General features: G+C 66.4%; 47 protein-coding genes, 1 tRNA gene and 2 riboswitches (2 of these 50 running past the window's edge). Of the genes, 24 read left to right on the top strand and 24 right to left on the bottom strand.

The window, feature by feature from the left end; all coding sequences use genetic code 11:
* The 4 genes from dusB to ACUSIJ_RS08700 form a co-directional block, all read left to right on the top strand.
* Positions 1–728 carry the 3' portion of a tRNA dihydrouridine synthase DusB gene (gene dusB, locus ACUSIJ_RS08715; protein WP_449307984.1) on the top strand. It extends 295 nt beyond the left edge of the window, so 728 of the gene's 1,023 nt are visible here — the last part of the coding sequence; its start codon lies beyond the left edge, outside the window; it ends in the stop codon at positions 726–728.
* Complete coding sequence (locus ACUSIJ_RS08710) at positions 703–1,863, top strand: two-component system sensor histidine kinase NtrB (protein ID WP_449307983.1); 1,161 nt, start codon at positions 703–705, stop codon at positions 1,861–1,863. The genes dusB and ACUSIJ_RS08710 overlap by 26 nt, the downstream gene beginning before the upstream one ends.
* A 3-nt stretch (positions 1,864–1,866) precedes the next feature.
* The gene (ntrC, locus tag ACUSIJ_RS08705; protein WP_449307982.1) at positions 1,867–3,333 is read left to right on the top strand and encodes a nitrogen regulation protein NR(I); all 1,467 of its coding nucleotides are present in this window, start codon (positions 1,867–1,869) and stop codon (positions 3,331–3,333) included.
* Between the two features lie 140 nt (positions 3,334–3,473).
* Positions 3,474–3,550, top strand: a tRNA-Asp gene (locus tag ACUSIJ_RS08700).
* Positions 3,551–3,802: 252 nt separating this feature from the next.
* Here the strand turns inward: ACUSIJ_RS08700 and ACUSIJ_RS08695 are convergent.
* The 3 genes from ACUSIJ_RS08695 to ACUSIJ_RS08685 form a co-directional block, all read right to left on the bottom strand.
* Positions 3,803–4,603, bottom strand: coding sequence for a class I SAM-dependent methyltransferase (locus ACUSIJ_RS08695; protein ID WP_449307981.1), 801 nt, complete (start codon positions 4,601–4,603; stop codon positions 3,803–3,805).
* A 93-nt stretch (positions 4,604–4,696) separates the two neighbouring features.
* Entirely contained in the window at positions 4,697–7,447 is a 2,751-nt protein-coding gene (locus ACUSIJ_RS08690; protein WP_449307980.1) for a glycosyltransferase family 2 protein, read from the bottom strand.
* A 519-nt stretch (positions 7,448–7,966) separates the two neighbouring features.
* Positions 7,967–8,455, bottom strand: coding sequence for a hypothetical protein (locus tag ACUSIJ_RS08685; RefSeq protein WP_449307979.1), 489 nt, complete (start codon positions 8,453–8,455; stop codon positions 7,967–7,969).
* A 404-nt stretch (positions 8,456–8,859) separates the two neighbouring features.
* On the opposite strand from ACUSIJ_RS08685, the gene ACUSIJ_RS08680 reads away from it, so the two are divergent.
* Positions 8,860–10,512 carry a glycoside hydrolase family 17 protein gene (locus tag ACUSIJ_RS08680; protein ID WP_449307978.1) on the top strand — a complete coding sequence of 551 codons (1,653 nt, stop codon included), beginning with the start codon at positions 8,860–8,862 and terminating at the stop codon, positions 10,510–10,512.
* On the opposite strand, the gene ACUSIJ_RS08675 is transcribed toward ACUSIJ_RS08680, so the two are convergent.
* The gene (locus ACUSIJ_RS08675) at positions 10,460–10,855 is read right to left on the bottom strand and encodes a hypothetical protein (protein ID WP_449307977.1); all 396 of its coding nucleotides are present in this window, start codon (positions 10,853–10,855) and stop codon (positions 10,460–10,462) included. The two genes, ACUSIJ_RS08680 and ACUSIJ_RS08675, sit on opposite strands and share 53 nt — an antisense overlap.
* Positions 10,856–11,121: 266 nt before the next feature.
* Between ACUSIJ_RS08675 and ACUSIJ_RS08670 the strand changes: the two genes are divergently transcribed.
* The 4 genes from ACUSIJ_RS08670 (at position 11,122) to ACUSIJ_RS08655 (ending at position 14,194) form a co-directional block, all read left to right on the top strand.
* Complete coding sequence (locus ACUSIJ_RS08670; RefSeq protein ID WP_449307976.1) at positions 11,122–11,844, top strand: TIGR00725 family protein; 723 nt, start codon at positions 11,122–11,124, stop codon at positions 11,842–11,844.
* 136 nt (positions 11,845–11,980) lie between these two features.
* Positions 11,981–12,427, top strand: a complete 447-nt coding sequence (locus ACUSIJ_RS08665) for a universal stress protein (protein ID WP_449307975.1) — start codon at positions 11,981–11,983, stop codon at positions 12,425–12,427.
* A gap of 351 nt (positions 12,428–12,778) precedes the next feature.
* On the top strand, positions 12,779–12,967 hold the full coding sequence (locus tag ACUSIJ_RS08660) for a hypothetical protein (protein ID WP_449307974.1): 189 nt from the start codon (positions 12,779–12,781) through the stop codon (positions 12,965–12,967).
* 426 nt (positions 12,968–13,393) lie between these two features.
* The gene (locus ACUSIJ_RS08655) at positions 13,394–14,194 is read left to right on the top strand and encodes a DeoR/GlpR family DNA-binding transcription regulator (protein ID WP_449307973.1); all 801 of its coding nucleotides are present in this window, start codon (positions 13,394–13,396) and stop codon (positions 14,192–14,194) included.
* A 120-nt stretch (positions 14,195–14,314) separates the two neighbouring features.
* On the opposite strand, the gene rpoD is transcribed toward ACUSIJ_RS08655, so the two are convergent.
* The 3 genes from rpoD to ACUSIJ_RS08640 all read right to left on the bottom strand — a co-directional run bounded on the left by rpoD (position 14,315) and on the right by ACUSIJ_RS08640 (position 19,164).
* Complete coding sequence (rpoD, locus tag ACUSIJ_RS08650) at positions 14,315–16,342, bottom strand: RNA polymerase sigma factor RpoD (protein WP_449307972.1); 2,028 nt, start codon at positions 16,340–16,342, stop codon at positions 14,315–14,317.
* Between the two features lie 243 nt (positions 16,343–16,585).
* Positions 16,586–18,547, bottom strand: coding sequence for a DNA primase (dnaG, locus tag ACUSIJ_RS08645; RefSeq protein ID WP_449307971.1), 1,962 nt, complete (start codon positions 18,545–18,547; stop codon positions 16,586–16,588).
* 161 nt (positions 18,548–18,708) lie between these two features.
* Complete coding sequence (locus tag ACUSIJ_RS08640) at positions 18,709–19,164, bottom strand: GatB/YqeY domain-containing protein (RefSeq protein ID WP_449307970.1); 456 nt, start codon at positions 19,162–19,164, stop codon at positions 18,709–18,711.
* Between the two features lie 199 nt (positions 19,165–19,363).
* Here ACUSIJ_RS08640 and carA point away from each other — a divergent pair, with 199 nt between their 5' ends.
* The 4 genes from carA to ACUSIJ_RS08620 all read left to right on the top strand — a co-directional run bounded on the left by carA (position 19,364) and on the right by ACUSIJ_RS08620 (position 25,553).
* Entirely contained in the window at positions 19,364–20,653 is a 1,290-nt protein-coding gene (carA, locus tag ACUSIJ_RS08635) for a glutamine-hydrolyzing carbamoyl-phosphate synthase small subunit (protein WP_449307969.1), read from the top strand.
* Between the two features lie 384 nt (positions 20,654–21,037).
* Positions 21,038–24,370: a carbamoyl-phosphate synthase large subunit gene (gene carB, locus ACUSIJ_RS08630; protein WP_449307968.1), complete on the top strand. Its 3,333-nt coding sequence runs from the start codon at positions 21,038–21,040 to the stop codon at positions 24,368–24,370.
* A 116-nt stretch (positions 24,371–24,486) separates the two neighbouring features.
* A complete protein-coding gene (greA, locus tag ACUSIJ_RS08625) occupies positions 24,487–24,960 on the top strand; it encodes a transcription elongation factor GreA (RefSeq protein WP_449307967.1) in 474 nt (157 codons plus the stop codon).
* Positions 24,961–24,983: 23 nt separating this feature from the next.
* Positions 24,984–25,553, top strand: a complete 570-nt coding sequence (locus ACUSIJ_RS08620; RefSeq protein WP_449307966.1) for a twin-arginine translocation signal domain-containing protein — start codon at positions 24,984–24,986, stop codon at positions 25,551–25,553.
* Between the two features lie 18 nt (positions 25,554–25,571).
* Here the strand turns inward: ACUSIJ_RS08620 and ACUSIJ_RS08615 are convergent, their stop codons facing one another.
* The 4 genes from ACUSIJ_RS08615 to ACUSIJ_RS08600 form a co-directional block, all read right to left on the bottom strand.
* Positions 25,572–25,880, bottom strand: coding sequence for a type II toxin-antitoxin system RelE/ParE family toxin (locus ACUSIJ_RS08615; protein ID WP_449307965.1), 309 nt, complete (start codon positions 25,878–25,880; stop codon positions 25,572–25,574).
* Entirely contained in the window at positions 25,877–26,143 is a 267-nt protein-coding gene (locus ACUSIJ_RS08610) for a CopG family ribbon-helix-helix protein (RefSeq protein WP_449307964.1), read from the bottom strand. Before ACUSIJ_RS08610 ends, ACUSIJ_RS08615 begins: the two co-directional genes overlap by 4 nt.
* Positions 26,144–26,453: 310 nt before the next feature.
* On the bottom strand, positions 26,454–26,627 hold the full coding sequence (locus ACUSIJ_RS08605) for a hypothetical protein (protein ID WP_449307963.1): 174 nt from the start codon (positions 26,625–26,627) through the stop codon (positions 26,454–26,456).
* Between the two features lie 35 nt (positions 26,628–26,662).
* Positions 26,663–27,136, bottom strand: a complete 474-nt coding sequence (locus ACUSIJ_RS08600; protein WP_449308039.1) for an Lrp/AsnC family transcriptional regulator — start codon at positions 27,134–27,136, stop codon at positions 26,663–26,665.
* A 309-nt stretch (positions 27,137–27,445) separates the two neighbouring features.
* Between ACUSIJ_RS08600 and ACUSIJ_RS08595 the strand changes: the two genes are divergently transcribed.
* The 3 genes from ACUSIJ_RS08595 (at position 27,446) to ACUSIJ_RS08585 (ending at position 30,576) form a co-directional block, all read left to right on the top strand.
* Entirely contained in the window at positions 27,446–28,498 is a 1,053-nt protein-coding gene (locus ACUSIJ_RS08595) for a mitochondrial fission ELM1 family protein (RefSeq protein ID WP_449307962.1), read from the top strand.
* 11 nt (positions 28,499–28,509) lie between these two features.
* Positions 28,510–29,529, top strand: a complete 1,020-nt coding sequence (trxB, locus tag ACUSIJ_RS08590; RefSeq protein ID WP_449307961.1) for a thioredoxin-disulfide reductase — start codon at positions 28,510–28,512, stop codon at positions 29,527–29,529.
* A 156-nt stretch (positions 29,530–29,685) separates the two neighbouring features.
* Complete coding sequence (locus tag ACUSIJ_RS08585; RefSeq protein ID WP_449307960.1) at positions 29,686–30,576, top strand: LysR family transcriptional regulator; 891 nt, start codon at positions 29,686–29,688, stop codon at positions 30,574–30,576.
* Positions 30,577–31,544: 968 nt separating this feature from the next.
* Here ACUSIJ_RS08585 and ACUSIJ_RS08580 read toward each other — a convergent pair.
* Positions 31,545–32,492: a ribose-phosphate pyrophosphokinase gene (locus ACUSIJ_RS08580; protein ID WP_449307959.1), complete on the bottom strand. Its 948-nt coding sequence runs from the start codon at positions 32,490–32,492 to the stop codon at positions 31,545–31,547.
* A gap of 521 nt (positions 32,493–33,013) precedes the next feature.
* On the opposite strand from ACUSIJ_RS08580, the gene ACUSIJ_RS08575 reads away from it, so the two are divergent.
* Positions 33,014–34,165 carry an efflux RND transporter periplasmic adaptor subunit gene (locus tag ACUSIJ_RS08575; RefSeq protein ID WP_449307958.1) on the top strand — a complete coding sequence of 384 codons (1,152 nt, stop codon included), beginning with the start codon at positions 33,014–33,016 and terminating at the stop codon, positions 34,163–34,165.
* Positions 34,166–34,177: 12 nt separating this feature from the next.
* Positions 34,178–37,285 carry an efflux RND transporter permease subunit gene (locus ACUSIJ_RS08570; RefSeq protein WP_449307957.1) on the top strand — a complete coding sequence of 1,036 codons (3,108 nt, stop codon included), beginning with the start codon at positions 34,178–34,180 and terminating at the stop codon, positions 37,283–37,285.
* A gap of 22 nt (positions 37,286–37,307) precedes the next feature.
* Here ACUSIJ_RS08570 and ACUSIJ_RS08565 read toward each other — a convergent pair whose 3' ends face one another.
* Entirely contained in the window at positions 37,308–37,688 is a 381-nt protein-coding gene (locus ACUSIJ_RS08565) for a response regulator (RefSeq protein WP_449307956.1), read from the bottom strand.
* A 192-nt stretch (positions 37,689–37,880) separates the two neighbouring features.
* On the opposite strand from ACUSIJ_RS08565, the gene ACUSIJ_RS08560 reads away from it, so the two are divergent.
* Both ACUSIJ_RS08560 and ACUSIJ_RS08555 read left to right on the top strand, forming a co-directional pair.
* Positions 37,881–38,603 (top strand): protein phosphatase CheZ, encoded by a 723-nt coding sequence (locus tag ACUSIJ_RS08560; RefSeq protein WP_449307955.1) that lies wholly within the window; start codon positions 37,881–37,883, stop codon positions 38,601–38,603.
* A 223-nt stretch (positions 38,604–38,826) separates the two neighbouring features.
* The gene (locus ACUSIJ_RS08555; protein WP_449307954.1) at positions 38,827–41,292 is read left to right on the top strand and encodes a DUF3141 domain-containing protein; all 2,466 of its coding nucleotides are present in this window, start codon (positions 38,827–38,829) and stop codon (positions 41,290–41,292) included.
* Here the strand turns inward: ACUSIJ_RS08555 and ACUSIJ_RS08550 are convergent.
* The 9 genes from ACUSIJ_RS08550 to ACUSIJ_RS08510 all read right to left on the bottom strand — a co-directional run bounded on the left by ACUSIJ_RS08550 (position 41,266) and on the right by ACUSIJ_RS08510 (position 49,680).
* On the bottom strand, positions 41,266–42,582 hold the full coding sequence (locus ACUSIJ_RS08550; protein WP_449307953.1) for a D-amino acid dehydrogenase: 1,317 nt from the start codon (positions 42,580–42,582) through the stop codon (positions 41,266–41,268). The genes ACUSIJ_RS08555 and ACUSIJ_RS08550 overlap by 27 nt on opposite strands.
* A 58-nt stretch (positions 42,583–42,640) precedes the next feature.
* Positions 42,641–42,777, bottom strand: a riboswitch (glycine riboswitch).
* 1 nt (position 42,778) lies between these two features.
* Positions 42,779–42,868, bottom strand: a riboswitch (glycine riboswitch).
* Positions 42,869–42,938: 70 nt separating this feature from the next.
* Positions 42,939–43,928 carry a hypothetical protein gene (locus ACUSIJ_RS08545; RefSeq protein ID WP_449307952.1) on the bottom strand — a complete coding sequence of 330 codons (990 nt, stop codon included), beginning with the start codon at positions 43,926–43,928 and terminating at the stop codon, positions 42,939–42,941.
* 210 nt (positions 43,929–44,138) lie between these two features.
* Complete coding sequence (locus ACUSIJ_RS08540) at positions 44,139–47,255, bottom strand: complex I subunit 5 family protein (RefSeq protein WP_449307951.1); 3,117 nt, start codon at positions 47,253–47,255, stop codon at positions 44,139–44,141.
* Positions 47,252–47,620 carry a sodium:proton antiporter gene (locus tag ACUSIJ_RS08535; RefSeq protein WP_449307950.1) on the bottom strand — a complete coding sequence of 123 codons (369 nt, stop codon included), beginning with the start codon at positions 47,618–47,620 and terminating at the stop codon, positions 47,252–47,254. Before ACUSIJ_RS08535 ends, ACUSIJ_RS08540 begins: the two co-directional genes overlap by 4 nt.
* A 15-nt stretch (positions 47,621–47,635) precedes the next feature.
* Positions 47,636–48,316, bottom strand: coding sequence for a hydrogen gas-evolving membrane-bound hydrogenase subunit E (mbhE, locus tag ACUSIJ_RS08530; RefSeq protein ID WP_449307949.1), 681 nt, complete (start codon positions 48,314–48,316; stop codon positions 47,636–47,638).
* Positions 48,313–48,738, bottom strand: coding sequence for a monovalent cation/H(+) antiporter subunit G (gene mnhG, locus ACUSIJ_RS08525; RefSeq protein WP_449307948.1), 426 nt, complete (start codon positions 48,736–48,738; stop codon positions 48,313–48,315). The genes mbhE and mnhG overlap by 4 nt, the downstream gene beginning before the upstream one ends.
* A 3-nt stretch (positions 48,739–48,741) precedes the next feature.
* Complete coding sequence (locus ACUSIJ_RS08520) at positions 48,742–48,984, bottom strand: hydrogenase subunit MbhD domain-containing protein (protein ID WP_449307947.1); 243 nt, start codon at positions 48,982–48,984, stop codon at positions 48,742–48,744.
* 2 nt (positions 48,985–48,986) lie between these two features.
* Entirely contained in the window at positions 48,987–49,247 is a 261-nt protein-coding gene (locus ACUSIJ_RS08515) for a monovalent cation/H+ antiporter complex subunit F (RefSeq protein WP_449307946.1), read from the bottom strand.
* Entirely contained in the window at positions 49,240–49,680 is a 441-nt protein-coding gene (locus ACUSIJ_RS08510; protein WP_449308038.1) for a Na+/H+ antiporter subunit E, read from the bottom strand. Before ACUSIJ_RS08510 ends, ACUSIJ_RS08515 begins: the two co-directional genes overlap by 8 nt.
* Here ACUSIJ_RS08510 and ACUSIJ_RS08505 point away from each other — a divergent pair.
* The 4 genes from ACUSIJ_RS08505 (at position 49,631) to ACUSIJ_RS08490 (ending at position 54,899) form a co-directional block, all read left to right on the top strand.
* Complete coding sequence (locus ACUSIJ_RS08505; RefSeq protein ID WP_449308042.1) at positions 49,631–49,816, top strand: hypothetical protein; 186 nt, start codon at positions 49,631–49,633, stop codon at positions 49,814–49,816. The genes ACUSIJ_RS08510 and ACUSIJ_RS08505 overlap by 50 nt on opposite strands.
* Positions 49,817–49,973: 157 nt before the next feature.
* Entirely contained in the window at positions 49,974–50,678 is a 705-nt protein-coding gene (locus ACUSIJ_RS08500) for a TetR/AcrR family transcriptional regulator (RefSeq protein WP_449307945.1), read from the top strand.
* Entirely contained in the window at positions 50,675–51,757 is a 1,083-nt protein-coding gene (locus ACUSIJ_RS08495) for an efflux RND transporter periplasmic adaptor subunit (protein WP_449307944.1), read from the top strand. Before ACUSIJ_RS08500 ends, ACUSIJ_RS08495 begins: the two co-directional genes overlap by 4 nt.
* Before the next feature lie 16 nt (positions 51,758–51,773).
* Positions 51,774–54,899, top strand: coding sequence for an efflux RND transporter permease subunit (locus tag ACUSIJ_RS08490; protein ID WP_449307943.1), 3,126 nt, complete (start codon positions 51,774–51,776; stop codon positions 54,897–54,899).
* Here the strand turns inward: ACUSIJ_RS08490 and ACUSIJ_RS08485 are convergent.
* Complete coding sequence (locus ACUSIJ_RS08485; RefSeq protein WP_449307942.1) at positions 54,886–56,643, bottom strand: methyl-accepting chemotaxis protein; 1,758 nt, start codon at positions 56,641–56,643, stop codon at positions 54,886–54,888. The genes ACUSIJ_RS08490 and ACUSIJ_RS08485 overlap by 14 nt on opposite strands.
* 336 nt (positions 56,644–56,979) lie before the next feature.
* Positions 56,980–57,671, bottom strand: the 3' end of a protein-coding gene (locus tag ACUSIJ_RS08480) for a methyl-accepting chemotaxis protein (RefSeq protein ID WP_449307941.1). The gene runs 1,030 nt beyond the window's last position; 692 of the gene's 1,722 nt are visible here — the last part of the coding sequence; its start codon lies off the right edge, out of view; it ends in the stop codon at positions 56,980–56,982.

Below are 57,671 nucleotides of genomic sequence, written 5' to 3'. Positions count from 1 at the left end.
AGATCGTGGACATCAACATGGGCTGCCCGGCGAAACGCGTGACGGGCGGCTGGTCCGGCTCGGCGCTGATGCGCGATCTCGACCACGCCGTGGCCCTCGTCGAGGCGACGGTGGCGGCGGTCGACGTGCCGGTGACGCTCAAGATGCGGCTCGGCTGGGACGATGCGTCGCTCAACGCGCCCGAACTCGCCCGCCGCGCCGTGGCCTCCGGCGTGCGCATGGTCACCGTGCACGGGCGCACGCGCCAGCAGTTCTACAAGGGCCGGGCCGACTGGCGGGCGGTCGCGGCCGTGCGCGCGGCGATCCCGGGCGTGCCGCTCGTCGTCAACGGCGACATCACCTCGCCCGGGGACGCGCGGGCGGCGCTCACGATGTCGGGAGCGGATGCGGTGATGGTCGGGCGCGCCGCGCTTGGCCGGCCGTGGTGCGTGGGGGCGATCGCCCGCGCGCTCGACGGCGAGGCTGTGGCCGTGCCGTCGCGCCGGCGGCGGCTGGAGGGCGCGGTCGTCCATTACGAGACGCTGCTCGCCACCTACGGCTTGCGCATGGGCATCCGCCATGCGCGGAAACATCTCGCCGCCTATGCCGACGATGCACTGGCCGACGGCGATGCGCCGGGCGAGGGCGCGCGCTTGCGCGCGCGCATCGTGGTGAGCGAGGATCCGGGTGAAGTCATCCTCATTCTGCGAAAGCTCTACAGTGATGTCGACGCGTCCCTTGCCGCTTGAGGAGGCGGGCATTCTCGCCATCCTGCCGCTGCCGGTGCTGGCGGTGGCAGCGAATGGTGGCGTTGTCTATGCCAATGCGGCGGCGGAAGCCTTCTTCGACCTCAGCCTGCGGGTGCTGCGCCGCCAGCGGCTGACCGATCTGATGCCCCTCGGCTCCCCCGTGCTCGCCATGGTGGAGGAAGTGCGCGAGAGCGGCGCGGGCATGAGCGGCTACCGGGTGAACCTGGCCCTGACCCGCCTGCAGGAGGAGCGCATCGTGGATGCCTTCGCCGCACCGCTTGCAGACGGATCCGTCGTGCTGTTGCTGCAGGAACGGACAAATGCCGAAAAAATGGGCAGACAGTTGACGCATCGCACGGCAGCGCGCTCGTTAACGGCGCTCGGCGCGATGCTGGCGCACGAAATCAAGAACCCGCTGTCGGGCATTCGCGGGGCGGCGCAATTGCTGGAGGCGTCCGTACCCGAGGACGACCGGGTGCTCACCCGCCTCATCTGCGACGAGACCGACCGCATCGTCAAGCTGGTGGAGCGCATGGAGACGCTGGGCGAGGGGCGGCCGATGGCGCGCGGGCCGGTCAACATCCACGACGTGCTCGATCATGTGCGCCGCCTTGCCCAGTCCGGCTTTGCGCGCCATATCCGCTTCGTCGAGAACTACGATCCCTCGCTGCCGCCGGTCCACGGCAACCGCGACCAGTTGATCCAGGTGTTCCTGAACCTGGTCAAGAACGCGGCGGAAGCCATCGGCGGCGACCCCGGCCAGGGGGGCGGGGAAGAGAGGGCCTCGGAAGGCGAGATCGTGCTCACCACCGCCTATCGCCCCGGCGTGCAGATGCAGGTTCCGGGCCGCGAGCGCGTGCGTCTTCCGCTCGAAATCAGCGTGCGCGACAATGGCCCCGGCGTGCCCGCGGACGTGCTGCCGCACCTGTTCGATCCATTCGTGACGACGAAGGCCGGCGGAACTGGCCTCGGTCTTGCATTGGTTGCCAAGATCGTGGGCGAGCACGGCGGGATCATCGAATGCGACAGCGTCGCGCGCCGCACCACGTTTCGGGTGTTGATGCCCATCGTGGCCTCGCGCGGGGCGCCGGAGCCCGACGCCACGGGGGAGAGGAAGCAAGGGACGGAGTCATAATAGATGGGTCGCGCAACGATTCTCGTAGCAGACGACGATGCCTCGATACGTACAGTTCTTGCCCAGGCCCTGACGCGGGCGGGCTATGACATCCGCACCACGGGCCATGCCGGCACGCTGTGGAACTGGGTATCGCAGGGCGACGGCGATCTCATCGTCACGGACGTCGTCATGCCGGATGAGAACGCCTTCGATCTCCTGCCCCGCATCCGCAAGTTGAGACCAGACCTGCCGGTGATCGTCATGAGCGCCCAGAACACGTTCATGACCGCCATCCGCGCCTCCGAGCGCGGCGCCTACGAATACCTGCCCAAGCCCTTTGACCTGAAGGAGCTCGTCACCATCGTCGGCCGGGCGCTGTCGCGTCCGCGCGGCGTGGGCGTGGGCGCCGGCGACGAGGTCGAGGAAATCCCGCTCATCGGCCGCTCGCCCGCCATGCAGGACATCTACCGGGCCATGGCGCGGCTCATGTCGACGGACCTGACCGTGATGATCTCGGGCGAGTCCGGCACCGGCAAGGAGCTCGTCGCCCGGGCCCTGCACGATTACGGCAAGCGGCGCGGCGGGCCGTTCGTCGCGGTCAACATGGCGGCGATCCCGCGCGACCTGATCGAATCCGAGCTGTTCGGCCACGAGAAGGGGGCGTTCACCGGCGCGCATTCGCGCTCGCCCGGCCGCTTCGAGCAGGCGGAAGGCGGCACGCTGTTCCTCGACGAGATCGGCGACATGCCGATGGAGGCCCAGACGCGCCTGCTGCGCGTGCTGCAGCAGGGCGAATACGCCTCGGTCGGCGGCAAGACGTCGATCCGTACCAACGTGCGCATCATCGCCGCCACCAACAAGGACCTGCGCCAGTCCATCGAGCAGGGGCAGTTCCGCGAGGATCTGTTCTTCAGGCTCAACGTCGTGCCGCTGCGCCTGCCGCCGCTGCGCGAGCGCTCGGAGGACGTGCCCGACCTCGTGCGCCACTTCCTGGCCCGGGCGACGCGCGAGGGGCTGGCGCCCAAGCAGATCGACGCCGCCGCCATGGACAGGCTCATCCGCTACCGCTGGCCGGGCAACGTGCGCGAGCTCGAAAACCTCGTGCGCCGTCTCACGGCGCTCTACGCGCAGGAGACCATCACCGCGCCGATCATCGACGCGGAGCTGGACCTCTCGGCCGCCCCCACCACGGCGCAGCCGGCGCGCGAGGCGCTGCCCGCCGATTCGGTGCCGTTGCCCCAGGCGGTGGAGCGGTATCTCAAGCAATACTTCACCTCGCTCGGCGGAGCGCTGCCGCCGCCGGGGCTCTATCACCGGATATTGCGCGAGGTGGAGGCGCCGCTGCTCACCGCGGTGCTCAATGTCACCAATGGCAACCAGATCCGCGCGGCGGAACTGCTCGGCGTCAACCGCAACACCCTGCGCAAGAAAATCCGCGACCTCGACCTGCCCATCATCCGCCAGTCGAGCGGCGGCGTGGGGCGGTGAGAAGGGCAGGCGCCGCCTGTCCAGCGAGTTACACACAGGCCGAAAAAACCGGCGTCATTTATTTATGAAGGATGCTTGACACTCCCCGGCGCGCCGGGTAATTCACAACCACCGCAGCGGACGGGATTCGAAGCCGCTTCGGGGGTGTAGCTCAGTTGGTTAGAGCGCCGGCCTGTCACGCCGGAGGTCGCGGGTTCGAGCCCCGTCACTCCCGCCATTCACGGCGTCGACCGGGTGAATTGATCTGCCGTTTGGCAAGTTTCGATCCAGGTTATTCGATCCAGTTTATCAGCCCGAGTTATCGGCCTTCGTGTGGTCAGCGTGGGACGGATGGGCCCATTGAAAAGCCCTATATTGCGCCTTCGTCAGAGACGACAGATCCATCCTCGGGCCGGTCTGCATTGCACGCGGCAAGCACACTGCACAGAAGCAGAAGCCAATATGGTTTCATAATATTATTGTCTTCTGTCTAGAGTTCGTTGCCGAACGTCGGTTCGCCCTGCCAGCCCACCAACGTATAGGCATCAAAGCCGTCATTGCGGTCTGTTTTGACGATTGTCAGCTTTTCGCCGAGGAGTTTCGAGCAGGCCCCTTGCGCATTTTCTTTGACCATCTGCATGAAGTTTTTTTTCGCAACGTTGCGGCACAGGTAAGCTTTATTGAAGCCGATCAGGAAGATGCTGAGATCGCTCGGGCCTGAGAACAGGTGCCGATAGACGGCGGCCGGTATTTGCGGATAAAGGTCGGTGTGGAAGTCGTCGACGGATATGATGCCGAAGTCGGAGAGCATGTCTTCGCAAAGGCGCAGATCGCTCATCACCGCGGAGAAGCGGTGCATGCCGTCGATATGGGCAAAGGCCAGGTTGCGCAGGTTGTCCTTGTAAAACGCCGTCTTGGGAAGAAACTCGGACCGAATTTGCAGAAAGTGCGTCTTGGGCTGCAAGGCGCTGATCGTCTGCCGCGCCGTCGGCATGATTTCGGGGTCCACGATCGTCAGCGGATTTCCATAAGCATGACTATACGTAGCGAGCACGCTTGCCGCTTTGCCTTTGAACGTGCCGATTTCGAGATAACCACCTGGTCCCAGACCTTCCCACGACCATGTGGCGTGCTGCTGCTCAAGAAGGAAGCACCAGATGGCGGCCGATTGTTCCAGCATCATGCCATCAACCGGCCGCTGATTTTGCATGGCGGTCTGAGCTGTATTCTGGAGCATTCCGGTGTTTTCCTTGATCCTTTGAATGGCGGTCTGAGCTATATTCCGAAGCATTCCGGTTTCTCCCCCATCTAGGCGCCGCTGAAGGCTCCGTCCTGCATTCGCCCGTCGTCCTCGCGGGTTCAACCGGTCCTTACAGTGTGGTCCTTATTGCACCGGGGTCGGGTGCCGGCCCGGATTGATGGGCGCGGGCGCCACCGCCGGGCGCGCCCGGCGGGGCAGGGCGCCCGCGAGGCGCACGCGCAGGCTTGCCCAGTAGGAGAACTCGTTGAAGCGCGATCCCTCCAGCAGCGCGATGCCCGTCGCCGCGAGGAACGGCAGGCTCTGCACCACGAGCACGAGCGCGTAGATGTTGATCTCGCGCACGTCGTTGACGTTGGTGAAGAACACCAGCCCCGCCGACGCGACGAGCAACCCGCCGAGCACCGCTTCCCAGAACGCGGTGAAGTAGGTGCCCTTCTTCTTCTTGCCGCCCTTGGCGGTGACGGTGAAGGGCAGGTTGTCCTTGACCACGCCGTCCGCGACCGCCTTCGCCACCACGAACTGCACGCTCATGGCCGCGATCGCGGCGCCCACCATCTCGCTGATGGGGATGCGCACGCGCAGGCCGTAGGTGCAGGCGAAATGCAGCAGCGAGACCGTGAAGGCCGCGATGATCGGCAGCGTCAGGATGCGGTCCGGGATGGCGATGCCGGCGAAGACCACGATGGGCACCCACAGCAGGTTCAGGATCGCGACGAGCACCCCGAGGCTCTCGGCGCCGAGCCAGTTGATCCAGCCTACGGTGAACTCGCGCTTCTGCTCCGCCGTGAGGCGGACCGGGCTGCCGGGCAGCATGCGCCGCCAGTGCTTCTTGACGATCTGGACGCCACCGTAGGCCCAGCGGTGGCGCTGCTTGCGGAAGGCCTCGAACGTGTCCGGCAGCAGGCCCCAGCCGTAGCGGCGGTTGGTGTAGCGCGCCTTGTAGCCGAGCTCCATGATGCCGAGGCCGAGGTCGGTATCCTCGCAGATCGTCTCCGACGGCCAGTTGCCGGCGGCCTCGAGCGCCGAGCGGCGCAGGAGGCACATGGTGCCGTGCACCACGATGGCGTCGGCCTCGTTCCGCTGCACCATGCCGATGTCGAAGAACCCGGCGTATTCCGCGTTCATGATGTTGTGCATGATCGACTGCGAGCCGTCGCGGTGGTCCTGCGGGGCCTGCACGATGCCGACCTCGGGGTCGGCGAAGGCGGGCACGAGGTCACGCAGCCACGCGGGGTCGACCACGTAGTCGGCATCGATCACGCCGATGATCTCGGCGTCGGGCGCGGTGTGCTTCAGCGCCTCGCGCAGCGCGCCGGCCTTGAAGCCCTTCACGTCGAGCAGGTTGAGGAACTTGAACCGCTCGCCGAGTGCGCGGCAGTGCTCTTCGATCGGCTGCCAGAAAGCCGGGTCGGGCGTGTTGTTGATGGCGACCACGCATTCGAAGTTCGGATACTGGAGGCGTGCCACGCTGGAGAGCGTTTCCTTCAGCATCTCCGGATTTTCGCGATAGGCCGGGATGTGGATCGACACTTTCGGCGCGTAATCCGGCGCGGGCGTCGCGCCGCCAAGCACCCGGCCAAGCATGCCGTCACCAAGCACGCCGTCACCAAGCACGCCGCCATCAAGCCCGCTGCCACCAAGCATGCCACCGGACGCGCCACCGGTCAGCAGCCGCGCGGGACCCTGCCCGAAGGCGATCTGCGCGATTTCCTGAATGCGGCTCAGTGCGATCATCACCAGCGGGATCAGCAGCAGCAGCCCGAGGCCGAGCGCCATCGCCCCGCCCCAGGTGAAGTAGTGCATGTACCAGTACTCGATGACGATGGCGAACCACGCGCCGGTCATGTTCGCGGCGCCGGCGAGCAGGATGGTCTGCGGCAGCGTCACCCCGGCGATGGAGAAGATCGGCAGCGACAGGGCCAAGCCGATGAGCACCGCGCCGGCCGCGAGCTTCCACCAGTCGGTGTGGGTGATGACGCCGGTCAGCTCGAACTTCGGCTGGCGGTCGGCATCGAACAGCCCCCAGTAGGGGCCGACGGAGCCTTCAAAGAACTTCCACGGCTGGTCGATGGCCTCGATGATGTTGTAGTCGGCGCCGAACTGCTCGGCGCGCGCCAGGAACTCCCGGATGACCTGCGCCTGGATGGAGCGGCCGGGGTTGGCGATCTTCATGTTGTAGCCGGCGCTCGGCCAGCCGAACTCGGCGATGACCACATGTTTGCCGGGATAGGTTTCCCGCAGCTTGTTGAAGACGTTGATGGCCTGCTCGACGGCCTTGTCCTCCGGCACGCCCTCCCAGTAGGGCAGGATGTGGACGGCGATGAAGTCGACGGCCGCCACCAGCTCGGGATGCTCGAACCACACCGAGGGAATATCACCGGTGGTCACCGGCAGCCCCGTCTCGCGGCGCACGCGCTGGATGTACTGGATCAGGTCCGGCACCTCGACGTCATCGCGGAACACCGTTTCGTTGCCGACGACGATGGAGCTGATGTTGCCGGTGCGCTTCGTCACCGCGATGGCGTTGGCGATCTCCTCCTCGTTGCGCTCGGTGTTCTTGTCGAGCCAGATGCCGAGGGAGGTCTTCAGGCCGAACTCGGCCGCGATCGGCGCGACCAGCTCCTGTCCGCCGGTGGAGGCGTAGGTGCGCACCGCGCGGGTGAACGGCGCCAACACCTTCATGTCGGCGCGGATCTGTTCTTCCGTCGCAAGATCGCCGTTCTCGGGATTGGCGTCCTTGCCGAAGGGCGCATAGGAAACGGATGACAGCTGGATGGGAACATCGGGGGCCGATGTCCTCTCCCGCGAGACTGCCCACAAACCCGCATGGGCAACAGCGACTAATGCGACGACAAGAGTGACGACGACACGCATATCACGTCCATTGTTGCTGGGAAGCAAACGCTATGATCGTCCTCGACGGCCCGCCGTGCCGCGTCTGGCATGGCAACCGCCCAAAACAATCACTTATAACCCGAAATTGTTCCCGGAATATATATCTCTCCGGTCCGATTTCGTATGGGATTTACGGTTTCTTTACCTTTAGCGGATGTCCACCGTTTCGTATACAGCCACAGGAGGCCGCAGGGGTGCTGACGGCGCTCCTTCTGCCGGTATGGTAAACGGCCGCTGCATGGCGGGATTCATCCCGTAGGATGACTTCCCCGCAGATGACATGGGGACCGCAGCAGTGGTCGCTCATGTCTTATCTTCCCTGCAAAAAGTGACCAATGTTTGGTCAGGCAACGAAATGCCGTCCAGCGGGTCTTGTACTGGTGTTCCAGGTCGTTAGCCGGGCCGTGCGGACCGTGCGAGGCGCATCGAGCCCCGCGCCGCACGGACTTGGGCGACATTCGGGCGACACTTCATGAGCCATGCCCGTTGAAAATGGCGTCACTGGCCTTCCGGCTTGGCTTCGTCTTCGGCGTCAGGGGCCGGGGGCGGCGGCGGTTCCAGATCGGGATCGCGCCAGCAGGCGCTCACCTTGGCGTTGAGCGTTTCCGGCTGCTTCGGATCGATCGGTCCCTGCCGCACGATGCAGCGAAAGGCCTGCTGCACGTGGGAGCCCGGGCATTCGAAGCGGTCATAGAGCGACAGGTGCCGCTTGGCGGTGTCGATATCGTCGCGCCACAGCAGGTTGACGGCGCGCCGTCCGAACCAGACGCATTCCGCCCGTCCCGCGCCTTCCGCGAGATCCGGGATCTCGATGTAGTCCTCGGGCTTCCGGGCTTCCTCGCCGTCCGGCTGTTCCTGGGCCTCGCCTGCGTTCTGCGCGGGGGCGGGCTGCCCCTGCTGCGCCGGCTCCTGGGCCGCTACCGTCAGCGGGGCGCATACGACAAAGGCCCCGAAAAACAGGGCATGAAGGATACGGTGGCCGGGCATATTCATGGAACCCCAAGACAGCAAGACAGGTGGGACAGCAAGACGGATCGAGCATCCGGAAAACACATCGGTGCCGAGAACGCTTCGGCGAAGTGCTCCCGGGCGAGGAGTTCCCGGCCGAAGTGTGCTCACCCCAAAGTGTCCGCATCGCGACACTGTTGCGATCGGGGTACGTAATCCGAAGTCGATGCAATTGTCCAGCGGCAGAATGGATGGCCGCGGACGCGCGATTGGCAGGATCGGGAAGAGCGGTTATTGCTATGCCCGCCACAGCGTTTTCACGGAAGGCCGATGCCGCCCTTCTTCCTGCGAAAACGCACCGATCCAACAGGTGGGGGCAGCCTCGCAATTCATTGAATTGCCAGAATGAGTTGTGAGGATGCCCTGCCACCAAGGGACGTTTCATGCGCATACCTGTCATACTGTTCATCGCCGTGTCGGCCCTGGTGGTCGCCTTCTGGGTCTGGCTGGGGCGGCCGGTGCCCATGCCGCCGTCGCCGCTGGTGGCGGGAGAGAAATTGCAATGCGTGTCGTATGCGCCGTTCCGGGGGAAGCAGTCGCCGCTCGACTTCGATACCGTGATCACGCCGCAGCAGATCGAGGAGGATCTCGCCCGCCTCGCCGCGATCACCGACTGCGTGCGGACCTACTCCATCGAGCGCGGCCTCGACCGCGTGCCGGAGATCGCCCGCCGGCATGGCCTCAAGGTGCTGCAGGGGATATGGCTCGGCGGCGACGCAGCGCACACCGCGACGGAAATCGGTGTGGGCGTGACGCTGGCGCAGCAGCACAGCGACGTCATCATCGGCCTCGTGGTCGGCAACGAGGTGCTGCTGCGCGGCGAGATGTCGTCGCAGGACATTGCCGCCACCATCCGCCGCATCAAGGCACGCGTCAATGTGCCCGTCACCTATGCGGACGTGTGGGAATTCTGGCTGCGTCATCAGGAGCTCCAGAACGTCGTGGATTTCGTCACCGTGCATATCCTGCCCTACTGGGAGGATTTTCCGGTGGCGGCGGAGGACGCGGGCCGTCACATCGACTCCATTCGCGAGCAGGTGGCGCGGATGTTTCCGAGCAAGGAAATCCTCATCGGCGAAACCGGCTGGCCGAGCGCCGGGCGCATGCGGGAGGGGGCGCTGCCCTCGCCCTCGGCCCAGGCGCGGGCGCTGCACGACATCCTGACCATCGCGCATCAGAAGAACTACCGCGTCAACGCCATCGAGGCCTTCGACCAGCCGTGGAAGCGCCAGCTCGAGGGCACGGTCGGCGGGCACTGGGGCCTCCTCGACGGGAACAGCCGCGCGCCCAAGTTCGCCTGGGGGCGGCCGGTCGTCGATCATCCGTACTGGCCCGCGGCCGCGCTCGGCGGGGTGGCGCTGACCGGCGCGATCGCCGCCGCCGCCGCGGCGGGGCTTCGCCGCCGCCCGGCGGCGTTGCCGCGCGTGGGCTGGCCGGTCTGGGCCTTCATCGCCCTCTCGGCGCTCGCAGCCGGCTGCACCGTGGGGCGCGCCGTGGCCGACCTGCCGCTCGAAAGCCTGCACTGGTGGGACTGGCTGCGCTCGGGCGCGCTGGTGGCCGTGGCGGTGGCCTCGCCCCTCGCCGCCGCGCTGGCGCTGACGGCCGGGCTGCGCCTGCCCGCCTTCGCCGAGATCCTGTCGCCGCGAAAGCCCCTGCCGGGGCGGGCGGCGCCGGTTCCGCAAGGCGTGGAGCGCCTGCTGGGATGGTTGCTGATCGTGCTCACGGTGCTCGCGACGGTGCCGGCGCTGGGGCTCGTCTTCAACCCGCGCTACCTGAGCTTTCCCTTCGCCGCGATGACCGGCGCGGTCTTCGCCTTCGTCGGGCCGGCCTTCGCCGGCCGCTGGCAGGGGCTTGAGCGCGCGGCGGGCGGGCGCGGCCTTTCCGAGACGTGCTTCGCCGCGGCGCTTGCGGGATCCGCCGTCTACATCATCCTGAACGAGACGGTGCGCAACTGGCAGGCGCTCTGGCTCGGGAGCCTGTTCCTCATTCTGGCGGCGTGTCTGATACGCGCGCGGGACGGGCGAAGGCCAGCATGAGGAGCGCCACCGCGAACGCCGACAGCGTGGTGTTGTAGAGGACGATGCCCGGCCCCGCGGCCAGCAGCACCACGCCGAGCAGCACGACGTGCGGCCGGATGAGATGCAGCACCGCCGCGCCGAGCGCGATCACGCCGAAGACGTTGTTGTCGAACAGCGCCACCGCGATGGCGCGGACCTGACAGCCCGCCGTGGGCAGGCCGGCCTGGCACGTCAGCGCCACGGTCGAGATCTCGACGAGCAGGAAACGCACATAAAGGCCCCAGCCCAGCGCGCAGAGGCCAAGGGCGATCAGCACGTTGGTGGCCCGGGGCGTGGGCACGAAAAGCGGGCGCTCTGTCATGCGTGTCTCTCCTGTGCCCTGCATGTCCTGCATTCCTGATCCGTGTCGATGTCCGGCCTGTCCCGATCCCGTGCCGGCGGGCACCACTGCAGCATCGAACCCGAAATGGGCTCTTTTGGGGTGAATGCGGTGCTTTGATAGGAAAATGGAGCGGCGATGCGATTCGGATTCCGTGCCCGCGCTCTATATCATCGAAACGCGCCTGTCGCACCGGTTGCAACAATATCTGCATAAACGGCATATAAAGGCTCATGCAGGGGCGCGTGATGGCAGGCACAACGCAGAACCGGACGATGTCGATCACTGATGGGGATGTTCCCTCCTTGCCGCTGGCGTGGTCCGGCGGCGTCTCGCGGCTGTTCCGGTCCGGCGACGTCGCCCGGCGGGGGGTCGAGCGCTTCGATCCGTGGCATCTGCGGTGGACGGCGCAGGCCGAGCCTCCCGGCGACCTGACGCCGGTCGCGGGGCTAGGCCAAGCCCTGCGGCTCATCTTCACGGCGGCGGGCGCGCGGCGCGTGCCGGTGGGGGTGATCGGTCCGCGGGAAGCCTCCGGCGACGAATGCGCGCTGGCCGAGGCCGTGGGGCGGACGCTCGCCGAACACGGCCTGCAGCTGATCTGCGGCGGCATGGGCGGCGTGATGGAGGCCGCGTGCAAGGGGCATCTCGAAGCTGGCGGCGCCCCCATCGGCCTGTTGCCCGATACGGAATGGCGCAGCGGCAATCCCTATGTCGCCATCCCCATCGCCACGGGCATCGGCCCGGTGCGCAACGCCATTCTGGCGCGTGCCAGCGTCGCGCTGGTGGCGATCGGCGGCGGCTACGGCACGCTGACGGAAATGGCCTATGGCCTGCACTTCGACCGTCCCGTGCTCACCCTCGGCAAGACGCCGTTCGTCGAGGGGGCCGAGGTGTGCGCCACCCCCGCCGAAGTGATCGCGCGCGTGGCGCGTCACCTGCTGGACGGCACGCCGGCCCCGGCCGCCCCCTGATCGCGCCGGAATTGACAATTGTCATCGCAATAGTTTCGCGGGTAACTATATAGGACGGACCGGCATGGAGCCAGATGGCATGCGGCCGGGCGTCCGCTCCCGGCCGGGCAAGCGGGCGAGAGGGAAGGAAAGCGCCATGTACAAAAATATACTTGTTCCCATTGACGGATCGCCCTTGTCCGCCAGCGCCGCCGATCAGGCGCTTCAATTGGCGAAGGCGGTCGGCGCCAGCGTCACTTTCATTCACGTCATTGAACCGTACCACACGTTTTCGATCGATCCCGATCAGATCGCCGAGCCCTCACACGATTACGAACGCCGGGTCCGGGACCGGGCGCAGCGCTATCTGGCAGAGGCGAAGGCGAAGGCCGAGGCGGCGGGGGTCGCGAGCGACGGGCTCGCGGTCGAGCACGCCTATCCTTACGAGGCGATCATCGGCGCTGCCGGGACGACGGGCGCGGATCTCATCGCCATGGCCTCGCACGGCCGGCGCGGCGTCGCCGCCGTCGTGCTGGGCAGCGAGACGGTGAAGGTGCTCACCCATTCGACCGTGCCGGTGCTCGTCTACCGGCAGAACGCATAGCCGGCAGCGGCAGAGACGGCCGCGCCCGCTCCCCGGCCATCCATGCCCGCCCGTCGGGCGATGGCAGCATGGGGAGCGGGCGCGTCCATGTCGCTCGCCGCGCAAGAGGCGAAATAGAAATGTACAATTGTTGCGTCCGCAGCATATATGAAAGAACAGATTTGTATAGATAATAAAATAATTTTCTTTCATAAATTTACTATCTTTATTATGATAATTAAAATCAATAATTTATTTTTACGTAAAATATATTTGAATTGTGTCAATTTATTAATGTATTTTTGGTTTTTATTGTGTCATTCTACTGCTGTGCGGGCTGATCCCGCTCGATCAGCGCTACGGCGGGCGGGCATGGCGCCCGACGAGGCGGCGCCCCTGACGGCGGGGAACAGGCAGGCCATTGAGGCGCGCAAGGCGCGGGAGGTCGCCGATGTCCGCTCCCGCGCGTTCGAGGAGGCGAGAGACGGGCTGCGGACCTTCCTCGAAACGAAGCGGCTCCAGGGCGGCGCACCGGTTCAGCCCCGCGACGTGGAACCATAGCGCAGCGTGCAGAAATGCGGATAGCACTTTTTGCCGGCAAAAGCTGCGCAAAATCAAAAATCTAAAGCGTACGTTCCGATTCCATCGGAACGTCTGGCGCTCTATTGCACCGAACCAGAAATGGATCCCTTTTTTGGATAAATTTGATGTAAAAACAAATAGATAGAGCAAAATTGCGATTCAGATTTAGTGCATTTTGCTCTGGCGGGTCCGGCGCGGCGACGCCTGAGGCATTTTCTTCGCTCAGAACGTTAACATTGTGGAAAGAATGGCAGTTTCGTCCACCGCCGCTGGACCTCGTGGGCCGCTTTCGCCATCACTATTTATGGGGCATAAATGTGCGGGCGAGCCGCGATCAGGCATGATCTTTTCCAGCAAATGGTGTTCACTCCCCGGATCATGCGCCAGAATGGAGTGTAGAGGATAATGGGCGCGCGACTACACGCGGAAACCAGGCAGGAGCTGTCAGCGCGTCAGGAAGAGATACTGTCGATCGTTCATCACCAGGGGTTCGCCACGATTGACGCGCTGGCACGCCATTTCGACGTCTCGACCCAGACCATCCGCCGCGACATCATCTATCTGGACGAACTGCAGCTTCTGCAACGTTTCCATGGCGGCGCGGGGGCGCGTGAGGCGACGGTGCGGCTTGGCTATGCGGAGAAACGCATCACCGCCGCCGAGGCCAAGGAACGGGTCGCCCGTCTCACGGCGGCGCGTATCGGGCCGGACGAGACGGTATTTCTGGATGTCGGCACCACGGTGGAGGCCGTGGCGCGGGAATTGCGCGGACGCCACGATCTGCGCGTGTTCACGTCGAGCCTTGCGGCGGCGACGATCCTGTCCGGCGAGCAGGGCATGCAGGTTTTCGTCACCGGCGGCGTTCTGCGCGGCCCCGACGGCGCGCTGACCGACGAATGGACGAGCGAAGCCATCTCCCGCTTCCGCTTCGACGTCGCGGTGATCGGCTTTTCGGGCATCGACGACGACGGGGCGCTGATGGATTTCGATCTCGCCAAGGTCGCGGTGAAGCGCATCGCCGCAGCGCGCGCGGCGCGGGTCATCGCGGTGGGCGAGAGCGCGAAGCTGCTGCGCCCGGCCATCGTGCGCGTGCTGGACGCCGACCGGCTCGACGTGCTTGTCACCAGCGACAAGCCGCCGCCGCTGGTGAGCGAAACGCTCGAACTCGCCGGGGTCGAGATCGTGTTCGACGGCGATGCCGGTTGAAAGCCGCGCGACGCCTTAGCGCGCGTTCCGATCAAATGGAATCATCTGATCGATAAGGATTCGCTCAAAAGACAGAAGCGAGAGGTTTCACTGCTTCCGTGAAGCGGTGAAACCCTCCGGTCAGTTGTCGAGGAAGCTGCGCAGCTTGCGCGAGCGCGAGGGGTGCTTGAGCTTGCGCAGCGCCTTGGCCTCGATCTGGCGGATGCGTTCGCGCGTCACCGAGAACTGCTGGCCGACTTCCTCCAGCGTGTGGTCGGTGTTCATGCCGATGCCGAAGCGCATGCGCAGCACCCGCTCCTCGCGCGGGGTCAGCGAGGCGAGCACCCGCGTCGTGGTCTCGCGCAGGTTGGACTGGATCGCCGCATCGATGGGCAGGATGGCGTTCTTGTCCTCGATGAAATCGCCGAGGTGGCTGTCCTCCTCGTCGCCGATGGGCGTCTCCAGCGAGATCGGCTCCTTGGCGATCTTGAGCACCTTGCGCACTTTCTCCAGCGGCATGGCGAGCTTTTCCGCGAGCTCCTCGGGGGTAGGCTCGCGGCCGATCTCGTGCAGCATCTGGCGCGAGGTGCGCACGATCTTGTTGATCGTCTCGATCATGTGAACCGGGATGCGGATGGTTCTTGCCTGATCGGCGATGGAGCGGGTGATCGCCTGCCGGATCCACCACGTGGCATAGGTCGAGAACTTGTAGCCGCGCCGGTACTCGAACTTGTCGACCGCCTTCATCAGGCCGATATTGCCCTCCTGGATGAGATCGAGGAACTGCAAGCCGCGGTTGGTGTATTTCTTGGCGATGGAGATCACGAGACGCAGGTTCGCCTCGATCATTTCCTTCTTGGCCTGGCGCGCCTCCTTCTCGCCCTTCTGGACGAGGGAGACGATCTTGCGGAATTCGAGGATCTCGAGGCCGGTTTCGGTCGCGAGCACCTGGATCTCGTGCCTCAGCTCGCGGATGCGGTCCTTGTCGCTCGCCACGAACTCCTTCCAGCCGCGCGTGCCGAGCTTGGAGACGCGCAGGATCCACTTCGGATCGAGTTCCGAGCCCTGATACTGGCGCAGGAAGTCGTCGCGGGTGACGCCGTAGCTTTCCGACAGGCGCATCAGGCGGCCTTCGAGGCCGATCAGGCGCTTGTTGATGTCGTAGAGCTGCTCCACCAGCGCGTCGATGCGGTTCTGGTTGAGCGACAGCGACTTCACGTCGACGATGATGTCGTCCTTGAGCTTGCGGTACTTGCGCTCCTGCGCCGGCGACAGCTTGAGGTTCTGCAGGCGGTTCTCGATGTCCTGGTCCTGCAGGCGGCGCAGCTTCTTGTAGTTGTCGGCGATGCGGTCGAACGTTTCCAGCACGCGCGGCTTGAGCTCGGCTTCCATCGCCGCGAGCGACACGTTGTTTTCGATGTCGTCCTCGTCGAGTTCGCCCTCACCGCCGGAATCCTGCTCCTCGGACTCCTCCTCGCCGCCGCGCGCGGACGCGCCGATGGGCGCAGCGTCTTCCTCGCCGTCGCTCTCACCGTCGCCGCCTTCGCCCGTGCCCCGGCTTTCGGGGTCGGCGTAGGTGGCCTCGAGGTCGATGATGTCGCGCAGCAGCACCTTCGCTTCGTTCAGCTCGTCGCGCCAGATGATGATGGCCTGGAAGGTGAGGGGGCTTTCGCACAGGCCGGCGATCATCGCCTCGCGCCCGGCCTCGATGCGCTTGGCGATGGCGATCTCGCCCTCGCGCGAGAGCAGCTCCACGGAACCCATCTCGCGCAGGTACATGCGCACCGGATCGTCGGTGCGCTCGGTCGGCTCGCTGGACTTCTCGGCCTTGACGGGCAGGGTGGAGCGGGACGCCTCGACAAGATCGCCGCCGTCCGCCTCGTCGTCCGACCCTTCGCCGCTTTCGCTGTTCTCGGCGTCGGCTTCCTCGGATTCGATGACGTTGATGCCCATCTCGCTCAACTGCGAGAGGATGTCCTCGATCTGCTCGGAGGTGAATTCCTCCGGCGGCAGGACCTCGTTCAACTCGTCATATGTGACATAGCCGCGCTTCTTGGCGAGCTTGACCATGCGCCGCACGGCGGCATCGCTGAGGTCGAGCAGCGGACTGTCGGCGGACGCTTCGGCTACTTCCTGATTGTCGTCGCGTTCAGTCGTTTTCGTCGCCATGCCTTGCTCCACTCATACCCGCAGGGACCGCACTTCCCGGACCCGCACCCCGGCCGACGGAGATCGTCCACGGAGAATCGCAGCCGAATCCCATTATCCCATTGCAACGCCATAACCGCAGATGCCGCAAGAGTCCATCTCTCGAGTCCATCTCCGTCGCCGGCCGTTCCCGGTCATCGCGCGCCCTGGTGTACGATTCGATACCCCTTGCGTCGGCCCCGTCCGCCTTGCCCCGTCATCGTGTCAGGCAAGGGGCTCGCCCGCCCCGGCGCCCTGGCGCAGCGGATCCGCTTCCGCTTCCGCCCCGTCGAGGGAAGTAACCTGTGCCTGAACGTCGATCAGCCACGCCAGATTCGCCTCGCTGTCATCCTCGGCGAGCGCGTTCTGGGCGGCCCTGAGTTCCGTATGTAGCGTACGGGTGCGCCTTTGCAAGGTGACGGCCTGCCGGATGGCGGCGAGAATGTCGTCGTGCGCGCCGTCAGCCACCAGAATCCAGCGTTCGCTCGGCACCATGACGTGCGCGAGCCGCGCCACCTTCTCGGCAAGGCCCGCCCTTTCGAGATGCGCGCGGACGGCCGCCCGGTCGGATACGCCGCCGGCCACGAGTTCGAGCAGCCGCGTGCGCAGGTCGAGCGCCAGCGGGCCGGAAAAGTCGAGCGCCGCGATGTCCTCTGCGAATTCATGCAGCAGCGACGGATGAGCGACGAGGGCAAGCACGATCAGCGCCTCACGCGGCGATTCCCCACGTGCCGGGCCGAACAGGGGATGGCTCGCGAGCGCCGGCGACGCGCGCGGCGGAACGGCCGGCGCCGGGGAGAAGCCGCCCGCACCCCGGCCGGGCCGCTGGCCTGTCTGGAATGCGCCAGCGCGGAAACCGCGGCTGTCCGGTCCCATCGGGCCGTTCCACGCCGGCCGCCCGCCCTCACGCATCCGATCGCCGGGCAGCAGGGCGCGCAGACGGCTGAGCACATCGGCCCGGTAGTGGCGGCGCAGCGTCTCGTCGGCGATCTGCGCCACGCTGTCGTTGAGGCGCCGTTCCAGCGCGGCGCGTCGTTCCGGCGTGTCGAGCGGGCCTGCCTCGACTTCGCGCACCCACAGCATGTCCGAGAGCGGGCGGGCCTTGTCGAGCACCGCCGCGATCGCTTGCGCGCCGCCGGTCCGGAACAGGTCGTCGGGATCCTGCCCCTCGGGCAGCAGGGCGAACCGCACCGATTTGCCGGGCGCGAGCAGCGGCAGCACCACGTCGATGGCGCGGAAGGCAGCGCGCCGGCCGGCCGCGTCGCCGTCGAAGCACAGGATCGGCTCGTCGGCCATGCGCCACAGCAGCGTCGCCTGATCGCCGGTAAGGGCGGTGCCGAGCGGCGCGACGGTGTGCGCGAACCCCGCCATGGTCATGGCGATGACGTCGACGTAGCCCTCCACCGCGATGACGGTGCCCCGGTCGGCGGCGGGCTTCCTGGCGTTGTGCAGGTTGTAGAGCACCCGGCCCTTGTGGAAGAGCGGCGTCTCGGAGGAGTTGAGGTATTTCGCCGGAACGTCGGCGCTCATGGCGCGCCCGCCGAAGGCGATCACCCGCCCGCGCCGGTCGTGGATGGGGAACATCACCCGGTCGCGGAACCGGTCGTAGGGCACGGCGGTGTCCTCGTGCGCGACGAGCAGTCCCGCCTCGATCATGGCCTCGCGCGCAATGCCCTTCTGGGCGAGATGGTCGCGCAGCGCGAAGCGGTCGTCCGGCGCATAGCCGAGCCGGAAAAGCTGGCGCGTGCGCGCGCCGATGCCGCGCCGGTCGAGATAGGCGCGCGCCTCGCGCCCGGCGTTGCTGGCGAGAACGGCCTCGAAGAAGGCGGCGGCGAGCTCCACCACGTCATAGAGGTCGTTGCGCCGCGCCTCCTCGCGCGTAGCCTCCGGCGTGGCGACCGGCAGCGGCACGCCCGCCTCCGCCGCGAGCCGCTCCACCGCCTCGGGGAAGGCGACGCCCTCGGTCTCGATCAGAAAGGAAAAAATGTCGCCGTGCTTGCCGGAGGAGAAGCAATGATAAAAACCCTTCTGGTCGTTGACGTAGAAGGAGGGCGTCTTCTCGGCGTTGAAGGGCGACAGCCCCTTCCACTCGCGCCCCGCCTTCACGAGCCGCACGCGCCGCCCCACCACGGCGGACACCGGCAGGCGCGCCTTGATCTCTTCCAGCAGCGACGGCGGATAGCGCATGGATAGTCGTTCCACCCTGCGGACGGACATGAACCGGCGGTAGTTTCGCAGAGTCGCCCGATCCACTCCTGTTTTAATATCTATGATCGACGATGGTCCCCGCAATCCCCATCATTCTTGCACGGTATTCACAGGCAGCGGGCTTCGGGTCCGCGCGACGATCACCCCTGCGACAGCTTCGCCTTGACGACGGCGCTCGCCTTGGCGAAGTCGAGGCGGCCGGCGAAGCGTTCCTTCAGCAGGGCGATGACGCGGCCCATGTCCTTGACGCCGGCGGCGCCCGTCTCAGTGATCGCGGCCGCGATGGCGGCTTCCGTCTCGGCCTCGTCGAGCTGGGCGGGCAGGAAGGAGGCAATCACGGCGGCCTCGGCGTTCTCCTGCTCCGCGAGCTCGGCGCGGCCGGCCTCGGCGTAGATCTTCGCCGATTCCTGGCGCTGCTTGATCAGCTTCTGCAGCAGGGCGAGGATGTCGTCGTCGCTGGTCTCCCCCTTGCCCGCGCCGCGCGCCTCGATGTCCTTGTCCTTGAGGGCGGCCTGGATAAGGCGGATGGTGGACAGGCGCGGCTTGTCACCGGCTCGCATCGCCTCCTTGAGGGCGGCGCTCAGACGTTCACGCATGGCGGATCCTTACTTCCGTATGTTCTGGCCGCATGACTATGGTGTCTAAATGCGGCGTTGACGAGGGGGAGGGTCGTTCTCTAAAGAACGGCCGGAATTGTACGGTCTGGTGAGGCGCGGCATCGACCGCGATGGCGCTTGCCCTGCCGACGCCCGAAAGCAACCAGATAATACCTTGGCGAGAGGCTTTAAACCGATCATGGCGACGCTGCAAGGGACCACGCGGCAGGGAACCGCGCTGCAAGAGACCGCGCGGGCAGACAACGCTCCGCAACCCGGCCACCCGGCCGCAACAGAGGCCGGCGGCTGGCGCGACGAGGTGGCGACGGCGTTGCTCGTCCTGGCCGACGGCACGGTGCTGGAAGGCTTCGGCTTCGGCGCGGTCGGCGAGGCCACCGGCGAGGTCTGCTTCAATACCGCGATGACCGGCTATCAGGAGATCCTGACCGATCCGTCGTATCTCGGGCAGATCGTCACCTTCACCTTTCCGCACATCGGCAATGTCGGCGTCAACGACGAGGACATCGAGTCGCTGTCGCTCGCGGCCGGCAACGGCGCGGGCGGCGTCATCGTGCACGCCGACGTGACCGAGCCCGCCAACTGGCGCGCCACGCGCAGCCTCGATGCGTGGCTTGCGGCGCGCGGCATTGTCGGTCTCTCCGGCATCGACACCCGCGCGCTCGCCATCCGCGTGCGCGAGAAGGGCATGGTCAACGCCGTCATCGCCCACGACCGCCAGGGCCGCTTCGACGTGGAGGCGCTGAAGGCGAAGGCGGCCGCGCTGCCGGACATGAGCGGGCTCGATCTCGTGCCCGCCGTCACCACGGCCCAGCGTCTCGACTGGGATGAGACGTCCTGGGTGTTCGGCCAAGGCTATGGCAAGCGCGAAGACACCGGCGAGGCGGCGAGGCGGCGTGTCGTCGCCATCGATTACGGCATCAAGCGCAACATCCTGCGGCTCTTGGCCGATCGCGACTGCGAGGTCGTCGTGCTGCCCGCCACCGCTTCCGCGCAGGACGTGCTGGCGCTCGCGCCCGACGGCATCTTCCTGTCGAACGGCCCCGGCGATCCGGCCGCGACCGCCGACTACGCCGTGCCGGTGATCCGCGACCTCCTGGAGAGCCGCGTGCCGCTGTTCGGCATCTGCTTCGGCCATCAGCTGCTCGGGCTCGCGGCGGGCGGGCGCACCGTCAAGATGACCCAGGGCCACCACGGCGCCAACCACCCGGTGAAGGACGTCACCACGGGCAAGGTCGAGATCGTGTCGATGAACCACGGCTTCGCGGTCGACCGCGAATCGCTGCCGCCGAACGTGCGCGAGACGCATGTCTCGCTGTTCGACGGCTCGAACTGCGGCATCAGCCTCACCGACCGGCCGGCGTTCTCGGTTCAGCACCATCCCGAGGCCTCGCCCGGTCCGCAGGACAGCCACTACCTGTTCGACCGCTTCGTCGAACTGATCGACCGCGAGAAGGCCGTGCGACGCTGACAGGCTGGAGCGCCGGACGTTCTGAAGGAAGCAGGACATGCGCTCCAGGTTTTCGAATCTGCGCCGCTTTATCGACGGAAAGTGGTACCCGCTTTTCTGCACGCTGGATCGAAAACCGATCTGATTGCACCGGTTTTCGATCTGCGATTCCTTGTTTGGAACGAATTCTGATCGATCAAATGATTCCATTTGATCGGAAAGCGCTCTAGCCGATTCAGGGGGTTCCCTTCCTGCTCGCCTCGGTGTACACGACGCCTTTAAGTCACATTCCCGCCTCAGGCGGTCCAAATTGGCGGCCCGACAGTCACGCAGTCCGGTTTCCCTGCCGGGCGGGCTGACGCTCGGGGCGCCGTGTCATGCGCCATTTCCAGACCAGGTTCCTTCATGCCCAGACGCACCGATCTGTCCACGATACTCATCATAGGCGCGGGGCCGATCGTCATCGGTCAGGCGTGCGAGTTCGACTATTCCGGCACGCAGGCCTGCAAGGCGCTGCGCGAGGAGGGCTACCGCGTCGTTCTGGTCAATTCCAACCCCGCCACCATCATGACCGATCCGGAACTCGCCGATGCCACATACGTCGAGCCGATCACGCCGGAAGTGGTGGCCAAGATCATCGAGAAGGAGCGCTACAAGGTCCCCGGCGGCTTCGCGCTGCTGCCGACCATGGGTGGCCAGACGGCGCTCAACTGCGCGCTGTCGCTGCGCAAGCTCGGCGTGCTGGAAAAGTTCGGCGTCGAGATGATCGGCGCCACGGCCGAGGCCATCGACAAGGCCGAGGACCGCGAACTGTTCCGCGAGGCGATGACGAAGATCGGCCTCGCCACGCCGCTGTCGCATCAGGTGCGCACACTGGGCGATGCGCTTGGCGTCCTCGACGAGATCGGCCTGCCGGCCATCATCCGCCCCTCGTTCACCATGGGCGGCACGGGCGGCGGCATCGCCTACAACAAGGAAGAGTTCATCGACATCGTCGATCGCGGCATCGATGCCTCGCCCACCAACGAGGTGCTGATCGAGCAGAGCGTGCTCGGCTGGAAAGAGTACGAGATGGAGGTGGTGCGCGATCGGAACGACAATTGCATCATCGTCTGCTCCATCGAGAACATCGACCCGATGGGCGTGCACACCGGCGATTCCATCACCGTCGCGCCGGCGCTGACGCTGACCGACAAGGAATACCAGATCATGCGCGACGCCTCGCTCGCGGTGCTGCGCGAGATCGGGGTCGAGACCGGCGGCTCGAACGTGCAGTTCGCGGTCAACCCCGAGGACGGCCGCATGATCGTCATCGAGATGAACCCGCGCGTGTCGCGCTCCTCCGCGCTCGCCTCCAAGGCGACGGGCTTTCCGATCGCCAAGGTCGCGGCCAAGCTCGCGGTCGGCTATACGCTCGACGAGATCGCCAACGACATCACCGGCGGCGCGACGCCGGCCTCCTTCGAGCCGACCATCGATTATGTGGTCACCAAGATCCCGCGCTTCGCGTTCGAGAAATTCCCCGGCGCGGAGCCGACGCTGACCACGGCGATGAAGTCCGTGGGCGAGGCCATGGCCATCGGCCGCACCTTCCAGGAATCGCTGCAAAAGGCGTTGCGCTCGCTGGAGACGGGCCTCACGGGCCTGGACGAGATCGAGATTCCGGGCCTCGGCCTGGGCGACGACCGCAACGCCATCAAGGCGGCGCTCGGCACCCCCACGCCCGACCGCCTGCTGTTCGTGGCGCAGGCGCTGAGACTGGGCCTGAGCCATGAGGAGATCTACGCCTCGTGCAAGATCGACCACTGGTTCCTGTCGCAGTTGCAGGACATCGTCGATCTGGAGGTGAAGGTGAAGGCCGACGGCCTGCCGGCGACGGCGAAGGGGTTGCGCCGCCTGAAGGCCGCCGGCTTCTCGGACGCGCGGCTTGCGGTGCTCGCCGGTTCGAGCGAGGCCGAGGTGCGCAAGCGGCGCCGCGATCTTGGCGTGCGTCCCGTGTTCAAGCGCATCGACACCTGCGCCGGCGAGTTCGCCGCGCCCACCGCCTATATGTATTCGACCTACGCGCCGTCCTTCGGCGGCGTCCCTGCCGACGAGGCGTTCCCCTCCGGCCGGCGCAAGGTGGTGATTCTCGGCGGCGGCCCCAACCGCATCGGGCAAGGCATCGAGTTCGACTACTGCTGCTGCCACGCCTCCTTCGCGCTCAGGGCGGCGGATTACGAGACCATCATGGTCAACTGCAACCCCGAGACCGTCTCGACCGATTACGACACCTCCGACCGCCTCTATTTCGAGCCGCTCACGGCCGAGGACGTGCTGGAGATCATCGACGTCGAGCGCTCGAAGGGCGAGCTGCGCGGCGTGATCGTGCAGTTCGGCGGCCAGACGCCGCTGAAGCTCGCCCGCGCCTTGGAGGAGGACCGCGTGCCGATTCTGGGCACCTCGCCCGACGCCATCGATCTCGCCGAGGATCGCGACCGCTTCAAGCGCCTCCTCGACAAGCTCGGCCTGCGCCAGCCGAAGAACGGCATCGCGTTTTCGGTGGAGCAGAGCCGGCTCATCGCGGCGGAGGTCGGGCTGCCGCTCGTGGTGCGTCCCTCCTACGTGCTCGGCGGGCGGGCGATGGCCATCATCCGCGACGAGGAGACGCTCGGCGACTACCTGCTCGGCACGCTGCCGGCGCTGGTGCCGCACGACATCAAGGCGCGCTACCCCAACGACAAGACCGGGCAGATCAACACCCTGCTGGGCAAGAACCCGCTGCTGTTCGACCGCTATGTGTCGGACGCCATCGAGGTCGATGTCGACGCGCTCAGTGACGGCAAGGACGTGTTCATCGCCGGCATCATGGAGCATATCGAGGAAGCGGGCATCCATTCGGGCGATTCCGCCTGTTCGCTGCCGCCCCACTCGCTGTCGGCCGCGGTCATTGCCGAGATCGAGCGCCAGACCCGCGAGCTGGCGCTGGCGCTCAACGTCGTCGGGCTGATGAACGTGCAGTTCGCGGTCAAGGGCGATGACATCTACGTGCTGGAGGTCAACCCGCGCGCCTCGCGCACGGTGCCGTTCGTCGCCAAGGTGGTCGGCGAGCCCTTCGCGCGCATCGCCGCGCGCATCATGGCGGGCGAATCGCTGGCGGACTTCCATCTGAAACCGAAGGTTCTCGGCCATATCGGTGTGAAGGAAGCGGTTTTTCCCTTCGCCCGCTTTCCTGGTGTGGATATCCTGCTCGGGCCGGAGATGCGCTCCACCGGCGAGGTTATCGGCCTCGACACGAATTTCGGCGCGGCCTTCGCCAAGAGCCAGCTCGGCGGCGGCACCAAGGTGCCGGTGGGGGGCACCGTGTTCGTCTCCGTGCGCGACGCGGACAAGCAGCGTATTCTCCCGACCGTCAAGGCCCTGGTCGAGCTTGGCTTTTCCATCGTGGCCACGAGCGGCACGGCGCGTTTCCTGCGCGAGCAGGGCGTCGAGGTGGCGCTGATCAACAAGGTGCTGGAAGGCCGGCCGCATATCGTCGATCTCATCAAGAACGGCGGCGTGCAGCTCGTCTTCAACACGACCGAGGGCGCGCAGGCGCTCGCCGATTCCCGTTCGCTTCGCCGGACAGCCCTCTTGCATAAGGTGCCGTACTACACCACTCTAGCCGGAGCGATCGCTGCGGCGGAGGGCATCCGCGCCTGGAAGGGGGGGGCGCTGGAAGTGCGGGCTCTGCAGGAATACTGGCCGTCCGGGGCATGAGGCCGGCCGTCAATGAAGACCTGTCTGATTGCGGCGCGTTCACGCGCCGGAATATCGATCTCTTGCGGGGCGCCCATCGTGCGCCCCGCGTTTACATCTGACGACGGAAACGAGAAATGGAAAAGATCCCCATGACCGCCGCAGGCTATGCGGCTTTGGAGGCAGAACTGAAGCGCCGTCAACAGGAGGACCGCCAGCGCATCATCGAGGCGATCGCCGAGGCGCGCGCTCATGGCGACCTGTCGGAAAACGCCGAGTACCACGCTGCCAAGGAGCAGCAGAGCCTCAATGAGGGTCGCATCCTGGAACTGGAGGGCTTCATCTCCCGCGCCGACATCATCGACGTGTCGAAATTGAGCGGCGACAAGGTCAAGTTCGGCGCCACGGTTAAGCTCGTCGATGAAGACACCGACCAGGAGAAGGTGTATCAAATTGTTGGCGAACCGGAAGCGGACGCCAGTTCCGGCAAGGTCTCCATCGCCTCACCCATCGCGCGCGCCCTCATCGGCAAGGCGGTCGGCGACTCGGTCGAGGTGGTGACGCCGGGTGGCGGCAAGTCCTACGAGATCGTCGACGTCGCCTACAAGTGAGCCCGTATCCCCGGAGGTGCGCGATGGCTGGCAATTCGCAGAGAAGAATATCGCGTCGGAACTTCATCGGGGTAGCTGGAACGGCCGTCGCTTCGGCGGCGCTCCTGGGCGGGTGCGTATCGTCGCGCGATGTGCCGCTTTCGCCGGCGGATGCCGCCGCGCTGCGGCTGCGGTCGATCGCCGTCGATGTGTCGCCGCTCGTGGCGCTTGGCCTCTCCCCCTGGGCCAGGCTGGTGAAATCCACCATCGAGCCCGAACTCGCGCGCCTGTTCGCCGCCCGCCTCACTCCCGGCGACAGGCGCGCCGACAGGCTCGTCGTGCGCGTCGATGCCGTCACCCTCGCCGCATGGGCGGGCAGCAGCAGCGGCGGCGGCCGCTGGCTCAGTGGCGGCGGGGACACCGATTACATGGAGGGCTATGCCATCGTCATCGGCGCGGACGGCGCCGAACGGGCGCGCCGCCACATCCTGCTGGCCCTGTCGTCGGATTTTTCGGGGGCGTGGTACCTGCCGGACATCGACACCCGGCGTGTGATCGGCCTCTCGCGCGTCTTCGCCCAATGGGTGCACGACCGGCTGGTGGGGCGCCGCTGAGGCCGCCGCGGCGAAGGGTTACGGCTGCGGCCACGCCCCGGCCTGCCAGTCGCGCGACGTGTGGATCACGCGCAGGATGACGACGCTTTCGCTGCCCGCAACATACCGCAGCTCATAGACGATGACATATGGCAGGCGCGGGACGGATTTCTCATAGGTGCCCGCCACCCGGCCCGGCCGTCCTGTCGCAAGGGCGCCAAGCTTGTTTCCGGCCGTTTCGATTGCGTCGACAACCTTCTCCGCGGCGGCGGCGTTGTCGTCCGCGATATGACGCAGAATGTCCAGGTAGTCCCGCCCTGCTTCGTCCGACCAGATAACCGGCCTCATCCACGTGCGGCTTTTTTCTTCGCTTCAGCGATGATCTGGCGGGCTTCTGCCATTACCTGTTCATGCGGCACGAGCCGGCCGGCCTCGGCGTCCGCCAGTCCGCGCTTGATGCCCTCGATGATCGCAAGCTCGCGCTCGACATAGGCGGCGAGCGCCTCGCCGGCGAGGAACGATTTGCTGCGCCGGGTGTCGGCGGCGATGCGGTCGAGCTTTTCCTTGACGTCCGGGCGCACGCGGATGGTCATGGTGGTGCTGGCGGACATGGTGCTATCCTCCTGTGTTGAACTGTATACATCCTAGCACAACGGAGCGGGGTGCGTCATCCTCATAGCCCGGTCACGCGCCGGCGCCGGCCGTGCGCGCGATCACGAAGGCGACGCGCTGCGGCACCGGCATACGCGGAAGCTCGATCAGCGCGTAGCCGAGTTCCGTGTAGACCGTCACCATCGCCTCAGAGGTGCGGATCGCCTCGGCGAGATCCTGCTTGCGCTCCGCGTCCTGGTGGAAGATCTTCGGGCGGGGCGATGAACACCTGCCTGTTGTAGCGGAACCGCTCCGCTGCTGTGCGTGATGTCAGAGGGCGCGGTGTTTCCCACGGGAACTTGCTGCGTAGGGGGCGGGTTCGACCAGCTGCGCATTTTGCCAGAACGTTTCATCGAGCGGCGGAATATCGCTCGTATCGATGGCGCCCTCCGGCAGGTCGGCCAGTTCCTCGATGGTCAGTTCTTTGGCGTAGCGCTTGTTCATGGCGGTCCCTTGCTGCGCGTCTGGCCGGAAGGCCCCTACCGCACGTTCTCCAGCGGCACGGGCGGTGCGTCCTTCACGTGGGCGACGGTGAGGGCGGTGCGGACGTTGCGCACGTTGGGCAGGGAGGTGAGATCCAGTACGAGCTTCTGGAACGAGTGCAGGTCGCGCGCCACGCATTTCAGCAGGAAGTCGATGTCGCCCGACAGCGACCAGCACTCGCGCACGATGGACCAGTTACGGATGTAGCCCTCGAACTGGGCGAGATCCTGTCCCGCCTGGCTCGACAACTGGACCATGGCGAAACATGTGATGTCGAAGCCGAGCATCTTGCCGTCGAGCAAGGCCCGGTAGCCGCGGATGACGCCGGCGTCCTCCAGCGCGCGCACGCGGCGCAGGCAGGGCGGCGCGGACAGGCCGGCGCGACGGGCGAGTTCGACATTCGTCAATCGCCCGTCGTCCTGCAGTTCCTTGAGAATTTTCCAGTCGGTCGCGTCGAGTTCGATGGACAGGCGGTCAAGGGGCAAGCGATGAATTCCTTCATTGGCCGTGGCGTTGCGGCGCCCGAGGCGACGCATTTTGCAGAAACAGCGCGTTTCGGGTTATTTTGTGCAAGAAGGGCGACATATATCAGATTTTCATGCGTTCGGTGCCGAAAAGTGCAGCCTGCCCCGCGACCAGGGCGGGGCGGGTCCGGGGAGCGGGCCAGCCGCTGGCGGATGTTGCCAACGTGCTAGCATAGTTTGTGATTTTCATGCTCTATGAAACCCGCGTCGCCGCCGGCGGTCCCGACGGTTCCACCCACGCACGAGCGGATCAGCATGTCGTTCCCGTCCTCATTCCCGCCTCCAGCCGCCTCGCCCGCGGGCGCCACGTGCTGGGTGCTGACAGACGGCAAGGCCGGCGACGAGATGCAATGCCTCGGCGTTGCGCAGGCGCTGGCGGAGCAGATGGCGCTCAGCGCCATCGATGTGCGCCGTGTGCGGCCGCGCGCGCCCTTCGTGTGGCTGATGCCGTGGGGCGGCATCGACCCGCGCGAGGCGCCCACGCGGGCCGGATCGCCCATCGCGCCGCCGTTCCCGGATATCCTGATCGCCTCCGGCCGGCGCGCGGTGCCCTATGTGCGGGCGGTCAGGCGGGCCTCGGGCGGGCGCACGTTCACGGTCTTCCTCAAGGATCCGCGCACCGGCCCGGGCGCCGCCGACCTCATCTGGGTGGCGGAACATGACCGGCTGCGCGCCGACAATGTCGTCGTCACGCTGACGGCGCCGCATCGCATCTCGCAGGAGCGGCTGGCCGAGGCGCGGCGCAATCCCCCCGAGCGGCTCGCCGCCCTGGCGCGGCCGCGCGTCGCTGTGCTCGCCGGCGGCGACAGCCGCCATCACCGGTTTCTCGACAGCGATGTCCGCGCGTTTCTGCAGCATCTTGACGCGCTGACGCGGGAGGGGGCGACGTTGATGGCCACCGTCTCGCGGCGCACGCCGCCGGCCCTGACCGAGGGCCTGCGGCGCATCGTGGCGAGAAGCGGGGGCTTCCTGTGGGACGGCACGGGTAATTCTGCGGATAATCCCTATATCGCCCTGCTGGCGCTTGCCGACTGGGTTGTCGTTACGGCGGATTCGTCCAATATGCTTGGAGAGGCTGCGGCGACCGGCGCGCCCTTGCTGGTTTTCGAGCCCACAGGAGGGCATGCGAAGTTCAGAAGGCTTCTGGACGGGCTGGAAAAGTGCGGTATCGCACGCCCGTTGCGCGGAAAGCTTGAAGGCAACGCATACCTCCCGTTAGATACAACGGTGACCGTCGCGCGGGCGATCGCCCGATCGTTCGCGGCTCGCGGCTCGCGCTCCGGCGCGGAAGCGGGCGCAATGCCCTGAATGGAAACGTCATGAACCTGTCTGCTTCCGCCTCTGCCCCGGCATCCGCGCCCATCAACCCCGCGAAGGGCGGCGAAACGCACACGAAACTGCTGATCGTCGGTTCCGGTCCCGCCGGCTACACTGCGGCAATCTATGCGGCGCGCGCATTGCTGGAGCCGGTGCTGGTGTCGGGCCTGCAAGTGGGCGGGCAGCTCACCATCACCACCGATGTCGAGAACTATCCCGGCTTCGCCGACCCGATCCAGGGCCCCTGGCTCGTCGAGCAGATGCGCCTGCAGGCGGAGCATGTTGGCGCGCGGCTCGTATCCGACACCATCGTGTCGGCGGATCTGTCGGTGCGTCCGTTCCGGCTCGTGGGCGACAGCGGCTATGTCTATCTGGGCGACGCGCTGGTGATCGCCACGGGCGCGCAGGCGAAATGGCTCGGGCTTGCATCGGAGCAGATTTTCCAGGGCTTTGGCGTATCGGCCTGCGCCACCTGCGACGGGTTCTTCTTCCGCAACCGCGAGGTCGTGGTCGTCGGCGGCGGCAACACCGCCGTGGAGGAGGCGCTCTATCTGGCCCAGATCGCGTCGAAGGTGACGCTGGTGCACCGGCGCGACTCGCTCAGGGCCGAGCGCATCCTTCAGGACCGGCTGTTCGCCAACCCGAAGATCGAGGTGGTGTGGAACCACACCGTCGAGGAGATCGTCGGACAGGACCTGCCGCGCTCCGTCACCGGCGTGCGGCTGCGCGACGTGGTGTCGGGCGCCGTGACGGAACGCAAGGCCGAAGGGGTGTTCGTCGCCATCGGCCACAAGCCGGAAAGCGGCCTGTTCGCCGGCCAGCTCGACCTCACCCCCACGGGCTATATCAGCATCACGCCCGGCAGCACGCAGACCAGCGTCGCGGGCGTGTTCGCGGCCGGCGACGTGGCGGACGAGATCTATCGGCAGGCGGTGACGGCGGCGGGGCTCGGTTGTATGGCGGCGCTCGACGCCGAACGATGGCTCGCCGCGCAGGAGACGTTGCGGCTGGCCGCGGAGTGATTTCAGCGCGTGATTTCAGCGTCAATGGCGGCAAGGCGTCGCGACGCGACGCGGGGGCGGCAGGGCGCCGCAAGGCGGCAGGAGAAGACCGTCCGCGCACGGACGCGGGCGGCGGGATAACGCCGAGGGCGGAGACGACGGGGCAGGGGACGGGCCGTGGATTGGGACAAGGTGCGAATTTTCTACACCGTGGCGGAGGCGGGCAGCTTTACACGGGCGGGCGAGGATCTGGGTCTGAGCCAGTCGGCGGTGAGCCGCCAGGTCAGCGCGCTGGAGAGGGACCTCAAGGCGCCGCTGTTCCACCGCCACGCGCGCGGCCTCATCCTCACCGAGCAGGGCGAGCTGCTGTTCCGTGCTGCGCGCGACATGACCATGCGCCTCGAATCCACCCGCGCACGACTGTCGGAATCGCGCGAGCGGCCGTCGGGAACGCTGCGCGTCACCACGACGCCCGGGCTCGGCACCCACTGGCTGGCGTCGCGCCTCGGCGAGTTCATGGATCTCTATCCCGATATCCGCATCGAACTGCTCTTGACCGATGACGAGCTCGACCTGTCGATGCGGGAAGCGGACGTCGCCATCCGCCTGCGCCAGCCGGTGCAGGGAGACCTCATCCAGCGGCGGCTGTTCACCGTGCACTTCCACGCCTACGCCGCGACGGAATATCTCAAGCGCTTCGGACAGCCGGAACGCCTGTCGGACCTCGACAACCACCGCATCCTGAGCTTCGGCGGCGCGGTGCCCCACTATCTGCAGGCGGTGCACTGGCTGGCGACCGCCGGCCGCGACGCCAAGGACCCGCGCACCTGCCACCTGCTGGTCAACAACATCAGCTCGCTGAAGAAGGCGGTCGAGAAGGGTGCGGGGCTCGCGGTGCTGCCGGACTTCATCGTCGAGCCGGGGCTCGGGCTGGTGCAGTTGCTGTCCGACGTGGAAATGCCGGTCCTCGACAGCTATCTGGTGTTTCCGGAAGAGATGAAGAACGTCGCCCGGGTGCAGGTTTTTCGCGATTTCCTGATCGGCAAGGCGCAGCGCTGGACCTACTGAACGTCCACTACCTGTGCTCCGGGTCTTCGGCCGGCCGCGTGCGGGCCCTGCGGAGCGTGCTGATTCGCGCGCCGTATGAGGACATGGCGCGATATGCGCTCTGATTCCATCGCGAAACCGGGCCGCGCGTTCCCTTGCGTACCGTCCGATCGGGCCGTGTTTTCGTCCGCGCCGTCGTTTCATGACGCACTGTGCACGGTGGATGCGCCGAAATAGGCAGTGATGTGCAATTTCTGGCCATCGCCGGCTAATAATTGACCATTCAGATAGACCATGCGGCATATGCATGCCTGTTATGTAGTCTGCTGCATTGCAAAATAGCAGCAATGCAGGCATTCTGACCACGGTTGAGACCGATGAGCTCCGCACCTCCTCCCGGCGTAGAGCTTGTTTCAACCGTTCCCCTCTGGAAGTTCCAGCCTTAGCTGGAGCTACTTTCAGGCCGAATTCCCTAGTGGAATTCGGCCTCTTTTTTTGTCGCCCGCCACAATCGACCACAGTCAAGGCTTTCAGCCCGCCGCCGGGAAGGAGGGCGCATCTGCATTGGCCCATTTCACGAATGTTGGCCGGATTAACGAAAAATTAACGATCATCATTGTTAATTATATGGTTTGTAACGGGCACCCCGTGGAATGAGATGCAGCCGGCCCCACATCGGGCGGCCGGGCAGGGCGTTTGTGCGCCGCACTACATTAACGGATTGCGCGATGTGCATGGCCTGATGCGCGGGACCTGACGTCACGGCCCGGGAGCGCGCCCGATCCGGCGGGACCGCATCGCGCGGCGCGATTTGGCCGGGCGCGATGCGACCGCGCCGAATGGGATTTTCCTTCGCAACTCCCTGATTTGGCGTGGATTCCGACCGGCCGGAGGTTCCGTTGCGAAGCTGGTCCGGGGGCGGCGTGTGTGAACGGACGCCCCGCATGCCGGACGCGGGGGCACCGGGCGCCGGCATTCGCCGCTTTGGATCAGTCGAAGAGGCTGGAGACGCTCGATTCCGTCGCCGTGCGGCCGATGGCCTCGCCGAGCAGCGTCGAGATGGTGATGGTGCGGATGTTGTGCGCGACCTTGATGGCCTCCGTCGCCTGAATGGAATCGGTGATGACGAGTTCCTTCAGGCGCGACGAGGCGATGCGCGCCACCGCCCCGCCCGAGAGCACGCCGTGGGTGCAGTAGGCGTAGACCTCCTTCGCGCCCTTGGCCAGCAGGGCGTCGGCGGCATTGCAGAGCGTGCCGCCCGAGTCGATGATGTCGTCGACCAGGATGCAGCTCTTGTCGGTGACGTCGCCGATGATGTTCATCACCTCGGACTCGCCCGGCCGCTCGCGGCGCTTGTCGACGATGGCGAGCGGCGCGTCGATGCGCTTGGCCAGCGCCCGCGCGCGCACCACGCCGCCGACGTCCGGCGACACCACCATGGCGTTGGACAGGTCCTCCACCCGCTCGCGGATGTCACGCACCATGACCGGCGCGGCGAACAGGTTGTCGGTGGGGATGTCGAAGAAGCCCTGGATCTGGCCGGCGTGCAGATCGACGGTCAGCACGCGGTCGGCGCCGGCGTGGGTGATGAGATTGGCGACGAGCTTGGCGGAGATCGGCGTGCGGCCGGTGGCGCGCCTGTCCTGCCGGGCATAGCCGAAATAGGGGATCACCGCCGTGATGCGCTTGGCCGACGAACGGCGCAGCGCGTCGGTGATGATCAGGAGCTCCATCAGGTGATCGTTCGCCGGAAACGAGGTCGACTGGATGATGAACACGTCCTCGCCGCGGACGTTCTCCTGAATCTCGACAAAGATCTCCATGTCGGCGAAGCGGCGCACGAGACACGAGGCGAGCGGTACTTCGAGGTAGTTTGAAATCGCCTCGGCGAGCGGGCGGTTGGAGTTGCCCGCAACGAGTTTGATCGAGGGTTTCATCCGGCCATTTCCTTATATTGGGTTCAACGCGCGACGGCTTCCGATCCAGCGCTCCGCCGGGAGCGTGAGCACGTGAGGTATGAGCCATTCCCAGGCCCACACGCAAGGTTTGCACACACGCAAGGTTTGACGCGCACATATCAGCGGTGAGGCGCGCGAACAATAGTCCCGATGACAAATCCGTGGCAAGGAAATCCGCGATGGAGACAGGGCCGCATGCGATCACCGAATCGCGCCGGGGCGCACGGAACGTGCGGGCCGCTGCCGCGGTCGCAAATGGCCCGGAAGGCTGCAATTTTCGCCACATGCAGGAAAAAACGGCATTGTTGTCGTATCCTTGATTGGACAGGCGCCACGATCCGTAACACTATCAACATGAGCGAATGTTAACTTGTGCTATATTTCCATTGCAGCGCACAATGACGGCCTGGGCGGAGGCGTTCCGGGCTTCGACGGGTGCCTGCCGGGGGTTCACAGGAGACGCGGATGCCGGCTGATGGGGCGGGCGTCGGGGAGATCGTATGCGCAGATTGTTGAAGGTGGGAGCGCTCCTGATCGTTCTGGTAGCCGCGTGGTGGGTCGTGTTCGACCAGCGGGGCGACCGTTTCGCTGACCTGTTTTCCGGCCCCTCCTTTCTGCGCGCTCCGGCGCAGGCACAGACCGGGGCGGCCGCGTCGGCCAGGACCGATTCGGCGCGGACGGCGGAGCCCAGAAAGGGCTTCCCCATCGAGACCGCCACCGTGCGCGCGGGTGACGCGCTGAACGATATCCGCACCGTCGGCAGCCTGCAGTCGGACGAGAGCGTCCTGATATCGTCCGAGATCGCGGGGCGCGTCGCCGAGATCAGCTTCGCCGAGGGGCAGCACGTCGAGGCGGGCGACATGCTCGTGCGCCTCGATTCCGCCCTCACCCAGGCCGAGATCGACGAAGTGCGCGCGCGGCTCGCGCTCGCCGAGGCCAATCACCGGCGCACCAGCCAGCTCGCCAAGGGCGGCAACGCCACCCAGCGCGCCAACGACGAGGCGGTGGCGGAGTTCGCCACCGCGCGCGCGGCGCTGGCGCTCGTCGAGGCGCGCTTCGACAAACTGTCCATCCGCGCTCCGTTCCCCGGCGTTCTCGGCGTGCGCAAGGTCTCGGTCGGCGCGTATCTCAATCCCGGCGTCGAGATCGTCAATCTGGAGAAGATCGATCAGCTCAAGGTCGACTTCAAGGTGCCGGAGACCTATCTCGCCCGCGTGCGCGTCGGACAGCCGGTGGAGCTGACCGTCGACGCGCTGCCGGGCGAGCGGTTCTCGGGCACGATATACGCCATCGATCCCATGGTGGACGTGAACGGCCGCGCGCTGAGGATCCGCGCCCGCCTCCCCAATCCGGATCTCGCGCTGCGTCCGGGCCTTTTCGCGCGCATCGCCATCAAGAACACGGAAGCGCAGCAAACCGTGTTCGTGCCCGAGGAGGCCATCGTGCCGCGCGGCGACGCGACCTTCGTCTATCGGGTGGCCGACGGCAAGGTGTTCGAGACCGAGGTCAAGCTCGGCGCGCGTCTCGCCGGCGAGGTCGAGGTGCTGGAAGGTCTTGCCGCGGGCGCGCAGATCGTCACCGCCGGCCAGCACCGCCTCAGCGACGGTGCGCCCATAGAGGTGGCGGCCTCGGCGGCCGGGGGCCAGATCTGAGGGGGCGCGCCGATGGGCTTTTCCGAGCTTTGCATCCGCAGGCCGGTCTTCGCGACGGTTCTGAGCCTCATCCTGATGCTCATCGGCCTCGTCTCCTACAACAGGCTGGCGGTGCGCGAGTATCCCAACATCGACGAGCCCGTGGTGTCGGTGACGACGCGCTATCCGGGCGCATCGGCCACCATCATCGAGAGCCAGGTCACGCAGGTGCTGGAGGGGTCGATCGCGGGCATCGCCGGCATCGACGTGCTCGAATCCGTGAGCCGGGCCGAAACGAGCCGCATCACCGTGCGCTTCACCCTCGGCGTCGATCCGGACGAAGCCGCCAACGACGTGCGCGACCGGGTGAGCCGCGTGCGCGGCCGTCTGCCCGACGAGATCGACGAGCCGATCATCGCCAAGGTGGAGGCCGACGCCCAACCCGTCGTCTATATCTCGTTCATGAGCGACCGCCTCAACGCGCTCGAACTGACCGACTACATCGACCGCTACGTCGTCAACCGCTTCAAGAACCTCACCGGCGTTGCGGACGTGAACATTTTCGGCGAGCGCCGCTACGCCATGCGCGTCTGGGTCGACCGCGAGCGGCTCGCCGCCTACAACCTCACGGTGCAGGACGTGGAGGCGGCGCTGCGCGCCCAGAACGTCGAACTGCCGTCGGGCCGCATCGAGAGCCGCGACCGCGAGTTCACCGTGCTGTCGCGCACGGGCCTGACCAGCGTCGAGGAATTCGAGAACGTGGTGGTGAAGCTCGCCGGCAGTCATCAGGTGCGCATGCGCGACGTGGCGCGGGTGGAGCTCGGCGCCGCCGACACGCGCCGCGACGGCCGCTTCAACGGCCAGACCAGCGTGACGGTCGGCATCGTCAAGCAGGCGGTGGCCAATCCGCTCGACGTGTCGGCGGCGCTGCGGCGGGTGATGCCGGCAGTCAACGCCTCCCTGCCGGAAGGCGTATCGGCGCAGATCGCCAACGACAACGCCGTGTTCATCGACCGCTCGATCAAGGCGGTCTACACCACGATCATGGAGGCCATCGCCCTCGTCATCCTGGTGATCCTGGTCTTCCTGCGCTCGCTGCGCGCCTCGCTCGTGCCCATCGTCACCATCCCCATCTCGCTCATCACCACCTTCGCGCTGATGCTGATGATGGGCTTCAGCATCAACACGCTGACGCTGCTCGCCATGGTGCTCGCCATCGGCCTCGTGGTCGATGATGCCATCGTCGTGCTGGAGAACATCCACCGCCACGTCGAGGAAGGGCTGTCGCCGGTGGCGGCCGCGATCAAGGGCGTGCGCGAGATCGGCTTCGCCGTCATCGCCATGACGCTGACACTCGCCGCCGTCTACGCGCCCGTCGCCTTCGCCGAGGGGCGCACCGGGCGGCTGTTCCTCGAATTCGCGCTGACGCTCGCCGGCGCGGTGCTCGTTTCCGGCTTCGTGGCGCTGACGCTGACGCCGATGATGTGCGCCAAGCTGCTGCGGCACAACCCGAACCCCGGCCGCCTGTTCGTGCTCTTCGAGAAGGCGTTCCTGGGGCTCGAGGCGGGCTATCGCGGGGCGTTGCGGGCGTCGATGCGCGGGCGCGCCGTGGTGGTGCTGCTGGCGGTCGTGGTGGCTGGCCTGAGCGGCTATTATTTCACCGCGCTGCGCTCGGAACTGGCGCCGGTGGAGGATCGCGGCGTGGTGATGATCCGGGGCAGCGGCCCGGAGGGCGCGACGCTCGCCTATATGAGCCGCTATGCCGGCATCATCGAGGACGAGCTGCGCACCATCCCCGAAGTGGCGTCGGTGCTCGTCATCCTGGGCTTCCCGGACGTGACGGACTTCTTGGCCATCGGCCGTCTCAAGGACTGGGACGAGCGCGACGTCAAGCAGCAGCAGCTCGCCGCCGACATGCGGGCGAAGCTGCAGCGCATTGCGGGCGTGGAGGCCTATGCCAACAACCCGGCTTCGCTCGGCCAGCGCGGCTCCTCGCGTCCGGTGGAGTTCGTGGTGCAGACCTCGGGCACCTACGAGGAACTGCAGACCCATGTCGAGGCCTTGATGGAGCGGGCGCGCGACTATCCCGGCTTCGTCAATCCCGAATCGGACCTGAAGCTGAACAAGCCGGAGTTCCGCGTCACCCTCGACCGGGCGAAGGTGGCGGATCTCGGCCTCGACGTCTCCGTCGTCGGCCGCACGCTGGAGACGCTGCTCGGCGGCCGGCAGGTGACGCGCTTCGAGGTCGAAGGCGAGCAATACGATGTCTACGTGCAGATGGCGGCGGAGGACCGCGCCTCGCCCTCGACGCTGTCGACCATCTTCCTGCGCGCGCCCTCGGGCGAGATGGTGCAACTCTCCAACATCGTGCAGGTGACGGAATCCGTCGCGCCCAGGGATCTGCGCCGCTTCAACCAGCTGCGCTCCGCCACCATCTCCAGCAATCTGGCGCCGGGCTTCGCGCTGGGCGACGGGCTGGCGTTCCTGGAGCAGGCGGCGGCGGAGGTGCTGCCGGCGGACGTGCAGACCGACTTCGGCGGCCAGAGCCGCGAGTTCAAGGCGTCGAGCCAGAGCCTCGCCGTGGTGTTCGTGCTGGCGCTGGGCTTCATCTATCTCGTGCTCGCGGCCCAGTTCGAGAGTTTTCGCGATCCGCTCATCATCCTGCTGTCCGTGCCGCTGTCGATGACCGGGGCGCTGGCGGCGCTCCACTACGGCGGCGGCACGCTGAACGTCTATTCGCAGATCGGCCTCGTGACGCTGGTCGGACTGATCACGAAACACGGCATCCTGATCGTTGAATTCGCCAACCAGCAGCAGGAGGCCGGGAAGGAGCGGCTCGCGGCCGCCATCGACGCGGCGGCGCTGCGGCTGCGGCCGATCCTGATGACGACGGGCGCGATGGTGCTGGGCGCGGTGCCGCTGATGATCGCCGCCGGCGCAGGCGCCGAAAGCCGCCAGCAGATCGGCCTCGTCATCGTCGGCGGTATGACCTTCGGCACGCTGCTGACGCTGTTCGTGGTGCCGGTCGTCTACAGCCTCATCGGGCGCCGCTTCGTCCACGCCGGTGACGCCGGTGACGCGAGCGAACGGGCAACGTATGCCCCGGTGGGCGGGCACGTGCCTGCCCATCCGGCCGAGTGAGCGGCGGCGGCGCGCGCCGCGCTCAGGCGAACACCGCCTCGATCTTGTCCTTGAGGGTCTGGGCGTTGAAGGGCTTGACGATATAGTTGTTCACGCCCGCCTTCTTGGCCGCGATGACGTTCTCGCTCTTGGCTTCGGCCGTCACCATGATGAAGGGGATGGATTCGAGTTCCGGGTTGTCGCGGACCTGTTTCAGCAGTTCATACCCGGTCATGGGTTCCATGTTCCAGTCGGAAATGACCAGCCCGTACTTGCGTTCCGCCAGCTTGGTGAGCGCCTCGCTGCCGTCGGCGGCGTCGTCCACATCCTGAAATCCAAGTTGCTTTAAAAGGTTACGTATAATCCTGACCATTGTTTTGTAGTCGTCGACAACAAGGATAGGCATGGAAAGGTCAAGAGCCATCGTTCACTCCAGCACAAACTCGAATACAGTATTTCACTTTACGCTGATATGGCATACTGCCCGCCGCTCCGTTAGGTAAATGGCAGGGTTTGCTTGCCTGGGGCTTGCATTTTTGCGCCTGCGAATATTGCGGCTATGCCTCACATCGTCTATGACTGGAGCGCGAATAGGGCAAAGCATGGAGTGATGCCGATGCCGGGTGATCGTCGTCCGTTCCGGATCGAGGCGGATATTGGGTCCGATGACGGGGAGCAGGAGTTGCGTGCGGCGGGCGAGCAGGGGGACTACGGGGCGCTGTTTGAGAGGGTCTTCGTCGAACTGGCGGATATCCGGCGACTGGTGCAGCGCGGCGGGTACGGTCCCCCGCCGGACGGGGGGCAGGGCAAGGCCGAGCTCATGGCCGAGGTCGAATCGATCCAGCAGGCGATCTCCCAGACGAAGCGGGAGATTCTGAGCCTCCAGGTCAAGGGCCTGCGGGGGGACGCCGCAAGCCGCGCCCTCGACGAACTCGACGCCGTGGTGCACGGCACCGAGGTGGCGACGGAGACCATCCTCTCGTCGGCGGAAAGCATCGAGGAAGTGGCGGGCAAGCTGCTGCCGAAGCTGCAAGGCAGCGAGAACGCGCTGGTGCTCGACATCCACAAGCATGCGATCAGGATTTTCGAGGCCTGCAACTTCCAGGACCTCACCGGCCAGCGCATCGCCAAGGTGGTGCAGGTACTGCACTTCATCGAGGACAGGGTCGAGACGATCATGTCGATCTGGGGCGGGGCCGAGAGCTTTTCCTCCATTCCCGCCGCCGAGATGCCGGCGCCGCCGGAGAAGACCGGAGATGCGGCGCTGCTCAACGGGCCGCCGCTTGAGACGGACCAGAACGTCGTATCCCAGGACGATATCGACTCGCTGTTCGCCTGATGCGATGTCAGCCATCCCGTGTCCGGGTGGCTATATACGCGCAATATTGGCGGGATGCAGCACGTGTAAAAAAGTCGGCAAATTATAATCGTGCCGGTGAAGTCAAATATTCATGACATCGGTTTGATGGATGTCATGTTCATTAGGCCGTTACCTCGGACTACTATCGTGCTCGGCAACAAGGAGCGCCCTTCGCTGCGTGGCGGGGGCTTCGGAGGCTTTCATGGCACAGCAGTCCGCGGCAACGGGTCCGGTCGGCATCACAGGCGGCGAGCGTTTCGGTTTCGACGACGACGTGGTCTTTCTCGCGCGGATCGTCGAGGGCAGCCGGTCGACCGTGGAGCGGCGGGTGCACCAGCTCAGGTCGCAGCTCTCCGAGTATTCGGCGCTGGGCGATCTCACCACCCAGTCCTCCAATCAGCATGTCAACAGCATCGCCGCCGATCACAGCGCCCGCACCCGCGCGGCGCTGGAGCGGCTCACCGCCATCACGGACCGCGTCGTGCGCGGCCCCGGCGGCTGGCTCGGCCTGACGGAAGCCGCGATCGCCTACGGGATCGACCGGGCGCAGCGCATGGTGCTCTACGCCGACACCATCCGCGAGCGCGGCGACATCTTCCTCGCCCACGAGGCGGCGGGCTGTCCGCCGGTGCTGGTCTACGACTACGAGATGGTGATGGACGGCGCCGATCAGCCGCGACCGACCAACTACGTGCTGCTGAGGGTGGTGCCGCCGCCCGGCGTCGAGACGTTCGTCTGGAAGCGCCCCTACATCATCATCGACCCGCGCGCCGGGCAGGGCGCGGGCATCGGCGGCTCGCAGGTGGACAGCCAGGTGGGCGTGGCGCTGCGTGACGGGCACCCGGTCTATTTCGTCAGCTTCCGGCGCGATCCGGAGCCCGGCCAGACGCTCGCCGACGTGACGCGCACCGAGGCGGCCTTCGTGCGCCACGTGCAGGCGCTGCATCCCGACGCCGCCAAGCCGGTGGTGATCGGCAACTGCCAGGGCGGCTGGGCGACGCTGCTGCTCGGCGCGAGCAACCCGGACATCACCGGTCCGCTGGTGCTCAACGGCGCGCCGGTGGAGACGTGGTCGGGCGAGATCGGCCGCAACGTCATCCGCTACAACGCCGGGCTGATAGGCGGCCAGATCCTGCCGATGGTGCTGTCGGACGTCGGCAACGGGGTGTTCGACGGCGCGTGGCTGGTGCTGAACTTCGAGTTGCTGAACCCCGCCCGCAATTACTTCCGCAAATACTATGACTATTTCAACGACGTCGACGCCGGCCGCAAGCGGTTTCTCGACTTCGAGAAATGGTGGGGCGGCTTCTTCCTCATGAACGAGGAGGAGATCCTGTGGATCGTGCGCGACCTGTTCGTCGGCAACAGGCTGGCGCGCAACGAGGCGCGGCTCGAGCACGGGCGCAATCTCGACGTGAAGCAGATCCACTCGCCGGTGATCGTGTTCACGAGCCTCGGCGACACCATCACGCCGCCGCAGCAAGCGCTCAACTGGATCGGCGACACCTACGCCGACGAGACCGAGATCAAGATACGCGGCCAGCGCATCGTCTACATGGTGCATGACAAGGTCGGGCATCTGGGCATTTTCGTCTCCTCGTCCATCGCCAAGCGCGAGCACACCGAGGTGGCGTCCACCATGAAGACCATCGAGGCGCTGGCCCCGGGCCTCTATGAAATGGTCATCGAGGATGTCGTCGGCGAAGGCGACGCGCAGCAGTTCCGGGTGTCGTTCGTCGAGCGCAAGACCGGCGACCTGCCCGGCGCCATCGACGGGCGGCGCGACGAGGTGCCCTTCGCCGCCGTGGCGCGGCTGTCGGAACTGCAGGGCGAGTTCTATGACATCGCGCTGCGCCCCTTCGTGCAGCTGGCGGTGACGCAGGCCACTGCCGAACTGTCGCGCGCGCTGCATCCGCTGCGCCTGCAGCGCAGCCTGTTTTCCTCGCGCAACCCGCTGCTGCAGCCGGTCAGGCAGGCGGCGGAAACCGTGGCCGAGAACCGCGCCGCCGCCGCCCCCGACAACCCCTTCGTGCAACTGGAGAACTGGTGGGCGGATGTTTTCGAGCAGTCGCTCGACATCATGCGCGACATGCGCAACGCCTGGTACGAGCGGATGTTCTTCTCCATCTACGCCACACCCTACATGCGCTGGTTCGGCCGCCGCTACGAATACGAGCGCACCCGCAAGTCGAAGGAAGAACTGTTCGCGCTGCCCGAGGTGCAGGCGGCGCTGGCGCATATCAGCCGCGGCGGCTATGTCGACGCGGTGATCCGCATGCTGATCCTGCTCGCCGAATCGCGCGGCAACGTGCGCAAGGACCGGCTGGAGCGCTCGGCCCACCTCCTGAACCGGACGGAGCCGTTCAGCGCGCTCGGCGCGGCCCAGCGCGCGCGGATCATCCACGAGCAGGGCCTCAACGTCCAGTTCGCGCGCGAGGAAGCGCTGACCCACCTGCCCGACCTGCTACACACGGCCGAGGAGCGCGAGCAGGCCGTCGAGGCGGTGCAATACGTGCTCGGCCCGCTGGAGGACGCCGACCCCAACGCGGCGGCGACCTTCCACGCCTTCCGCCGCGTGCTCGGCCTCAAGCCGCTGCTGGCGGACGTGACGGAGCAGCCCGACGCGCCGGAGCCGCCGCCGTCAGGCGATGAGGCGGTCCCTGCCTGATCCGGCTTGAGGGGCAACCGCATCCACCGGAAAGTCGGCGAGCACCTGTTCGGCGATGAGTTCCGACGTGGCGGCGGAGAGCGTCCAGCCCAGGTGTCCGTGGCCGGTGTGGTAGAAGATGCCCTTCTGCCGGCCGCGGCGCACGCGCGGCATCATGTCCGGCATCATCGGGCGCAGGCCCGTCCACGGCACGACGCGGTCGGTGTCGATGCCCGGAAACTCGCGCCGCACCCAGTCGATCAGCGGCTGGATGCGGTCGGCGCGGATATCGCGGTTGAAGCCGTTGTATTCGGCCGTGCCCGCCACGCGCAGGCGGCTTTCGCCGAGCCGGCTGGTGACGATCTTGGCCGCCTCGTCGAGCAGGCTGACGGTGGGCATGGCTGCCTGCGACTCGGGCCGGTCCGAGTTGATGGTGATCGAATAGCCCTTCACCGGATAGACGTTGAGCCTGTCGCCCAGGGATGCGGCGAGCGCCCGGCTGGCGGACGCGGCGGAGATCACGACCGCATCGGCGCGGACGTCCTGCTCGGCCGGCTTGACGTGATCGGCAAGGCCGGCATCGGGCAGGGCGGGCGCGAACTTGACGACGAAACCGGTGGCCTCCCCCTCACCGTCGCGCGTGATGGCGGTGACGACGGCATCCTGAATGAAGCGCACGCCGCGCCGCTTCGCGGCTTCGGCAAGGCCGCGCGTGAACTTGTGGATGTCGCCGGTGGAATCGGAAGGCGTGAAGAAGCCGCCGACGTAGTCGCCGCGCAGCGTCGGCTCGATGGCGCGCATTTCCTCGTTCGTCACCGCGCGGCGTTCGAGGCCGCCCTCGGTCAGGAGCTTGTTGACGCGGATGCTGGCGTCGAAAGTTTTCCTGTCGCGGAAAATGTGCAGGATGCCGCGCTGGACGAGATCGAACGCGATGCCCTCGGTCTCGGCGATGGAGAACAGGTGCTTGCGCGCCGCGATGGCGAGCCGCGTGGTCTCGATGGTGTTTTCGCGGTAGCGCGGGATGGCGGCGACGAACTCGGCCATCCAGGAATACTTGTGCCAGCTCGGCCACGGATTGACCAGGAGTGGTGCGTCCTTGCGGAGCATCCACTTGAGGCCCTTGAAGATGGTGGCGACGCTGTTCCACACCTCGGCGTTGCAGGCCGACAACTGGCCGCCGTTGGCGAAGGACGTGTCCATGGCGGGATAGCGGCCACGGTCGACGACCGTGACGTCATAGCCACGCAGAACGAGGGAGTAAGCGGCGGTGACGCCGGCGATGCCGGCTCCGATAACGACGATACGGGGCATGGCCCGGGCTCCTGTACGATAGACGCATGACGGCCGACGAACCGGTCGGTCTCGCGCCCCATCTGTACCTTTACCTGAGAGCTTGAGCCGCGCGCCTTGCCGGATGGGGCAGCCGCCGCCACCCTGCCTGCCTGACACGCTTCATCCCCTTCGGTGGACCCTGCCGGCTTGCCCGGCGGGCCTCTCTCCAGATTGTCCTGACGGAATGGTCCTTTTTGCCTGAGAGTTTCCGGGGCGGTTGCTCCATCGGCGTCGGACGCTGTCCAATCTCTCCCGATCCGTCATAGGGACGTGACATATCTATCAGAACGGCTCGCAGGGGGCAACCGATTCCGGGATGATGGGGGAGCGGGGCATCAGTGGGGCAGTATCCGCATGGTCAAGTCGGGCGTATCGGGTCCCGTATCCTTGTCCCGCAGGGCTTTCCAAAGCTCGCCGCAGAAGTGGGCCACGAATGGACAGGCCAGCGTGGCGCCGCCGGCCAGCGTGGCCGTGATGGGAGCGATGGGCGGGACAATGACGCTCGCCACGACGAGCGCTATCGGCACCGCATAGGCCAGAAACATCCCCAGCGCGGCGATGATCTTGAACGCCACCCTCGTCACGCAATTGTCCCTGACCTGATCCGCGATCCAGATAGCGGCGTCCTTCATGCTTTCCTGCACGGACTCGGGCAGGACACCGACGGTCTTGTTGACGACGAGGTGAACGATGTTCTGCGCGGTGCTGGCCGGATTGGATGCCGTGGCGGCATGGCTGTGGAATTCGCCGACATCCTGCATGTTGGTCTTGTCCGCCATCGCCAGGGCCTGCCGGATATCGTCGGCCGTGTGCGCAGGCTCCAGGGCGTCGACAGCGAGGGCGAGCCTTTCGCATATGCTTGCATAGTTCACGGCCGCGAACCTTATGTTCTTCTTCTTTTTCAGCACGACCTCAGGGTCGTCGAACTTCATGTCCTCCGCATTGCTAAGCAGGTCGATGTTTCTTTTCATCACCGCCACCTTGCTGTGCAGGCGCGCCGCCAGTCTGGCCGCGGTTTCTACTTTCGGCGCATCCGGGTCCCCGTCGGGGGCTGCCGTCGGCGCCTTCGGATGGCTCAGCAGCAGGACGGCGCGCTCGTATATCCGTTTGCCGGCAGACTCCGGGCCGTTGGACGCGGAGGAGGGCATGCCGCCGGCGGCCTCGAAGACCTCACGGAACCTCTTCAGGAAATCGAAACCGGGGACTGTCGCCACACGGCCGGCATCGCGAACCGTGCACGCGCCGTCGGAATCCGAAGCCGCCTCCTCGTGGGGAAGCGGCTGGTAGGAGACGACGGACGGCGAGACGGCAGTGGATTCTGACATGACGGTTCGGGCAATGCTGAACGGATAAGCTTACAGATGTTATGTAGATATTCTGTACAGTATATTTTCTTATGCCAATTGAGGTATTCCCAAGCACAGTTCAATCAAACAAAGTTCACCTGTAACGATACGCGGCCCGACAATACCGCGGGTCGTCTATTGCGCGATTGCGGCGGAATATTGGCGTCCGTCACGCACGGCCGGAACGGCTCACGGGGCGGCGCCGAGGAAGCGGACCGCGACGATATAGACGAGCACCGTCAGCGCATAGGTCTGCGCGTTGCCGTCGTAGATCAGCCGCAGGCGCCCGGCCGCAAACAGCGCCACGCCGGCCACGCCGTTCCAGAATGCGTTGAACGAGGGCACATAGGACACGATCGGCGCATCCCGAACGGCGGACATCAGGTCGGTGAAGAAGCTGCGGATGTCGCCGCGCTCGCCGCCGTTGCGCGAGCGCATGACGAGCGCCAGCAAGGCGCCGGCGGCCAGCGACAGGATCACCGCCGCGCTCATCACCGGCAGCGGATTGAGCGAATCGTAGATCACGTCGAGCGGCAACCCCTCCCACACCAGCGAGGCGGCGAACGCGGGATCGATGGCGCGCGACAGCGGCTCCATCAGCAGCTTGGGATAGAACGACAGCACCAGTATGCCGGCGATCAGCAGGAATTGCGGTACGAGGAACGTCAGGGGCGCTTCCTGCACGTGGGCGAGCTCATCGCGGCGCGGGCCGAGGAAGATGCTTCCCACGAGCCTGATCATGTAGAGGAAGCCCACGAACGTTGCCAGAAGGCCGATCGCCGCCAGCAGATACCAGCCGTTGTCGATCATGTTGCCGATCAACAGCCATTTCGAGCCGAAGCCGGCGAGCGGCGGCAGCCCGGCCATGGCGACGAGCGCGACCAGCACGGTGGCGAAGGTGACCGGCATGTTCCCCGCAAGCCCGCCCAGGCTGCCGAGCGCGCCGGTGCGCGCCCGCGCCAGCACGCCGGCGATGGCGAGGAACAGCACGCCCTTCACCAGCAGGTGGCTGGCGACGAGATAGAGCGCCGTCACCCAGCCGATATGGCTCATCAGGGCGATGGCGGCGAGGATATAGCCGATCTGGCTGATGCTCGAATACGCGAGCAGCCGCTTCGCATCGTGCTGGAACAGCGCCAGCACGCCGCACAGCAACGTGGTCGCGAACCCGATCCAGGCGAGCAGCTGCGCCAGTTCCAGCCCCACCTCCGAGCGGATGGCGAGATAGGTGCCCGTCAGCAGGCCGAAGATCGCCACCTTGCTGATCACCGCCGACAGCAGGGCGGAGAGGTCATCGTCCGCCAGCGCGTAGGTGCCCGGCACCCAGACATGGGCGCCGACGACGCCCGCCTTGATCAGGCAGCCGATGGCGATCAGCACGAAGGCGGCGGTGGCTTGCGCGCCCCCGTCGCCCAGCCACGAGTGCAGCGTGAGCAGGTCGACGCCGCCGCTGACGGCGTAGAACTGGCCGAAGCCCGCCAGCAGGCAGAACGCCGCCGCGAGCGAGAACAGCAGGTAGCGCAGCGTCTGCGAGCCCGTATAGCGTCCGTGCGCGATCAGGAAATAGGAGCTCAACGTGATGAACTCCCAGGTGACGAAGAATTCGAGGCTGGTGCGCGATGCCGTCAGCGCCGGCAGCGCCAGCAGCATGACGGCGAGCAGCGGATAGTAGCCGCGGCGCGCATCCGTCCGGTAGAGCGCGCCGAGCCCGACGACGAAGCCGCCCAGAATGAACACCACGCCGAAAAGGGTGGGCAGACCGTAGGTCTCCGGCAGCAGGAACGGCCCGAAGACCGGCAGCGCGGCGAGCGCCAGCAGCGCCTTCGCCTGCCCGTAGAGACGGTGCGGCCACAGCGCCTCGGCGAGCGCCAGCACGCCACCCACGGCGAGCGGCGCGTAGAGCCACAGCGACCGCGGAGCGGCGAACAGGGTCGCGAGCCCGCCCGCGAGCGCGAGCGCGAGCACGAGCGCCGCCACGGGCGCGGCCGCGCGCCAGTCCACCGGAGCGATGGCGTCGTCCGGATGCGCATGGACGGAACGGCCGAACCAGCGGAACATGTAGGCCGCCTCCAGAAGCGACCCCACGGCGATGGCCGCGATGGTCCAGACATGCCCCGTCGCGGACAGATGCAGCACCAGCGTCCATTTCGCCCAGAAGCCGGGGAAGGGCGGCAGGCCCGCGATCGCCACCACCAGCACCGCGAACAGGAACATCAGCAGCCCGTGGCGGGCGATCGGCGACCACCCGGCCGTCGACTGCCGGTTGACGAGATCGGCGAGCCAGAAGAGGCCGGCCTTGGCCAGCAGATGGTTGAGGATGAGCCCGCCGACGACGAGCGGCCCGAGGTGCGGCGCGCCCGTCTTCTCGATGAGCGCCAGCGCGAGCGTCGCAAGGCCCAGTTGCCCCACCGAGGAGTAGCCCAGCATGCGCCGCACCCGCACCTGCCGCAGGCCGATGAGATTGGAGGCGACGAAGGTGAGCCCGCCGGAAAAGGCGATGAGATCGAGCCACGGCCCGAACAGCGGCAGCAGCTTGTAGAGCGAGAAGAAGACGCCCGCCGACACCCCCACCGACACGAAAGCCGCGATGCCGCCCGGCGCGGTCTCGTAGACGTCGAGGCCCCAGCCGTTCGCGGGGAAGGGTTTCAGCTCGATCAGGAGCGCGGCGAGCAGCATCAGCAGCGCCGATGCGCCGATGGGGCCGGCGAGCGGTTCCTGCAGGCGCAGCAGCTCGTCGATGCTCAGCGTGCCGGCGACGAAGTAGATGAGCGCGGTCGCGAGCAGGAAGAAGGTGGAGGCGATGACGGTGGCGACGATGTACTTGAAGGCCGCCGACAGCGACCGGGGCGTGCCCGCGAGTCCGAGCAGGCCGTAGGTCGCGATGGAGACGATCTCCAGGAACACGAACAGGTTGAACAGGTCGCGCGTCATCACCATGCCGTTGATGCCCATGACGCCGATGAGGTAGAGCAGCAGCGCGCCGTAGTGCTCGCGCAGGCGCGGCCACAGATGGATGGCGCCGAGCAGGGACACCGCGTTGACCGACAGGCAGAAGAAGCCCTCGGCCGCGCCCAGCCGCAGGCTGATGGACACGGGCGGCGTGATGCCGGCCGTCGTCACCTCGATGGCGGGAGAGCCGGCGAGCACGCTCGCGAAGGCCACGGCGCTGACGAGCGCGATGCCGGAGAGCGCCGCGAAGAACACCGGCGCGAGCCACGGCTTCGCCACGCGGTACAGCAGCGGGATGAGAAAGCCGCCGCCGAGCCCGAAGATGTAGATGTTCAGCGGATGGAAAAGCGCGCTCAACCTTTCGACTCCGTGAAGGCGTCGATGCGGAGCGTGCCCTTGGCCCGGTGCAGGCGGATGGCGTAGGCAAGCATGACGGCGGTAACCGAGAAACCGATGACGATCGCCGTCACCACCAGCGCCGAGGGGATGGGATCGACGGCGTTCAGCGCCGCCTCGCCGGGCCCCAGCGCCTCGTCCAGGATGGGCGCGGTGGCCCCGGTGATGTAGCCGGTGGCGACGAGCACGATGTGGATGCCCGTGTCGAACAGCGAGAAGCTGATGATGATGCGCAGGATGTGGCGGTGCGACAGCAGGCCCCATATGCCGATGAGGCAGAGCAGGAAGCCCGTGGCCAGCGCCAGGTGCGATACGGGAATACCCATGACGAAGCCTCCCGATCAGCTGCGGAATCTGTCAACGATGACGGACAGCTCCGCACCCACCTTGATGCCGAGCAGGATGGAGATCGCCGGAATGGCGCCGGCGCTGATGAAGGCGCCGAATTCGCCCGCGGGCCAGAAGCGGCTGTCGAGGAAGCCGGCGGCGAAGACGACGCCGGCGAGCCCGAGCAGCACGTAAAACACGCCGGCAAGCGATTCGGTGATGGCGAGAAAGCCGAGCGGCAGGCTTGCTTTCGGGCGTGCCAGAAGCAGCAGCACCACGCCCGAGGCCACGATCGCGCCGCCCTGAAAGCCGCCGCCCGCCGACAGATGGCCGTTGGCGATCACGTAGGCGCCGAACAGGAAGATCGGCGGCAGCAGGGTCGCGGCCCCGGTCTCGACGATCTCGCCCGCCGGCAGGGCGGGAAGCGGCGCGGCGGCGGGGGCCGCGCGCAGCAGCAGCCCCACGCTCGCCGCCACCATGAACAGCACCGCCACCTCGCCCAGCGTGTCGAAGCCGCGCCAGGTGATGAGGATGCCGGTGACGATGTTGGGCAGGCCCAGCGCCATGGGGGTCTGGGTGACGTAGAATTCTGCCAGCGGACGCAGGAACTGGCGTTCCTCATAGGCGAGCACGATGCCGGCGAAAACGACGCCGAGCGCCGCCACGACGAGCACGTTGACGAGCTGGCGCCTCATGCCCCGCCTCCCCGGACGCTTTCGGACAGGGCAACGGGTGGAGCGCCCAGCCCCTCGCGTCGCGCATCCTCATCCGGATTCTCGTCCTTGTCGCGATCCTCGCGCAGCGCGTCCGCCACCGTGGAGGGAGCCATCGGAATTCCGATGCGATGCGCCGCCCGCGACAGGGCATGCGAGGACACCGGATTGGTCATCAGCACGAAGCCGGCAACGAGCAGCAGCTTCAGCGCCCAGTCGGGATTGTGGATGCCGAGGCCGAGCATCACGAGCAGATTGCCGAGCGTCGTCGCCTTGGTGCCCGCCTGAATGCGGGTGAAGGCGTCGGGCATGCGCAGCACGCCGAGCCCGGCCGAGAACAGGAACACCGCGCCGAGCAGCACCACGATGCTGCCGAGGATCTCGCGGATCGCTTGTTCCGCCATGGCTCAGACCTTTCCAGCGCCGGTCTTGTGGATGGTGTAGAGCAGGATGAAGGTCGCGAGCCCCGAGCCGATGGCCGCTTCCGCCATCGCCACGTCCGGCGCCGCGAGCAGGATGAACACCACGGACGCCGACAGGCTCGCCAGCCCCGCGCTCACCGCGGCGGCGAGGACGTTGGTCAGCGTCACGGCCAGCACGCCGCTGACGAGGATGCTGATCGACACCAGAAGCGTGAGCAGATCGAGCATGGCTAGAGCCCCCGCTCCAGATAGCGCGCGATCGCGAGCACGGCCAGAAAGCTCAGCAGACCGTAGACGAGCGCGACATCGACATAGATGAACCGTCCCGAGATGTGCGCATACAGCGTAATCAGCGAAATCGTGATGACGGTGAGCATGTCGATGGCGACCACGCGGTCGACGATCGTGCGCCCGATCACGAGCCGCGCCACCGAGAACAGGATGCCGAAGAAGATCAGCACCCCCGAGAGCGTCAGGAGAGCGTCAGCCAAAAGCCGCCTCCAGATGCTTCTCGAACGGGCCGACGATGAGCCGGGAGGCTTCCTCCCGGTCGGTGGTCTTCACATCGAGCCAGTGGATGTAGAGCACCTCGCCCTCGAGCCCGAGCACGAGCGAGCCGGGGGTGAGCGCGATGGAATTGGCGAGCGCGAGCCGCGCCATGGGCGAGGAGAGGCGCGTGTGCACCCGGACGACGCCGGGATGGATGTCGATGCGCCGTGCGTAGATGTAGCGCAGCATGTTGAGATTGGCGCGCACCAGCTCGACGATGAAGATGCCGAAATAGGCGAGAAAGTGCCCCACTCTGCGGGGCGTCACCCGCACGGCACGCCATACGCCTGCGGTCCACGATTCCGGCCTGCCGGAAAACAGATGCGTGATCACCAGCGAAACCGCCGCGCCGACGATGAGCAGCGCCGGCGCCAGGGACGCATTGACGATCAGCCATATTGTAACCAGAAATATAAATAAAACTGGTGATCCAAAGGATATGAAATCTTTTAATTTCAATTTCATACTTTTTGACATGGATCTTGCCTCACCGAAACGTGGCAAAAATTAGACTTAAATCCGTTGAAGATCAATAGCGGTTGCAATGATTGCCAGATCACGCACGCGCTACCATCGTCATACGCGCGCAGGACGGGACATTGACGGGTTTCCGGATATTTGGCATAAGCGAGAATGAATGTTCATTCTCATCTATGGATCGATGAAACGTGGATTCCGGCTCCGCCTCCTCCACCGCCGGCGCGTCCCCTGAGCCGCGTCTCGATTCGCAGCGCAGCGATCGCCGCGAGGCGATCCTGCACGCCGCCGAGCGATGCTTCACGCGCTATGGCTTCCACCGCACCACGATGCAGCTCGTCGCGCGGGAAGCAGGCATGAGTCCGGGGAACATCTATCGCTATTTCCCGTCGAAGCACGCCATCGTCGAGGGGCTCGTGGAGCGCGACCGCGACGAGTCGCGCCGGCGCTTCGCGCGCATCGACAGGAGCCGTCCGTTCTGGGAGCAGTTCGAGCAGCTCGGCCGCGAGTACTTCATCGGCGATGCCCAGTCCAAGGCGGTGCTGTGCCTCGAAATCTGGGCCGAGTCCACCCGCAATCCCGAGATCGACGCCATCAACCGCCCGTTCGAGACCGAGGTCGTCGCCCAGCTCGTCGAGCTGATCGACAGCGCGCGCGAGCGCGGCGAGATCGCCGCCGACGTGGATTCGGCCGCTGCGGCGCAGATCATCATGATCCTCACCAGCGGTCTCTACGTGCGCTCCGGGCTGCGGCGCGACGGCAACGGCGAGGATCATTTCACCTTGGCCCTGCAGGCTGTCTACGGCCTGCTCTCGGGCGTCCCCGTGCTGCGCCGGGGGGGCAATCGCGGCGCAATGCCCTCCATTCCGGATTCCTCACAGGAGCCTTCAGCATGAAAGCCAGCCAGCTTATAGCGGGCCTTATCGTCGTTTCCGCCGCTGCGTGGATCGGGACGGGGATGCTGGGCAGGGGCACCGACGTCGAGGGCGCCACATCCGAGAGGCAGGAGATTGCCGAACCGCCGCTGTTCCGTGTCGCGGTGCAGACGGTGACGGCCGAGGATCATGCCAGGCGCGTGACCCTCTCCGGCAGGACCGAGGCCGACCGGCGGGTGAGCGTCGTGGCGCGCACCAGCGGCATCGTGGAGGCGCTGTCCATCCGGCGCGGCTCGGTCGTGAAGCAGGGCGAGGAGCTCGCCCGCCTCTCCGACGAGGCGCGCGAGGCGCTGGTGGAGCAGGCCAAGGCGCGGCTCGAGCAGCGGCGCGCGGAACTCAAGGCGCGACTGCGCCTCATCGAGACCGGCAACCTGCCGACGCTGCAGAAGCCCGCCCTGGAGGCCGAGCTCAGCGCCGCCGAGGCGACATTCGCCCAGGCCGAGGCCGAACGCGACCGCAACGTCATCCGCGCGCCCTTCGACGGCGTGGTCAACGCGCTCCATGTGCGCGAGGGGCAGGCGCTCCAGATCGGCTCCGCCATCGCCGACGTGGTGGCGCTTGAGCCCATGCTGGCGGTGGTGGAGATCGCCGAGCGCGAACTCGGCGGGGTCAACGTGGGCGATCCGGCCACCGTGGCGATCGCCAACGGCGGCAGGGCGCAGGGGAGGGTGCGCTTCGTCTCGGCCGTCGCCAGCCCCGAGACGCGCACCTACCGCGTCGACATCGAGCTCGACAGCAACGGCTCGGCCGTGCCCGACGGCGTCACCAGCGAGGTCACGCTGACGCTCGCCCACATCCGGGCGACGTCCGTGCCCCGCTCCGCGCTGGTGTTCTCGGCCCAGGGACAGCTCGGCCTGCGCACCGTCGACGACGAGGGCCTGGTCGGCTTCGCCCCCATCCGGCTCGCCGAGGACGGGCTGGAGCGCGTGTGGGTAACGGGTCTGCCGGAGACCGCCCACATCATCGTGCAGGGGCAGGACTTCGTCGCCGAGGGGCAGAAGGTCGACCGTGTCACCGCCATTTCCAGCCGGGCACCGTGAGGAGGTCAGCCGGACCATGGGCAACCCCGTCGACTACGCCATCTCCCACGCCCGCCTGACGCTGGCGATCCTCGTCTTCCTGCTGATCGCGGGCGCGATGTCCTACGTCGCCATCCCGAAGGAGGCGGAGCCGGACGTCAAGGTGCCGATCATCTACGTCAACGTCACCCAGCGCGGCATCAGCCCGGAGGATTCCGAGCGCCTGATCCTGCGGCCGATGGAAACGCAGCTCAAGACCGTCAACAACGTCAAGGAGATGCGCTCCGCCGCCTATGAGGGCGGCGGCTATGTGCTGGTCGAGTTCGAGGCCGGCTTCGACTCCGATGTCGCCATGGCCGACGTGCGCGCCAAGGTCGATACGGCGCGAAGCGACCTGCCGCGCGACGCGGACGAGCCCCAGGTGCACGAGGTCAACCTGTCGCTGTTCCCGGTCATCGTCGTGGCGCTCGGCGGCGACGTGCCGGAACGGACGCTGCTGCGGCTGGCGCGCGACACCCAGACCGCGCTCGAGCAGATCCCCGGCGTGCTCTCCGCCGATCTGCGCGGCGCGCGCGACGAGGCGGTGGAGGTCATCGCCGAGCCGATGCTGCTGCGCAGCTACGGCATCGCCCTCAACGACCTGACGGCGTCGTTCTCCGCCGGCAACAGCCTGATCGCGGCGGGCGCGCTGGAGGGCGCGGCGGGCCGCTTCGCCGTCAAGGTGCCGTCGCTGATCGAGAAGCCCGAGGACGTCTTCACCTTCCCCGTCGCCGCCTCACGGTCGGCAGCGGTAACGCTCGGGGACATCGCCGAGGTTCGGCCCACATTCAAGGACGCAACCTCGGTCACCCGCATCAACGGCCAGTCGGCGATCGTGCTCGAGGTCGTCAAGCGCACCGGCGCCAACCTCATCGAGACCGTCGACACCGTCAAGCGGGTCGTCACCGAGCTGCAGGAGAGCTGGCCCGACACGGTGCGCGTGACCTTCACGCAGGACAAGTCCACCGAGATCCGCTCGCTGCTGCACGAGCTGCAGAACAGCGTCATCACGGCGGTGCTGCTGGTGCTCATCATCATGCTGCTGGCGCTCGGCGTGCGGGCGTCGCTGTTCATCGGCATCGCCATTCCGGCCTCGTTCCTCGCCGGCATCCTCGGGCTGCATCTTGCCGGGCTCACCGTCAACATCGTGGTGCTGTTCTCGCTGATCCTGGCGGTCGGCATGCTGGTCGACGACGCCATCATCGTCTCCGAATTCGCCGAGCGGCGCATGGCCGAGGGCATGCCGGCGGGCGCCGCCTATTCGCTCGCGGCCAAGCGCATGGCCGGGCCCGTGATCGCGGCGACGCTGACGCGCGTCGCCGCCTTCTCGCCGCTGATGTTCTGGCCCGGCATCGTCGGCGAGTTCATGAAATACATGCCGCTGACCCTCATCGCGACGCTGTCCGCCTCGCTCGTCGTCGCCCTGTTCTTCACCCCGACGCTCGGAGCCATGCTCGGGGCGGCGACGCATGTGCGCGACGAGCGGATGGAGGACAAGGGCCTCTACATGCGGGTCGTGCGGCTTGCGCTGCACCACCCCGGCACGACGCTGCTGCTGGCGGTGGCGCTGCTCGTCGGCGTCATCTTCGCCTACGGGCGCTTCGGCAACGGCGTGGAGTTCTTTCCCGCCGTCGAGCCCGAGTACGGCGTGGTGCAGGTGCGTGCGCGCGGCAATCTCTCCATCACCGAGAAGGACCGGCTGGTGCGCGAGGTCGAGACGCGCCTTGCCGGCATGCCGGAACTGGAGACGATCTACGCGCGCGCCGGCGAGGGGCAGCGGGGCTCCGACGAGGTCACCGAGGATACGGTCGGCGCCATCCAGTTCGAGTTCGTGGACTGGCGCGTGCGGCGCAAGGCGCACGAGATCCTGGCGGAAATCCGCGAGAAGACGTCCGATATTCCCGGCGTGATCATCGAGGTGAACGAGCCGCGCGCCGGCCCACCCACCGGCAAGCCGATCACGCTCGAGATCGCCGGCACCGATCCGGCCGCGATCTTCGCCACGGCGCGCCAGGCCGCCGGCATCCTGCGCGCCCGCGCCGACACGCGCGACGTGGACGATGGCCTGCCGCTGCCCGGCATCGACTGGCGGCTGTCGGTGAACAAGGCCGAGGCGGCGAAGTTCGAGGTCAACCCGCTCATCGTCGGCACGGCGGTGCAACTCGTCACCAACGGCGTCAAGATCGCCGAATACCGGCCGTCCGACACCGACAAGTCGGTCGATATCCTGGTGCGTTTCCCGGAGGCGCGGCGCAACCTCGACGAGCTCGACAACCTGCGCATCAACACCGAGCGCGGCTCCGTGCCGGTCGGCAATTTCGTCACCCGCGAGCCGGAGCCGCGGGTCGGCATGATCAACCGAGTCAACGGCCGGCGCGTCGTCACCGTCACCGCCAACGTGGCCGAGGGGGTGCAGACCGCCGCCGTGCAGAAGGCCGTCATGGATGCGATGACGCAGGCCGAGCTGCCGGCCGGCATCACCTATCGCCTCAAGGGCGAGGACGAGGAGCGCGAGAAGGCCGGCGCCTTCCTGCTCAACGCCTTCGGCGCGGCGATCTTCCTGATCTTCGCGGTGCTGCTGGCGCAGTTCAACAAGTTCTCCAGCGTGCTCCTGGTGCTGAGCGCGGTGGTGTTGTCGACCATCGGCGTTCTCATCGGCCTGATGGTCATGGGCCAGGCTTTCGGCGTGGTGATGACCGGCATCGGCATCATCGCCAACGCCGGCGTGATCGTGAACAACAACATCGTGCTGATCGACACCTACGACCGGCTGCGGCGCGAGGGCGTTGCCGCCTACGAGGCCATTCTGGAAACCTGCCGCGAGCGCGCGCGGCCCGTCGTGCTGACGGCGGTGACCGCGCTGCTCGGCGTGCTCGCCATCGCGTTCGGCATCAACCTCGACTTCGTCGCCCGCACGGTCGACATCGGCGCGCCGTCGACGCAATGGTGGACGCATCTTGCGACCGCCATCGTCTTCGGCCTCGGCTTCGCCACCATCCTGACGCTGGTGGTGACGCCCGCCGCCCTGATGGGGCTTGCCAACATCGAGGCGAGAAACGCCGCGCGGCGCGCCCGCCGGGCCGAGCGGCGCAGCGGCATGCCGCCTCTCGTCACGCCGTCTTGACGCCGTTGAGGAAGGTGACGACCGCGTCGTCGAGCGTATCGGCCTCCTGCCCCAGGCTGCGGGCGTAGAGAGCGACGTGCTCGGCGATGGATCTCGCCTGGCCGACCGCGGTCTCGACCCGGTTGATGGCCTGCGCGCCCGAGCGCGTCTCGTTCGACGAATCCGACACGTTGGTGGCGATGGACTGGACCGCGGCGGCCTGCTCCTCGACGGCGGTCGCGACCGACACCGCGATCGACGACATGTCGTTGATGATGGTGTTGATGTGCTCGATGGCCGTGACCGCCTCGCGCGAGGCCTCCTGGATGGCGTTGATCTGGCCCGATATCTCGTGCGTGGCCTGGGCGGTCCTGCTGGCGAGGCTCTTGACCTCGTTGGCGACGACCGAGAAGCCGCGTCCCGCCTCGCCCGCGCGCGCCGCCTCGATGGTGGCGTTGAGCGCGAGCAGGTTGGTCTGCTCCGAGATGTTCTGGATCAGGTTGAGGACCTCGCCGATATGCGCGGCGGTGGTGGCGAGGCTTTCCATGGTGGCGGAGGTCTGGTTGGCCTCCTCCACCGCGCGCCCGGCCACCGCCTGCGACCGGTTGGCCTGCGAGGCGACTTCCTGAATCGACAGCGCCAGTTGCTCCGCCGCGCCGGCGGCGATGACGACGCGTTCGGACGCGCCGGTGGTGGCGTTGGCGGCGACCGTCGTTTCCGCCGCCGCCTGATGCGAGGTTTCCGCGAGCTGGGACGAGGCGGCGTCGAGGTTCGCCGCCGCGCCGCGAACCTGTTCGATGGCGCTGCCGGAACTCGTCTCGAACGCGGCGATCAGGCTGCGGATGCGGGCGGCACGCTCCTGCTCCTGCCGGGCGGCGACCAGTTGCTGGGCGGACAGCTTCTCGCGCTCGACGGCGTTGTCGCGGAAGACGAGAACCGTGCGCGCCATCTGGCCGAGCTCGTCGTACTGGTCGGCGCCGGGAATGTCGACGTCGCGCTGCCCCTCCGCGAGCTTCTGCATGGCGGTGGCGAGGCCCGCGAGCGGGCGGGTGATGGAACGGCCGATGCGCGTGACGACCGCGACGCCGATCATGCCGGCGATCAGTTGCGAGATGATCGCCCAGCTGCCGAAATCGGCCGCGGACCGGTAGGCCTCGTCGGCGATGGCCTTGTTCAGCGCCTGCTGGTGGGCGACGAAATGATTGATGGCGGTCATCCACTCGGCGAATTGCCGGGTGCCGACGGATGTCAGGATGCTTTCGGCGTTGGCGGGGCCGTCCATCTTGCCGGCATACGTGGCCTCGCCGAAGATCGCCTCGCCGACCTCCCGCGCTTTCCTGCCCGCTTCGTCGATCGCGGCGAACAGCTTGCGTTCCTCGTCGGTTTCGGCAGGCGCGTCGCGGATCATCCTTTCCAGGAGGCTCTGGTTGAGGACGTAGTAGGATGCCTGCTCGGCATAGAGATCCGCCGCTTCGGTCTTGGACTGGAAATCGCCGTAGAGGATGAGGTCGCGGACGGATACGGCAAGATAATGGACGGTGATGCGCAGTTCGTTGGCGTATTGCAGCTTGGTATTGTTGATCTCGTTGATTTGCGAGATTTGCCGGTTCAGTCTGTTGATTTCGGTAACGGCGAAAGCTGTAAGAAAAACAGCGATAACAATGTTTATGAAGAACGAGAGATAAATCCTGTATGGAACGCTATAGCTGCTGAAATAAAAAATATCACGAAATCTCGTAAAGAAGAAAGTCTTCCCGAGTTTCATTCCGCGTCTCCGAAACCGTTAATTCAGCAGGACTATAAATCGAACTTAATAGAAAAACACCTAATTTTCCAGCCCTCTGTAAAAAATAATTACATAACTACGAATCGTCCTTATCTGGATAATAATAAATTACTTATTTTAATGCGAAGGCAAAAATGCTGAATATTATTATTAATATTTGAAATTATTATCAAATATTCCTATCAGAGAACGCTTATTCAGGGACGATTACTGTTTGTCAAAAATGGTCCCAGGGGTGTTTGCCGCAGGCGCTGCATGCCAAAGGCCGATAGGCGAACCCGGCGCGGCACGACGGTGCGCCGCGCCGCTGCCGTTTCATACGCTCTTGACGCCGCCGAGGAAATCCTCGATGGCCGCGTCGAGGGCGTTGGCGTCGTCGGTGAGTTCCCTGGCATGCCGGGCGACGCTGTCGGAAATCGACCGCGCCTCGCCGGCTGCCGCTTCCACGTGGCCCATGGCCCGGCTGCTCGCCTGCGATTCGTTCGAGGAATGCGCCACGCTCGCCGCGATCGACTGCACCGCACCGGCCTGCTCTTCCACCGCGGTGGCGACGGAGAGCGCGATCGACGACATGTCGCCGATGGTTGCGTTGATGTGCTCGATGGCGGTCACGGCCTGGGAGGAGGCCGCCTGAATGGCGCTGATCTGGTCCGATATGTCCTGTGTCGCCCGCGCCGTGCGGTTGGCGAGGCCCTTGACCTCGTTGGCGACCACCGAGAAGCCGCGTCCCGCCTCGCCCGCGCGCGCCGCCTCGATGGTGGCGTTGAGCGCAAGCAGGTTGGTCTGCTCCGAGATGGTCTGGATCAGGTTCACCACCTCGCCGATATGCGTGGCAGCGCTGGCGAGGCTTTCCATGGTGGAGAAGGTCTGGTTGGCCTCCTCCACCGCCCGTCCCGCGACGGCATGCGAGCGGCTGGCCTGCGAGGCGACTTCCTGGATGGATGCGGCGAGCTCCTCCGCCGCGCCCGCCGCGATGATGACGCTCTGCGACGCGCTCTCGGTGGACA

Source organism: Pseudochelatococcus sp. B33 (genome assembly GCF_053570585.1).
Note: the sequence above shows the minus strand (reverse complement) of the source record. Positions and strands in the feature narration are given on the sequence as shown.

Bases quoted from the DNA above. Each gene is read 5' to 3' on its own strand.
- ACUSIJ_RS08665 (WP_449307975.1), top strand. From the start codon at position 11,981: ATGTACAAAAATATACTTGTTCCCATTGACGGATCGCCCTTGTCCGCC.
- ACUSIJ_RS08620 (WP_449307966.1), top strand. From the start codon at position 24,984: ATGGCTGGCAATTCGCAGAGAAGAATATCGCGTCGGAACTTCATCGGG.
- carA (WP_449307969.1), top strand. From the start codon at position 19,364: ATGGCGACGCTGCAAGGGACCACGCGGCAGGGAACCGCGCTGCAAGAG.
- ACUSIJ_RS08675 (WP_449307977.1), bottom strand. From the start codon at position 10,855: ATGACAGAGCGCCCGCTTTTCGTGCCCACGCCCCGGGCCACCAACGTG.
- greA (WP_449307967.1), top strand. From the start codon at position 24,487: ATGGAAAAGATCCCCATGACCGCCGCAGGCTATGCGGCTTTGGAGGCA.
- ACUSIJ_RS08520 (WP_449307947.1), bottom strand. From the start codon at position 48,984: ATGCTCGATCTGCTCACGCTTCTGGTGTCGATCAGCATCCTCGTCAGC.
- ACUSIJ_RS08565 (WP_449307956.1), bottom strand. From the start codon at position 37,688: ATGGCTCTTGACCTTTCCATGCCTATCCTTGTTGTCGACGACTACAAA.
- ACUSIJ_RS08490 (WP_449307943.1), top strand. From the start codon at position 51,774: ATGGGCAACCCCGTCGACTACGCCATCTCCCACGCCCGCCTGACGCTG.
- ACUSIJ_RS08610 (WP_449307964.1), bottom strand. From the start codon at position 26,143: ATGTCCGCCAGCACCACCATGACCATCCGCGTGCGCCCGGACGTCAAG.
- ACUSIJ_RS08605 (WP_449307963.1), bottom strand. From the start codon at position 26,627: ATGAACAAGCGCTACGCCAAAGAACTGACCATCGAGGAACTGGCCGAC.
- ACUSIJ_RS08655 (WP_449307973.1), top strand. From the start codon at position 13,394: ATGGGCGCGCGACTACACGCGGAAACCAGGCAGGAGCTGTCAGCGCGT.
- mbhE (WP_449307949.1), bottom strand. From the start codon at position 48,316: ATGAGGCGCCAGCTCGTCAACGTGCTCGTCGTGGCGGCGCTCGGCGTC.
- ACUSIJ_RS08550 (WP_449307953.1), bottom strand. From the start codon at position 42,582: ATGCCCCGTATCGTCGTTATCGGAGCCGGCATCGCCGGCGTCACCGCC.
- ACUSIJ_RS08580 (WP_449307959.1), bottom strand. From the start codon at position 32,492: ATGAAACCCTCGATCAAACTCGTTGCGGGCAACTCCAACCGCCCGCTC.
- ACUSIJ_RS08640 (WP_449307970.1), bottom strand. From the start codon at position 19,164: ATGCGTGAACGTCTGAGCGCCGCCCTCAAGGAGGCGATGCGAGCCGGT.
- ACUSIJ_RS08710 (WP_449307983.1), top strand. From the start codon at position 703: ATGTCGACGCGTCCCTTGCCGCTTGAGGAGGCGGGCATTCTCGCCATC.
- ACUSIJ_RS08495 (WP_449307944.1), top strand. From the start codon at position 50,675: ATGAAAGCCAGCCAGCTTATAGCGGGCCTTATCGTCGTTTCCGCCGCT.
- ACUSIJ_RS08555 (WP_449307954.1), top strand. From the start codon at position 38,827: ATGGCACAGCAGTCCGCGGCAACGGGTCCGGTCGGCATCACAGGCGGC.
- ACUSIJ_RS08575 (WP_449307958.1), top strand. From the start codon at position 33,014: ATGCGCAGATTGTTGAAGGTGGGAGCGCTCCTGATCGTTCTGGTAGCC.
- ntrC (WP_449307982.1), top strand. From the start codon at position 1,867: ATGGGTCGCGCAACGATTCTCGTAGCAGACGACGATGCCTCGATACGT.
- ACUSIJ_RS08685 (WP_449307979.1), bottom strand. From the start codon at position 8,455: ATGCCCGGCCACCGTATCCTTCATGCCCTGTTTTTCGGGGCCTTTGTC.
- rpoD (WP_449307972.1), bottom strand. From the start codon at position 16,342: ATGGCGACGAAAACGACTGAACGCGACGACAATCAGGAAGTAGCCGAA.
- ACUSIJ_RS08670 (WP_449307976.1), top strand. From the start codon at position 11,122: ATGGCAGGCACAACGCAGAACCGGACGATGTCGATCACTGATGGGGAT.
- ACUSIJ_RS08535 (WP_449307950.1), bottom strand. From the start codon at position 47,620: ATGGGTATTCCCGTATCGCACCTGGCGCTGGCCACGGGCTTCCTGCTC.
- ACUSIJ_RS08595 (WP_449307962.1), top strand. From the start codon at position 27,446: ATGTCGTTCCCGTCCTCATTCCCGCCTCCAGCCGCCTCGCCCGCGGGC.
- ACUSIJ_RS08695 (WP_449307981.1), bottom strand. From the start codon at position 4,603: ATGCTTCGGAATATAGCTCAGACCGCCATTCAAAGGATCAAGGAAAAC.
- ACUSIJ_RS08690 (WP_449307980.1), bottom strand. From the start codon at position 7,447: ATGCGTGTCGTCGTCACTCTTGTCGTCGCATTAGTCGCTGTTGCCCAT.
- ACUSIJ_RS08680 (WP_449307978.1), top strand. From the start codon at position 8,860: ATGCGCATACCTGTCATACTGTTCATCGCCGTGTCGGCCCTGGTGGTC.
- ACUSIJ_RS08560 (WP_449307955.1), top strand. From the start codon at position 37,881: ATGCCGGGTGATCGTCGTCCGTTCCGGATCGAGGCGGATATTGGGTCC.
- ACUSIJ_RS08660 (WP_449307974.1), top strand. From the start codon at position 12,779: ATGGCGCCCGACGAGGCGGCGCCCCTGACGGCGGGGAACAGGCAGGCC.
- mnhG (WP_449307948.1), bottom strand. From the start codon at position 48,738: ATGGCGGAACAAGCGATCCGCGAGATCCTCGGCAGCATCGTGGTGCTG.
- ACUSIJ_RS08485 (WP_449307942.1), bottom strand. From the start codon at position 56,643: ATGAAACTCGGGAAGACTTTCTTCTTTACGAGATTTCGTGATATTTTT.
- dnaG (WP_449307971.1), bottom strand. From the start codon at position 18,547: ATGCGCTATCCGCCGTCGCTGCTGGAAGAGATCAAGGCGCGCCTGCCG.
- ACUSIJ_RS08615 (WP_449307965.1), bottom strand. From the start codon at position 25,880: ATGAGGCCGGTTATCTGGTCGGACGAAGCAGGGCGGGACTACCTGGAC.
- ACUSIJ_RS08570 (WP_449307957.1), top strand. From the start codon at position 34,178: ATGGGCTTTTCCGAGCTTTGCATCCGCAGGCCGGTCTTCGCGACGGTT.
- trxB (WP_449307961.1), top strand. From the start codon at position 28,510: ATGAACCTGTCTGCTTCCGCCTCTGCCCCGGCATCCGCGCCCATCAAC.
- ACUSIJ_RS08545 (WP_449307952.1), bottom strand. From the start codon at position 43,928: ATGTCAGAATCCACTGCCGTCTCGCCGTCCGTCGTCTCCTACCAGCCG.
- carB (WP_449307968.1), top strand. From the start codon at position 21,038: ATGCCCAGACGCACCGATCTGTCCACGATACTCATCATAGGCGCGGGG.